The 56,592-nt window shown below is 66.5% G+C and carries 53 protein-coding genes and 1 pseudogene (1 of these 54 only partly in view); 35 read left to right on the top strand and 19 right to left on the bottom strand.

The window, feature by feature from the left end:
* Together K3181_RS00270 and K3181_RS00265 are read left to right on the top strand one after the other, a co-directional pair.
* Positions 1-683, top strand: partial view of a 2-oxoacid:ferredoxin oxidoreductase subunit beta gene (locus K3181_RS00270; RefSeq protein WP_221599719.1) — the 3' portion only. Its footprint begins 352 nt before the window's first position; only the last 683 of its 1,035 coding nucleotides appear in the window; its start codon lies beyond the left edge, outside the window; it ends in the stop codon at positions 681-683.
* A 483-nt stretch (positions 684-1,166) separates the two neighbouring features.
* A complete protein-coding gene (locus K3181_RS00265) occupies positions 1,167-2,180 on the top strand; it encodes a metal-dependent hydrolase (protein WP_221599718.1) in 1,014 nt (337 codons plus the stop codon).
* Positions 2,181-2,221: 41 nt separating this feature from the next.
* On the opposite strand, the gene K3181_RS00260 is transcribed toward K3181_RS00265, so the two are convergent.
* Complete coding sequence (locus K3181_RS00260; protein ID WP_221599716.1) at positions 2,222-2,992, bottom strand: phosphatase PAP2 family protein; 771 nt, start codon at positions 2,990-2,992, stop codon at positions 2,222-2,224.
* Between the two features lie 41 nt (positions 2,993-3,033).
* On the opposite strand from K3181_RS00260, the gene K3181_RS00255 reads away from it, so the two are divergent.
* Genes K3181_RS00255 through K3181_RS00245 form a run of 3 tightly spaced genes read left to right on the top strand, consistent with a single transcriptional unit; the run spans position 3,034 to position 6,932 of the window.
* Positions 3,034-4,425 (top strand): cryptochrome/photolyase family protein, encoded by a 1,392-nt coding sequence (locus tag K3181_RS00255; protein ID WP_221599714.1) that lies wholly within the window; start codon positions 3,034-3,036, stop codon positions 4,423-4,425.
* A gap of 51 nt (positions 4,426-4,476) precedes the next feature.
* Complete coding sequence (locus tag K3181_RS00250; protein WP_221599712.1) at positions 4,477-5,721, top strand: SAM-dependent methyltransferase; 1,245 nt, start codon at positions 4,477-4,479, stop codon at positions 5,719-5,721.
* A gap of 2 nt (positions 5,722-5,723) precedes the next feature.
* Positions 5,724-6,932: a serine hydrolase domain-containing protein gene (locus tag K3181_RS00245; protein WP_221599710.1), complete on the top strand. Its 1,209-nt coding sequence runs from the start codon at positions 5,724-5,726 to the stop codon at positions 6,930-6,932.
* Between the two features lie 40 nt (positions 6,933-6,972).
* On the opposite strand, the gene K3181_RS00240 is transcribed toward K3181_RS00245, so the two are convergent.
* From K3181_RS00240 to purF, 3 genes are all read right to left on the bottom strand, one after another.
* A complete protein-coding gene (locus K3181_RS00240) occupies positions 6,973-7,320 on the bottom strand; it encodes a PilZ domain-containing protein (RefSeq protein WP_221599707.1) in 348 nt (115 codons plus the stop codon).
* A gap of 110 nt (positions 7,321-7,430) precedes the next feature.
* Entirely contained in the window at positions 7,431-8,141 is a 711-nt protein-coding gene (locus K3181_RS00235; RefSeq protein WP_221599705.1) for an SDR family NAD(P)-dependent oxidoreductase, read from the bottom strand.
* Positions 8,141-9,613: an amidophosphoribosyltransferase gene (gene purF / locus K3181_RS00230; protein WP_221599703.1), complete on the bottom strand. Its 1,473-nt coding sequence runs from the start codon at positions 9,611-9,613 to the stop codon at positions 8,141-8,143. Before purF ends, K3181_RS00235 begins: the two co-directional genes overlap by 1 nt.
* 171 nt (positions 9,614-9,784) lie before the next feature.
* Here purF and K3181_RS00225 point away from each other — a divergent pair, with 171 nt between their 5' ends.
* From K3181_RS00225 to K3181_RS00185, 9 genes are all read left to right on the top strand, one after another.
* On the top strand, positions 9,785-11,026 hold the full coding sequence (locus K3181_RS00225) for a lipoprotein-releasing ABC transporter permease subunit (protein WP_221599701.1): 1,242 nt from the start codon (positions 9,785-9,787) through the stop codon (positions 11,024-11,026).
* Complete coding sequence (locus tag K3181_RS00220) at positions 11,019-11,705, top strand: ABC transporter ATP-binding protein (RefSeq protein WP_221599699.1); 687 nt, start codon at positions 11,019-11,021, stop codon at positions 11,703-11,705. Before K3181_RS00225 ends, K3181_RS00220 begins: the two co-directional genes overlap by 8 nt.
* 49 nt (positions 11,706-11,754) lie before the next feature.
* The gene (locus tag K3181_RS00215; RefSeq protein WP_221599697.1) at positions 11,755-12,033 is read left to right on the top strand and encodes a hypothetical protein; all 279 of its coding nucleotides are present in this window, start codon (positions 11,755-11,757) and stop codon (positions 12,031-12,033) included.
* An 82-nt stretch (positions 12,034-12,115) separates the two neighbouring features.
* Positions 12,116-12,625, top strand: coding sequence for a hypothetical protein (locus K3181_RS00210; RefSeq protein WP_221599695.1), 510 nt, complete (start codon positions 12,116-12,118; stop codon positions 12,623-12,625).
* 7 nt (positions 12,626-12,632) lie between these two features.
* Positions 12,633-13,112, top strand: a complete 480-nt coding sequence (locus K3181_RS00205) for a glutathione peroxidase (RefSeq protein ID WP_221599693.1) — start codon at positions 12,633-12,635, stop codon at positions 13,110-13,112.
* Between the two features lie 74 nt (positions 13,113-13,186).
* Positions 13,187-16,663 carry a DNA polymerase III subunit alpha gene (gene dnaE, locus K3181_RS00200; RefSeq protein ID WP_221599690.1) on the top strand — a complete coding sequence of 1,159 codons (3,477 nt, stop codon included), beginning with the start codon at positions 13,187-13,189 and terminating at the stop codon, positions 16,661-16,663.
* Positions 16,664-16,791: 128 nt separating this feature from the next.
* Entirely contained in the window at positions 16,792-18,390 is a 1,599-nt protein-coding gene (locus tag K3181_RS00195) for a long-chain fatty acid--CoA ligase (protein ID WP_247714811.1), read from the top strand.
* Positions 18,383-18,901 carry a GNAT family N-acetyltransferase gene (locus tag K3181_RS00190; RefSeq protein WP_247714810.1) on the top strand — a complete coding sequence of 173 codons (519 nt, stop codon included), beginning with the start codon at positions 18,383-18,385 and terminating at the stop codon, positions 18,899-18,901. The genes K3181_RS00195 and K3181_RS00190 overlap by 8 nt, the downstream gene beginning before the upstream one ends.
* Positions 18,898-19,329 (top strand): DUF1330 domain-containing protein, encoded by a 432-nt coding sequence (locus K3181_RS00185; RefSeq protein ID WP_221599688.1) that lies wholly within the window; start codon positions 18,898-18,900, stop codon positions 19,327-19,329. The genes K3181_RS00190 and K3181_RS00185 overlap by 4 nt, the downstream gene beginning before the upstream one ends.
* Before the next feature lie 49 nt (positions 19,330-19,378).
* On the opposite strand, the gene K3181_RS00180 is transcribed toward K3181_RS00185, so the two are convergent.
* The 5 genes and pseudogenes from K3181_RS00180 to K3181_RS00160 form a co-directional block, all read right to left on the bottom strand.
* Positions 19,379-19,753 (bottom strand): endonuclease domain-containing protein, encoded by a 375-nt coding sequence (locus tag K3181_RS00180; RefSeq protein ID WP_221599685.1) that lies wholly within the window; start codon positions 19,751-19,753, stop codon positions 19,379-19,381.
* A gap of 55 nt (positions 19,754-19,808) precedes the next feature.
* Positions 19,809-20,906 (bottom strand): PA0069 family radical SAM protein, encoded by a 1,098-nt coding sequence (locus K3181_RS00175; protein WP_247714809.1) that lies wholly within the window; start codon positions 20,904-20,906, stop codon positions 19,809-19,811.
* 40 nt (positions 20,907-20,946) lie between these two features.
* Positions 20,947-21,475 (bottom strand): annotated as a pseudogene (gene moaB, locus K3181_RS00170) (molybdenum cofactor biosynthesis protein B).
* Positions 21,476-21,487: 12 nt separating this feature from the next.
* Positions 21,488-23,206, bottom strand: coding sequence for a lytic transglycosylase domain-containing protein (locus tag K3181_RS00165; protein ID WP_221599681.1), 1,719 nt, complete (start codon positions 23,204-23,206; stop codon positions 21,488-21,490).
* Positions 23,203-23,988: a uracil-DNA glycosylase family protein gene (locus K3181_RS00160; protein ID WP_221599679.1), complete on the bottom strand. Its 786-nt coding sequence runs from the start codon at positions 23,986-23,988 to the stop codon at positions 23,203-23,205. Before K3181_RS00160 ends, K3181_RS00165 begins: the two co-directional genes overlap by 4 nt.
* Before the next feature lie 79 nt (positions 23,989-24,067).
* Between K3181_RS00160 and K3181_RS00155 the strand changes: the two genes are divergently transcribed.
* The 8 genes from K3181_RS00155 to K3181_RS00120 all read left to right on the top strand — a co-directional run bounded on the left by K3181_RS00155 (position 24,068) and on the right by K3181_RS00120 (position 33,142).
* Positions 24,068-25,717 (top strand): electron transfer flavoprotein-ubiquinone oxidoreductase, encoded by a 1,650-nt coding sequence (locus K3181_RS00155; protein WP_221599677.1) that lies wholly within the window; start codon positions 24,068-24,070, stop codon positions 25,715-25,717.
* An 11-nt stretch (positions 25,718-25,728) separates the two neighbouring features.
* Positions 25,729-26,700 carry a L,D-transpeptidase family protein gene (locus K3181_RS00150; protein WP_221599675.1) on the top strand — a complete coding sequence of 324 codons (972 nt, stop codon included), beginning with the start codon at positions 25,729-25,731 and terminating at the stop codon, positions 26,698-26,700.
* Between the two features lie 13 nt (positions 26,701-26,713).
* Positions 26,714-27,523, top strand: coding sequence for a 4-(cytidine 5'-diphospho)-2-C-methyl-D-erythritol kinase (locus K3181_RS00145; RefSeq protein WP_221599673.1), 810 nt, complete (start codon positions 26,714-26,716; stop codon positions 27,521-27,523).
* Positions 27,523-28,248: an N-formylglutamate amidohydrolase gene (locus K3181_RS00140; RefSeq protein ID WP_221602765.1), complete on the top strand. Its 726-nt coding sequence runs from the start codon at positions 27,523-27,525 to the stop codon at positions 28,246-28,248. The genes K3181_RS00145 and K3181_RS00140 overlap by 1 nt, the downstream gene beginning before the upstream one ends.
* An 89-nt stretch (positions 28,249-28,337) precedes the next feature.
* Positions 28,338-30,182, top strand: a complete 1,845-nt coding sequence (gene ilvD, locus K3181_RS00135) for a dihydroxy-acid dehydratase (protein ID WP_221599671.1) — start codon at positions 28,338-28,340, stop codon at positions 30,180-30,182.
* 38 nt (positions 30,183-30,220) lie between these two features.
* Positions 30,221-30,571 (top strand): hypothetical protein, encoded by a 351-nt coding sequence (locus K3181_RS00130; protein ID WP_221599669.1) that lies wholly within the window; start codon positions 30,221-30,223, stop codon positions 30,569-30,571.
* Complete coding sequence (locus K3181_RS00125) at positions 30,564-31,949, top strand: NAD(P)H-hydrate dehydratase (protein WP_221599667.1); 1,386 nt, start codon at positions 30,564-30,566, stop codon at positions 31,947-31,949. Before K3181_RS00130 ends, K3181_RS00125 begins: the two co-directional genes overlap by 8 nt.
* The gene (locus K3181_RS00120) at positions 31,946-33,142 is read left to right on the top strand and encodes a class I SAM-dependent RNA methyltransferase (protein ID WP_221599664.1); all 1,197 of its coding nucleotides are present in this window, start codon (positions 31,946-31,948) and stop codon (positions 33,140-33,142) included. The genes K3181_RS00125 and K3181_RS00120 overlap by 4 nt, the downstream gene beginning before the upstream one ends.
* Here K3181_RS00120 and K3181_RS00115 read toward each other — a convergent pair.
* The 4 genes from K3181_RS00115 to K3181_RS00100 are packed head-to-tail and all read right to left on the bottom strand — an operon-like array spanning position 33,139 to position 35,903.
* Positions 33,139-33,915, bottom strand: a complete 777-nt coding sequence (locus tag K3181_RS00115) for a hydrolase 1, exosortase A system-associated (RefSeq protein ID WP_221599662.1) — start codon at positions 33,913-33,915, stop codon at positions 33,139-33,141. The genes K3181_RS00120 and K3181_RS00115 overlap by 4 nt on opposite strands.
* A complete protein-coding gene (locus K3181_RS00110) occupies positions 33,912-34,592 on the bottom strand; it encodes an alpha/beta hydrolase family protein (protein WP_221599660.1) in 681 nt (226 codons plus the stop codon). The genes K3181_RS00115 and K3181_RS00110 overlap by 4 nt, the downstream gene beginning before the upstream one ends.
* An 8-nt stretch (positions 34,593-34,600) precedes the next feature.
* On the bottom strand, positions 34,601-34,903 hold the full coding sequence (locus K3181_RS00105) for an acyl carrier protein (protein ID WP_221599657.1): 303 nt from the start codon (positions 34,901-34,903) through the stop codon (positions 34,601-34,603).
* A 34-nt stretch (positions 34,904-34,937) separates the two neighbouring features.
* On the bottom strand, positions 34,938-35,903 hold the full coding sequence (locus tag K3181_RS00100) for a GNAT family N-acetyltransferase (RefSeq protein WP_345725426.1): 966 nt from the start codon (positions 35,901-35,903) through the stop codon (positions 34,938-34,940).
* Between the two features lie 26 nt (positions 35,904-35,929).
* On the opposite strand from K3181_RS00100, the gene K3181_RS00095 reads away from it, so the two are divergent.
* The 12 genes from K3181_RS00095 (at position 35,930) to K3181_RS00040 (ending at position 51,032) form a co-directional block, all read left to right on the top strand.
* Complete coding sequence (locus tag K3181_RS00095) at positions 35,930-37,444, top strand: acyl-CoA ligase (AMP-forming), exosortase A system-associated (RefSeq protein WP_221599655.1); 1,515 nt, start codon at positions 35,930-35,932, stop codon at positions 37,442-37,444.
* A complete protein-coding gene (locus tag K3181_RS00090; RefSeq protein WP_221599653.1) occupies positions 37,441-38,667 on the top strand; it encodes a pyridoxal-dependent decarboxylase, exosortase A system-associated in 1,227 nt (408 codons plus the stop codon). The genes K3181_RS00095 and K3181_RS00090 overlap by 4 nt, the downstream gene beginning before the upstream one ends.
* Before the next feature lie 161 nt (positions 38,668-38,828).
* A complete protein-coding gene (locus tag K3181_RS00085) occupies positions 38,829-39,473 on the top strand; it encodes an XrtA/PEP-CTERM system exopolysaccharide export protein (RefSeq protein WP_221599651.1) in 645 nt (214 codons plus the stop codon).
* A gap of 15 nt (positions 39,474-39,488) precedes the next feature.
* Positions 39,489-41,006 (top strand): XrtA system polysaccharide chain length determinant, encoded by a 1,518-nt coding sequence (locus tag K3181_RS00080; RefSeq protein WP_221599649.1) that lies wholly within the window; start codon positions 39,489-39,491, stop codon positions 41,004-41,006.
* A 15-nt stretch (positions 41,007-41,021) separates the two neighbouring features.
* Positions 41,022-42,089: a P-loop NTPase family protein gene (locus K3181_RS00075; RefSeq protein WP_345725425.1), complete on the top strand. Its 1,068-nt coding sequence runs from the start codon at positions 41,022-41,024 to the stop codon at positions 42,087-42,089.
* 4 nt (positions 42,090-42,093) lie between these two features.
* A complete protein-coding gene (locus K3181_RS00070) occupies positions 42,094-43,764 on the top strand; it encodes a preprotein translocase subunit YajC (protein ID WP_221599644.1) in 1,671 nt (556 codons plus the stop codon).
* A 13-nt stretch (positions 43,765-43,777) separates the two neighbouring features.
* On the top strand, positions 43,778-44,977 hold the full coding sequence (locus tag K3181_RS00065) for an XrtA/PEP-CTERM system-associated ATPase (RefSeq protein WP_221599642.1): 1,200 nt from the start codon (positions 43,778-43,780) through the stop codon (positions 44,975-44,977).
* 15 nt (positions 44,978-44,992) lie between these two features.
* Positions 44,993-45,862 (top strand): XrtA system polysaccharide deacetylase, encoded by an 870-nt coding sequence (locus K3181_RS00060; protein ID WP_221599640.1) that lies wholly within the window; start codon positions 44,993-44,995, stop codon positions 45,860-45,862.
* Positions 45,859-46,917: a FemAB family XrtA/PEP-CTERM system-associated protein gene (locus K3181_RS00055; protein ID WP_221599638.1), complete on the top strand. Its 1,059-nt coding sequence runs from the start codon at positions 45,859-45,861 to the stop codon at positions 46,915-46,917. The genes K3181_RS00060 and K3181_RS00055 overlap by 4 nt, the downstream gene beginning before the upstream one ends.
* 1 nt (position 46,918) lies before the next feature.
* Positions 46,919-48,142: a TIGR03087 family PEP-CTERM/XrtA system glycosyltransferase gene (locus K3181_RS00050; protein WP_221599636.1), complete on the top strand. Its 1,224-nt coding sequence runs from the start codon at positions 46,919-46,921 to the stop codon at positions 48,140-48,142.
* Entirely contained in the window at positions 48,132-49,121 is a 990-nt protein-coding gene (gene xrtA, locus K3181_RS00045; protein WP_247714808.1) for an exosortase A, read from the top strand. Before K3181_RS00050 ends, xrtA begins: the two co-directional genes overlap by 11 nt.
* A 12-nt stretch (positions 49,122-49,133) precedes the next feature.
* Entirely contained in the window at positions 49,134-51,032 is a 1,899-nt protein-coding gene (locus tag K3181_RS00040; protein ID WP_221599634.1) for an XrtA/PEP-CTERM system amidotransferase, read from the top strand.
* Here the strand turns inward: K3181_RS00040 and K3181_RS00035 are convergent.
* The 4 genes from K3181_RS00035 to K3181_RS00020 form a co-directional block, all read right to left on the bottom strand.
* Positions 51,029-51,727 carry a pirin family protein gene (locus tag K3181_RS00035; protein WP_221599632.1) on the bottom strand — a complete coding sequence of 233 codons (699 nt, stop codon included), beginning with the start codon at positions 51,725-51,727 and terminating at the stop codon, positions 51,029-51,031. The two genes, K3181_RS00040 and K3181_RS00035, sit on opposite strands and share 4 nt — an antisense overlap.
* 103 nt (positions 51,728-51,830) lie before the next feature.
* Positions 51,831-52,943 carry a cell division protein ZapE gene (zapE, locus tag K3181_RS00030; protein WP_221599630.1) on the bottom strand — a complete coding sequence of 371 codons (1,113 nt, stop codon included), beginning with the start codon at positions 52,941-52,943 and terminating at the stop codon, positions 51,831-51,833.
* Positions 52,940-53,407: a PaaI family thioesterase gene (locus tag K3181_RS00025; RefSeq protein WP_221599628.1), complete on the bottom strand. Its 468-nt coding sequence runs from the start codon at positions 53,405-53,407 to the stop codon at positions 52,940-52,942. Before K3181_RS00025 ends, zapE begins: the two co-directional genes overlap by 4 nt.
* Before the next feature lie 4 nt (positions 53,408-53,411).
* A complete protein-coding gene (locus K3181_RS00020) occupies positions 53,412-54,194 on the bottom strand; it encodes a succinate dehydrogenase iron-sulfur subunit (protein ID WP_247714807.1) in 783 nt (260 codons plus the stop codon).
* A 213-nt stretch (positions 54,195-54,407) separates the two neighbouring features.
* Here K3181_RS00020 and K3181_RS00015 point away from each other — a divergent pair, with 213 nt between their 5' ends.
* Entirely contained in the window at positions 54,408-55,133 is a 726-nt protein-coding gene (locus K3181_RS00015; protein WP_221599626.1) for an SDR family NAD(P)-dependent oxidoreductase, read from the top strand.
* On the opposite strand, the gene K3181_RS00010 is transcribed toward K3181_RS00015, so the two are convergent.
* Both K3181_RS00010 and K3181_RS00005 read right to left on the bottom strand, forming a co-directional pair.
* Positions 55,130-56,137 carry a D-alanine--D-alanine ligase family protein gene (locus tag K3181_RS00010; RefSeq protein WP_221599625.1) on the bottom strand — a complete coding sequence of 336 codons (1,008 nt, stop codon included), beginning with the start codon at positions 56,135-56,137 and terminating at the stop codon, positions 55,130-55,132. The genes K3181_RS00015 and K3181_RS00010 overlap by 4 nt on opposite strands.
* A gap of 68 nt (positions 56,138-56,205) precedes the next feature.
* Positions 56,206-56,592, bottom strand: a 387-nt coding sequence (locus K3181_RS00005) for a D-alanine--D-alanine ligase family protein (protein WP_486659996.1), incomplete at its 5' end; no start/stop codon positions are given.

Raw genomic sequence — 56,592 nt, 5'->3', positions numbered from 1 at the left:
TGAACATGCAGATCATGCTGTTCAACAACGAGATCTACGGCCTCACCAAGGGCCAGGCCTCGCCGACCAGCCGCGAGGGGACCAAGTCGCCCTCGACCCCGATCGGCAGCTACGACCACCCCGCACGTCCGGCCGCCTTCGCGCTCGGCGCGGGTGCGCGCTTCGTCGCGCGCGGCTTCGACGTGTCGAAGAACCTGCCCGACGTGCTCAAGGCCGCGCATGCACACAAGGGCGCGGCCTTCATCGAGATCTTCCAGAACTGCATCGTCTACAACAAGGACGTGTTCAACGATTTCGCCGCACCCAAGGGGGCGGAGGATCGCCAGCTCTGGCTCGAAGACGGCCAGCCGATGCTGTTCGCCGGCGGCACCAAGGGCATCACGCTCGACCGCGACGCACTCAGCCTCGCGGTGGTCGACGTGACCGACGGCGACTGGGAAGGCGCGGGCGTGATCGTCCACGACGTCACCAACCGCTCGATCGCGCACATGCTGGTCGAGATGCCGTTCGGCCCGTTCCCGATGGCCTTGGGTGTGCTCTACGACGATCCGCGCCCGACCTTCGAGGACGCCGCCATGGCCGAGAAATCCGCCGTCAGCGCGGGCAAGGAGGCCAATCTCGCCAAGCTGCTCGGCAAGGGCCAGACCTGGACCGTCGACGGCACCGCGCAGGATCCGGTCTGATCAAATTTCTAACACCCCTGCTTGCGCTTGCGTTGAGCGCATCTTGCACGACTTACCGGGACAAATACCCCGATTGGTATTCCAACTCGATTGCGGTACCGGAGTTCTCGGACGAGCCAATTAGCGTCATCCGTGGAGAACTAGCTGCGGAGGATATCTGGGGAAGCATCCAGTGTCCTGACGGCTACATTTGCATAAATGTTATTTATGAGCTCGGGATAGCGGAACCGGAAACTCTATTTGGTCCGCCCATTGGTGCCGGGCCCATCTATTCCGTTCAGCACGGGGCCCGCGTCGACCGATATCGCACCTGGCTGGTAAACCGACGCTCCGACGGGAGGTTATGGGTTTGGCAGCAGGGCGAAAATGTTGGAAGCGCCGCATGTTTCGATGTTTCGCCCACCTCCTCTCTGCGTGATCGTCTCGAAGAAATGGGACAGAAGTTTGTGGCCGATGTGACTTGCTTCCCGGATACCAAACGCAATGGATAATCTCACGCACAGCCTCGTCGGCGCGCTGATCGGGCAGGCGGGGCTCAAGCGGAAGACCGGGCTCGCGATGCCCGCGCTCGTCATCGGGGCGAACCTGCCCGATGTGGATGCGGCGTGCCTCTTCTGGCTCGAGGGCGTCGAGCATCTCGGTTTCCGCCGCGGGATCACGCATGGGCCGCCTGCGCTGGTGCTGCTGCCACTGATACTTGCGGCATTGCTCTACGGCTTCGACCGCTGGCAGGCGAAGCGTGGCACGCGGCCGAATGGCCGACTGCCGGTCAGCTTCAAATGGCTGTTCCTGCTGAGCTTCATCGCCTGCCTGACCCACCCGGCGCTCGATTGGCTCAACGTCTATGGGATCCGCCTGCTCGAGCCGTTCAGCAGCCGCTGGTTCTACGGCGATACGCTGTTCATCATCGATGTCTGGCTCTGGGCACTGATGGGCTTCGCGACCTGGTTCTCGCTGCGCCGCGAAAAGCGCGGCGGGGAGTGGCGACGGCCCGCGCGGATCGCGATCGCGGTGGTGCTGGCCTATATCGGGGCGAATTGGACCCTCACTCAAGGGTCGACAGTGGTCGCTGCGATCAACACGAAAGCTGTCGGTGGTGTCGATCCGCGTGATTACGATGAGATAATTGCCTCACCAGTGCCGCTCGTGCCGTGGCGGCGCGAGATCATCATTGGCCGGAAAAACTCATGGCAACTAGGTCTTGCCGATGAGTTGCGAGGCTACAAGGAACCGGTTCCCGCAACCTCGCGACGATGTGCATGGCCGTCCGACTTGGAATTGGGCACCGGCGGATCGCAGTCAGACGCCTTCCTCTTCTGGTCCCGCGCGCCCTTCGCCGAGCGCGCACCCGACGGCTCTCTCCTCCTGCGCGATGCACGTTTCTACGACCCGCGCGCTCGGGACCGCTTTACAGTCGCATTGCCCGATGTGAGATGCGAGCCGCTGCCCTGGCGCCGCCATGGCGTGAAGCTGGAGGCAGATTCGATGGCGGCCTAGGGCCACCGGGCAAGGCGCCGCCGGCAGCTCGCATCAACCGGTTAGTGCGTCGCTTCTTCGAGCTTGTGACCGACCTCGCTGTCCGCCGCGGCCTTGGCGGGCTGGTAGAGCAGCGCCGCCGCAGTGAAGGCCCAGGCCGCGCCGCCCATCCAGCCAGCGGTCACATCGCTGGGAAAGTGCACCCCGAGCATCACGCGGCTCCACGCGATCATGGCGCTCAGCACCATCGCGCAGCCGATCAGCGTGTAGCGCACCGAATGCCGTTTGCTGAGCGAGGCAAAGGCCAGCGCCATGCCGATGTAGATCATCGCGCTGGCGAAGCTGTGGCCGCTGGGGAAGCTGTTGCCGCCGGCCTCGGTCAGGTGCGGCACGATCAGCGGCCGCTCGCGTCCGATCAGCCACTTCATCAGATTGTTGAGCATCCAGCCGAAGAAAACGGTCGCCACTAAGAGGAAGGCCTCGCGCCGAAGCCTGAGGAACAGCAGTGCGACCGCAGCGCCGATGACGATCAGCGTGCTGAGGAAAACCCCGCCGAGCGCGGTGGTGTCGCGCACCGCCTCGTGGATCAGCATCCCGCCGCGGGGATGCAGGTCGGGCCCGGTGCGATAGAGGTGCAGTCCCCAGTCGTCGAAGCCGCCGGTCACGCTGTGGGTTACGAAATAGACCATCGCGGCCCATCCGGCCCAGAGAACCCCGGCGGCAACCAGCGCCTTGGTCCGGTTGACGGTAAAGCCGCGTTCGGGAAGCCTGACATCTTCCGCCGGAAGCGGCGGTTCTTCGGGCGTTACGATGTCGGATTGTTTTGCTTCCATGACAGGGGGAACATTCGCGATGGCCTTTCCGTTCCGTGCGCATGAGTTCACCCCAGATCGTCTGGTTGCGGCGCGATTTGCGACTGGCCGACCAGCCCGCCTTCCATGCCGCCGCGAAGCTCGGCCCGGTAATCCCGGTCTATGTGCTCGACGACGAGCGCGCGGGCGACCATGCCTATCGTGGGGCCTCGCGCGTGTGGCTGCACCATTCGCTCGAGAGCCTCGGCAAAACGCTCGGCAGCCGCCATTCGCGCATCGTCTTGCGCAAGGGCGACGCGCCGCAAGTGCTTGCCGCGCTGGCACACGAAATCGGGGCAGGGTGCATCCACGCGCTGCGCCATTACGAGCCGTGGTGGAAGCATGCCGAGGACGAACTGCGCGATGCGCTGGGGGATGCGTGCAAGCTGTGCCTCTACGACGGCAACTACCTGCTCCCGCCGGGCAGTGTCACGACCGGATCGGGCGATCCCTACAAGATCTACACGCCCTTCTCGAAGGCGATGCTCGATTGCATGCCGCCGCGCGACCCGCTGCCCGATCCCGAGACGATCCATTCGCCCGATAGCTGGCCCGAGAGCGACGATCTCGCCGACTGGGGCCTGCTGCCGACCAGCCCCGACTGGGCGGGCGGTATCCGTGCATTCTGGGACTTCGGCGAGGCCGCGGCGCAGGAACGGCTCGACTGGTGGGCTCACGAGGTCGGCGCATACGACGAGGGCCGCAACCTGCCTTCACAGGACGTGACCTCGCGCCTCTCGCCGCATCTTCACTGGGGCGAAATCAGCCCCGCGCAGGTGTGGCACAAGCTGAAGGACAAGCGCAGCGAGGGCTGGCGCACCTTCGCCAAGGAGCTGATCTGGCGCGATTATGCGCAGAACGTGATCGACCAGTTCCCCGATTATCCGCGCAAATCCTATCGCGATTACGACGAGCGCAAGCTGTGGCGCAATCCCGATGCCGGGCACCTGATCCGCGCGGACCTGGAGTGCTGGCAGAAGGGTATGACCGGCTACCCCATAGTCGATGCCGGGATGCGCCAGCTGTGGCAGACCGGCTGGATGCACAACCGCGTGCGGATGATCGCGGCGAGTTTCCTCGTGAAGCATTTGCTGATCGACTGGCGCCACGGCGAGCAATGGTTCTGGGACACTTTGGTCGATGCCGATTACGGCAACAACGGCGTCAACTGGCAGTGGATCAGCGGCACCGGAGTCGACAGCAATATGTTCGTGCGGATCATGGCGCCCTTAAGCCAGAGCGAGAAGTTCGATGCGGCGGACTATATCCGCACCTATGTGCCCGAGCTGGCCGACCTGTCCGATGCCGAGATCCACGACCCGCCCGACGCGAAGCGCGGCGCCTATCCGGCCAAGATGATCGGCCACAAGGAGGCCCGCGAGCGCGCGCTGGAGGCATACCGGTCTGCGAAGTGACCAGCGGCAAGGCGCTTGAGCGCGACGCCCGGTCGAGTCATACCGTGACCGATGGACATGCCGACTTCCTCGCGTGGCGGCGGCCTGCTCGCCGGTGCCCGGCGCTTCGCCCGCAAGCCGGGCCTGTTCGCGCGCCTGGTAGCGCCCGGCTTCGGCAAGATCCTCGATCGCATCGACGCCGCGCTGGTGCGGGGGACGATCCATGCGCGGCTGCCCGACGGGACCACGCGAACGCTCGGCGGACGCGCGCCGGGCTTCGAGTGCACGGTCGACCTGCGCAGCTGGACCGCGCTGCTGCGGCTCGCGACGAATGGCTCGATCGGCTGGTACCAGGCCTGGGAAGCGGGCGAATGGGCCAGTCCGGACCCGGTTCCGCTGTTCGCGCTATTCATGGCCAATGGCGAGGAACTGGGCGACACCGGACGCGCGCGCGGGCCCTTCCGTCTCGCCGCGCGCTTCGCCCACTGGCTCAACCGCAACACGCCGGCGGGCGCACAGAAGAACATCGCCGCGCATTACGACCTCGGCAATGATTTCTACGCCGCCTGGCTCGACCCGACGATGAGCTATTCCTCCGCGCTGGAGGTCGGCGAGGACGGGCTCGAGGCGGCGCAAAGGCGCAAGTGGGCGGCGCTGGCTACGCGTATCGGAGATGCCGAGACCGTGCTCGAAATCGGTTGCGGTTGGGGCGGGCTGGCGGGCGATCTCGCCGCGCGCGGCAGCCGGGTCACCGCGATCAGCCTGTCCGATGCCCAGCTGGCCTGGGCGCGCGAGCGGCACGGTGCCGGGGTGGAATTCCGCAAGCAGGACTATCGCGACTGCTCGGGCCAGTTCGATGCCATCGTCAGCGTCGAGATGGTCGAGGCGCTGGGGCGCGAATACTGGCCGACCTTCATGGACTGCATCGCGCGCAATCTGAAGCCGGGCGGGCGCGCCGCGATCCAGTATATCTCCATGCGCGACGAGCTGTTCGAGGCCTATGCGCAGAGCGCCGATTTCATCCAGGCCTATGTCTTTCCCGGCGGCCTGCTGATCCGCACCAGCGAATTCCGACGGCTGGCGGAGGAGCGCGGGCTCGCCTGGCAGGACCAGCGCGATTTCGGGCTCGACTATGCCGCAACGCTCGAGGCTTGGCGGACGCGTTTCGATGCGGCAGAGGCCGCAGGCCGCCTGCCGGCGGGTTTCGATGAGCGCTTCTGCAATCTGTGGCGCTATTATCTGATGTATTGCGAGGGTGGGTTCCGCGGCGGCGGGATCGACGTCCACCAGGTCACGCTGGTGAAACAGGGAGAATGAGGATGCGCGGGCTTTGGATTTCGACGGCGGCGCTGGCGCTCGCCGGCTGCGCGAGCACCTATGACACGGTCGAGAGCGCGCCGGTTGCGCCTGCCATCCCGGCGGTCACCCAGTCCATGCCCGAACAGATGGCGAGCATGGATCCGGGCGATTCGATCCTGTTCTGGAACGACGCGCGCCGTTCGGCCGCATTCCGCGACATGGAAGGTCTGTTTCCGGGGCTCGAAGTCGCACCCGCCAATCCGGTGCGCGAACTGCCGCGCAGCGCAGACGTGCTCCCTGCCGAACTGCAAGCCCAGATCCGCGACTATATGGCCGAAACGCATGCCGCCGGGCTGATGGTGCTCAAGGACGGCAAGGTGATGTTCGAGGACTATGGCCTCGGCCTCGCGCCGACCGATCGCTGGACCAGCTTCTCGGTCGCCAAGAGCTTCACCTCGACGCTGCTCGGTGCGGCGATCGCCGATGGCAAGATCGCCGGCGTCGACACGCCGGTCACCGAGATCGTCCCCGCGCTCGCGGGCACCGCCTATGACGGCGTCACCGTCGGCCAGGTCGCCACCATGACCTCGGGCGTGGCGTGGAACGAGGACTACACCGACCCCGACAGCGACGTCGCCAAGATGCTCGCGATCGCGCCGGTCGCGGGCGAATCGCAGGCGGTGACCTATGCGCGTACGTTGAAGCGCGAGGCCCCGGCCGGGACCAAATGGGTCTACAAGACACTCGAGACCAATCTTCTCGGCCTGATCGTCGAACAGGCCACGGGCAAGTCGCTCGCCGCCTATGCCGCGGAAAAGATCGTCGAGCCCGCGGGCTTCGAGGGCGGGCTGTTCTGGATGCAGGACCTGACCGGCGGCAATATCGGCGGCTGCTGCCTCTCGCTGCGGCTGTCGGACTATGCGCGGATGGGCCAGTTCGCGCTCGAAGGCGGCAAGGGCGTGGTGCCCGACGGCTGGTTCGCCACTGCCGGGTCCCCGCTGGTGGACTTCGCCCCCGAAGCGCCGGGCTTCGGCTACGGCTACCAGTGGTGGACCTATCCCGGAGCCACCTACGGCGCGCAGGGTATCTTCGGCCAGGCGATCACGATCGTGCCTGAGGAACGCCTGGTGGTCGCGGTGGTCAGCAATTGGGAAACCGCCACCAGCCGCACGAACCGCGACGGGTTCCGCACGCTGGTCGGCAAGCTGGTGGCCGCACTCGACGATTGATTCGGGGGAGGGGGCAGCGCTGCCCCTCCGCCGGTTCGACTCAATAGGGGCGGGGGATGTCCGCGGCGCCGTAGCGCGACAGGATCGATTCGTGGACGAAGGGGCTCAGCAGCTCGCTGAAGGCGCAGCCGACCAAGCATTCTTCCCACCACACCACCTGCGCCTGGAGCGATTCGAGGCCGGGCAGGGTGAGCCAGCAGAGCTGGCCTTCGTGCATGCGGTTGATCGCCGCGGCCGAAAAGCCCGAGATCGACAAGTCGTGGACCACGGTCTGGAAGGCGCGGCCACCACTGGCGCGCAATTGCGCGGGAATGGTCAGCTTGGTCCGCGGGGCGCAGCGATCTTCCTGCGCGGCAAGCGTGTAGCGGTCTTGCGACTGGTGGATCATCTCACCACGCCTCCTTGGTCCATTCGGTGCGACTTTCCCGCGCATGGCGCGCGGGCAAGGCGGAATTATCGCCCCGAGTGGTTTCACGGGAATGGACGGTTGTGGTTAACTCACGTTTCGACGCGCTCTCGGTGAAAGCCGTCGAAATCGTTAACCAGCAGCTCGACCAGACGGTCGGCGACATCTTCGGGCGGCTTGACCGTCGCCGGGTCCTCGCCGGGATAGGCCTTGGCGCGCATCGCGGTGCGGGTCGCGCCGGGATCGACCAGCGCCACGCGGACCTTGGAGATCTTCTCGACCTCCTGCGCATAGCTTTCGAGCAGATTGTCGAACGCCGCCTTGGTCGCACCATAGGCCGACCAATAGGCGCGCGGCCTGCCGCCGACGCTGCTGGTGAGGCCGATCACGCGGCCGGCGTCGGCGCGCTTGAGCAGCGGGTCGAAATTGGCCAGCAACGCCTGCGTGGCGAGGAAATTGACCGTCAGCGCCTGGCTCAACTGCTTGCCGTCGATCTGCGTAACCGGGGTGAGCATGGGCAGATAGGCTGCGGAAATGACGAGATAATCGAGCTTGTCCCAGCGTCCGCCGATGGCTGCCGCTAGGCGCGCGATGCCATCGCTCTCGGAGAGGTCGACCGGCGCGATGGTCGAGGCGCCGCCGGCATCGTGGATCGCATCCTCGACCGCTTCGAGCGCGCGGACGTCGCGGCCGGTCAGCACCACATGTGCGCCCGCCGCGGCTAGCGCTTTCGCGGTGGCAGCACCGATCCCCTGGCTCGCCCCGGTGACGAGGGCGAGGCGGTTGTCGAGCGGTTGTGTCATCAAGCGACCTGTTCGGAAGGAAAGGCGAGTTGTTCCTGCTTGTCGTCGCGCCGTCCGAGATCGGTCAGCGAGGTGGGGTAGTCCCCGGTGAAGCAGGCGTCGCAGAATTGCGGGCAGGCCGAATTGCGCGGCTTTTCGCCAACCGCGCGATAGAGCCCGTCGATCGAGACGAAGGCGAGGCTGTCGGCCTTGATGAATTCGCGCATCGGTTCGACGTCCATCCGCGCGGCGAGCAGCTTGCTGCGCTCGGGCGTGTCGACGCCGTAGAAGCAGCTGTGTGCGGTCGGCGGGCTGGCGACGCGGAAATGGACTTCGGTCGCACCGGCGTCGCGCATCATCTCGACGATCTGCATGCTGGTGGTGCCGCGCACGATGCTGTCGTCGATGAGGACGATGCGCTTGCCCTCGACCAGCGCGCGGTTGGCGTTGTGCTTGCGCTTGACGCCGGCATGGCGCGCGCCGTCGCTCGGCTGGATGAAGGTGCGCCCGACATAGTGCGAGCGGATGATGCCGAGCTCGAAGGGAATGCCCGATTCCTGCGCATAGCCGATCGCAGCGGGCACGCCGCTGTCGGGCACGGGTATGACGAGGTCGGCCTCGACCGGCTTCTCGCGCGCGAGTTCGGCGCCGATCGCCTTGCGCGCTTCGTAGATGCTGCGTCCGTCGAAGACCGAATCGGGGCGGCTGAAATAGACGTGTTCGAAGATGCAGGGGCGCGGTGCGTGGTCGCCGAAGGGGTGGAGCGAATCGACATTGCCGTCGAAATCGACCTTGATCACCTCGCCCGGCTCGACCTGGCGGACGAATTGTGCGCCGACCACGTCGAAGGCGACGGTTTCGGAGGCGAAGACGGTGGCATCGCCGATGCGGCCCATCTGCAGCGGACGGATGCCCATCGGGTCGCGGCAGGCGATCATGCCCTCGGGCGTCATCACGATCAACGCATAGGCGCCTTCGAGCAGGCGCAGCGCGTCGATCAGGCGGTCCATGATCGTGGGATAGCGGCTGGTCGCGACGAGGTGGATGATGACCTCGGTGTCGCTGGTCGACTGGAAGATCGAGCCGCGCCGCACGAGGTCCTCGCGCAGCATGCCGGCGTTCGAGATATTCCCGTTGTGCGCGACCGCGAAGCCGCCGCTGGCGAGATCGGCATAGAGCGGCTGGACGTTGCGCAGGCCCGAGCCGCCGGTGGTCGAATAGCGCACATGGCCCGCAGCCATCGTGCCAGGGAGTTCGGCGATCGCTTCCTGCGACGAGAAATTCTCCGCGACGTGGCCGAGCCCGCGGCGGGTGAAGAACTCGGCGCCGTCGAAGCTGGTGATGCCCGCGGCTTCCTGCCCGCGATGCTGGAGCGCGTGGAGGCCGAGCGCGGTCACTGCCGCAGCATCGGACGCGTTGATCGCGCCGAACACGCCGCACTCTTCGCGCAGCTTGTCGCCATCCTCGTCGAGAAACGGGTGGGTGAGGTTCATCGAAAGGCCTGTCCGCCGCGGCTGATCGGGATGCGCGCCCCAATGGCGATGTTACGCTCCGATTACAAGGGTAGTGAGACGGACCGACCCCGCGTAAACACGATTTCATTGCGCGGCAGGCCCTAGCTGCCTACACGCGCATCCAAGCAATAGTCACCTGCAAGGGCCGCCTTGATCCTTTCCCCCTTCGAATGGACGATCGCCAAGCGCTACCTGCTTCCGGGCAAGGGCGAGGCCTTCATCGCGCTGGTCGCCAGCATCTCGATCGGCGTGGTGATGCTCTCGGTCGCCATGCTGGTGGTGGTGATGAGCGTCATGAACGGCTTTCGCGCCGAACTGCTCGACAAGATCGTCGGCCTCAACGGCCACGCCATCGTCCAGGCCTATGGCGGGCGGATGGACGATTGGGAGAATATCCTCGAGGAAGTGCGCGCGACGCCGGGCGTTGTGCGCGCCACCCCGCTGATCGAGCAGCCGCTGCTGACCAGCTTCAACGGGCGCGTCGAGGCGATCCTCGTGCGCGGCAACACCGCCGGGGACCTGCAGGAACTGTCGAAGAAGGCGGTCGCCGGGAATTTCGCCGCGCTCCAGCCGGGGGCGAACAAGGTCGCCATCGGCGTCCGCCTGGCGGAGAACATCGGCGCGCGCGTGGGCGACACCATCACCGTCATCAATCCGCAGGGCCGCTCCACCCCCTTCGGCACGGTCCCGCGCCAGATCGGCTACGAGGTCGCGGCGATCTTCGAGGTCGGGATCTACGATTACGACGGCGCCTATGTCGTGATGCCGATGAAGGACGCGCAGCAACTGATGATGATCGGCGATTCGGTGGGCATGATCGAGGTTTCGGTCGAGGACCCCGACGAGGTCGGCGAGATCCTCGCCCCGGTCCAGCGCGCGGTCGAGGGACGGGCGGTGGTGTCCGACTGGAAGACGATCAACGCGACGCTGTTCGAGGCGCTTCAGGTCGAGCGCGCGGCGATGGCCTTCGCGCTCAGCTTCATGGTGCTGGTCGCCGCCTTCAACATCCTCTCGAGCCTGGTGATGCTGGTCCGCGCCAAGACGCGCGACATCGCGATCATGCGCACCATGGGCGCGACACGGCAGAGCCTGATGAAAATCTTCGTCACCACCGGCTTCACGATCGGCGCGATCGGGACGGCGGTGGGTCTGGTGTTGGGCTTCCTGATCCTCGCCGGGCGGCAGCAGATCGTCGAGGCGATCGGCGCGATCACGGGCCAGAACCTGTGGGACCCGCAATATCGCTTCCTCACTACCATCCCGTCGAAGATCGACCCGGGCGAGGTCTCGTTGATCGTGCTGCTCGCGCTGGGGCTCAGCTTCCTCGCCACGCTCTACCCGGCGTGGAAGGCGGCGAGTACCGATCCGGTCCAGGTGCTGCGCTATGAATAGCGACGGCGTGAAACCGGTGGTCGAACTCAAGGGCCTGACGCGCAGCTTCGAACAGGGCGGCGAACGTATCGACGTGCTGCGCGGGGTCAACCTCGCGATCCGCCCGGGCGAAATCGTCGCGCTGCTCGGCCCCTCGGGCTCGGGCAAGTCGACGCTGCTGCAGGCGGTGGGCCTGCTCGAGGGCGGTTTCGGCGGCGAGATCGTCATCGCCGGCCATTCGGCGGAGAAATCGGACTCGCGCGCGCGCACCGTGTTGCGGCGCGAGCATCTCGGCTTCGTATACCAGTTTCACCATTTGCTGCCCGATTTCGACGCGCGCGAGAATGTCGTCCTGCCGCAGCTGGTTGCCGGCAGGACTCGCGACGAGGCCGAGCGACGCGCGGAAGACCTGCTGGTCGCGCTGGGGCTGTCGCATCGTCTGACCCATCGCCCGAGCCAGCTGTCGGGCGGCGAGCAGCAGCGCGTGGCGGTCGCCCGCGGGCTCGCCAACAAGCCCGATTTGGTGCTCGCCGACGAGCCAACGGGCAATCTCGACGAAGCGACCTCGGACAAGGTCCTGGCCGAATTCCTCGCGCTGGTCCGTGGCGAGGGCAGCGCGGCGCTGATCGCGACCCATAACGAGCGGCTGGCGCAGAAGATGGACCGCGTGGTCCGGCTGCACGAGGGCGTGCTCGAATAGCGGACCCGGAGCGCGTTTCGCACGTTGGTCTGGCAAAGGAGAAATTTGCATGACCGACCACCCCAGCACCTTCAAGGGCGAGGACACGAACCGCACCGGCGTCGACTGGGACGACCGGGCAGAGATCCATCTATCGGACGATGGCCAGGGGATTTTCGATGGCGGCAAGGGCGTCCGCGGCGGCACGCTGGCCGAGATGGTCGCGCAGATCATGGCCTACCCGCCCGCCGAGCGCGATCGTTTCGTCATCCAGAAGGCCGGCGACCACCGGCTAGAGAGGGCCGAGATCGAGGCGCTGGCCGCGCGTGACGACTTTCCCGGTTCGTAGGCAGGCATCGGTTCTCCGTCGATAGCCACTGGCGCGCGGCTGCCGCGCGGCGCATCGTGGCGGCATCAGGGGAGAACCGCACATGATCACTGCCGCATTCGCGCTCGTTCTGGCGCAGGCCGCAACCCCGGCCCCACCGCCTCCTCCCCCACCCAAATGCGAAGGGGCTAGCTTCGGCGCCTTCGATTTCTGGGTTGGCGAATGGGAGGTATTTCCCAGGGGCGGCGACCAGAAGATCGCCGAGAGCCGGATCGAGAAGGTCAGCGCCGGCTGCGCGATCCGCGAGACGTGGATGCCGCTGCAGGGGCGTAGCGGGTCGAGCCTCAGCGCCTTCGACCCCGCCGACGGCACCTGGCACCAGCTGTGGGTGGGCGGCGCGCCTGGCCGCGTATTCTTCGACGGCGGTCCGGTCGATGGCGCGATGGTGCTGACCGGCTATTGGGGCAAGGACACGGAAGGAAAACCTTCGCTCGTGCGAATGACCTATACGCTTGAAGCCGATGGCAGCGTGCGCCAGTACGGTCAGGCGAGTTCGGACCATGGGCGCAGCTGGTCCGACAGCTTCGACCTGATCTATCGCCGCAAGGACTAGCCCCGCCATGACCACCATCGCCGATTTCTCCGTCGCCACCAACAAGGGTGAGCAGCTCGATCTGTCGGACAAGCTCGGCACGGTGCTGCTGGTGGTCAACACGGCGAGCAAATGCGGCTTCACTCCGCAATACGACGGGCTCGAAGAGCTCTACCAGAGCTACAAGGACCGCGGCTTCGAAGTGCTCGCCTTCCCGTGCAACCAGTTCGGCGGGCAGGAACCGGGCAATGCCGACGAGATCGCCGAATTCTGCAAGGTCAATTTCGGCCTGACCTTCCCCCTTATGGCCAAGGTCGAGGTCAATGGCGACAACGCCAGCCCGCTGTTCGACTGGATGAAGGCGGAGAAGCCGGGACTGATGGGCTCGAAGGCGATCAAGTGGAACTTCACCAAGTTCCTGATCGACCGCGAAGGCAATGTCGTGAAGCGCTATGGCCCGACCGACGCGCCCAAGACGATCGCCAAGGATATCGAAAGGCTGCTTTGAGTCTCCACCAGCCTGTGGAGAATTGAGCGTGCGCGCGGCTGGTGAATCGCGCGCGGAATCCGCATATTGCCCGCATGTCCTTCAAGCCTTTCGTCCCCTTCCGCATCCTCTCGGCCTACACGATGCTCGAAGGCGCGATCGATCCCAAGGCGATGGCCAAGCTGGCGAAGGAACGCGGCTTTCCCGCGATCGCGATCGCCGACCGCAACGGGCTCTATGGCGCGGTGATGTTCGCCAATGCCTGCAAGGCGGAGGGCATCCAGCCGATCATCGGAACGCTGCTCGGCGTGGCGCGCGATACGGAAGGCAAGCAGGTCGATTACCTGCCACTCTATGCGCAGGACGAGGCGGGCTACGACAATCTCTGCCACCTCGTTTCGCGGGCGCATCTCGACCGCCCGCTCGAATTCGAACCGCATGTGGCGATGGAGGATTTCGACGGCCGCACCGACGGGCTGATCGCGTTCACCGGCGCGAGCGAGGGCGCGGTGACGCGGCTGCTCGCCGAGGGGCAGCAAGCGCATGCCGAAGCGCTGCTCGACCGGTTGCAGGCGCTGTTCCCGGAACGGCTCTACGTCGAACTCGCGCGGCGCGGGAACGAGGTCGAGGAGCGCGCCGAGGCGGCGCTGGTAGAGCTCGCCTATGCCCGCGACCTGCCGCTGGTGGCGACCAACCCGGCCAATTTCGCCGAACCGCACATGCACAAGGCGCATGACGCCATGCTCTGCATCGCCCGCTCGACCCATGTCGATGCGGAGGAGCGCGTGCGCTCCAATCCGGAAAGCTACGTCAAGACCTACCACATGATGGAGGAGGCCTTCGCCGACCTCCCCGAGGCGGTCGAGAACACGCTCGTCGTGGCGCAGCGCTGCGCCTATGCGCCGCCTTATCGCAAGCCGATCCTGCCCAGCCTTGCGGGCGACCTCGAGGGCGAGGCGCGCATGCTGGCGGAGGACGCGCGCAAGGGCCTCGAAGCGCGGCTCGAACCCTATGGCGAGATGAGCGCCGAGGAGCGCCAGGTCTATGATGACCGTCTCAAGTTCGAGGTCGACATCATCAACCAGATGGGCTTCCCGGGCTACTTCCTGATCGTTGCCGACTTCATCAAATGGGCCAAGGATCACGACATTCCCGTGGGTCCGGGGCGCGGTTCGGGTGCGGGCAGCCTGGTCGCCTGGGCACTGACGATCACCGATCTCGATCCGATCAAGCTCGGCCTGCTGTTCGAGCGCTTCCTCAATCCAGAACGTGTCTCGATGCCCGACTTCGACATCGACTTTTGCGAAACGCGGCGCGGCGAGGTGATCCGCTATGTCCAGGAGAAATACGGCCACGATCACGTCGCGCAGATCATCACCTTCGGCAAGCTGAAGGCGCGCGCGGTGCTGCGCGATACCGGCCGCATCCTGCAGATGAGCTATGGCCACGTCGATCGCCTGTGCAAGATGGTGCCCAACCACCCGACCGACCCGTGGACGCTCCCGCGCGCGCTCAATGGCGCCGCGGACTTCAAGCACGAATACGACAACGACAACGAGGTGAAGCGGCTCGTCGACCTGGCGATGCAGCTCGAGGGCTTCCCGCGCAACAGCTCGACCCATGCGGCGGGCGTGGTGATCGGCGACCGGCCGCTGGCGCAGCTGGTGCCGCTCTACCGCGATCCGCGCTCCGACATGCCGGTGACGCAATACGACATGAAGAATGTCGAGAGCTCGGGCCTGGTCAAGTTCGACTTCCTCGGGCTGAAAACGCTCTCGGTGCTCAAGAAGGCGGTCGACCTGCTCAAGCGGCGCGAAATCGACATCGACCTGTCGCAGCTGCCGCTCGACGATCCCAAGGTCTACGAGCTGATGAAGGCGGGCAACACGGTCGGCGTGTTCCAGCTGGAATCGGAAGGCATGCGGCGCACGCTGACGGCGGTGAAACCGACCAATTTCGGCGACATCATCGCGCTGGTCTCGCTCTATCGCCCGGGTCCGATGGACAACATCCCGCTGTTCGGCAAGCGCAAGGCGGGCGAGGTGGCGATCGAATATCCGCACGCCAAGCTCGAGGGCATCCTCGCCGAGACCTACGGCATCTTCGTCTACCAGGAACAGGTCATGCAGGCGGCGCAGATCCTCGCCGGCTACTCGCTCGGCGACGCCGATTTGCTGCGCCGCGCAATGGGCAAGAAGGTCCAGGCCGAGATGGACGCGCAGCGCCAGCGTTTCGTCGATGGATGCAAGGAGGTCAGCGGGATCGAGAAGGCCGAGGCCAACGCCCTGTTCGACTTGATCGACAAGTTCGCGGGCTACGGCTTCAACAAGTCGCACGCCGCCGCCTATGCGCTGCTCGCCTACCAGACCGCCTGGCTCAAGGCGCATTACCCGGAAGAATTCTACGCCGCTTCGATGTGTTTCGACATGCATCAGTCGGAAAAGCTGGCGGTGTTCGTCGACGATGCACGGCGCAGCGGGATCAAGGTCCTGCCGCCCTCGCTCAACCATTCTGAGGCCGAATATTCGGTCGAACAGACCGATGAGGGCTATGCGGTGCGCTATGCCCTGGCCGGGATCCGCAATGTCGGCGAGCGTGCGATGGAGGCGATCGTTGAGCAGCGTGAGGCTGCCGGGCCTTTCACCAGCCTGAAGGATCTGTTCGAGCGCCTGCCCAAGGGTTCGATGAATTCGCGCCAGCTCGAGGCGCTGATCAGCGCGGGCGCGCTCGACGAGTTCGAACCCAACCGCGCGAAACTGATGGCCAATGCCGACATGCTGCTGGCTGTCGCCGACGCCGCCGAGCGCGAGCGGTCGAGCGGGCAGGGCGGTCTGTTCGGCGGCGAGGATTCCGCGGTCGAGGACGGCTTCCGACTCAAGGAGGCCGATCCCTGGCCGCGCGCCGAGCAGATGGCGCGCGAGAAGGAGAACTTCGGCTTCTACTTCGCCGAACACCCGGTCGAGGCGTGGCGCCAGGTCGCCAGCGCGCAGGGCGCGCGGAGCTATGCCTCGCTGATGGCGGGCGGGGCACCTCCGGGCGGCCGCGCGGGCGCGGTGATGGCGGCGATGGTCGAGAAGGTGAACAAGGGCACCACGCGGCGCGGCAAGCCCTTCATCCGCGCCGATTTTTCCGACAGTTCGGGCCAGTTCAGCGCCGCCTGCTTCGAGGAGGGCCTGGTCGAAAAATTCCTCCAGTGGGCGCAGGACCAGACCTGCGTGAAGCTCGACGTCGAACTCGACAGCCCGAGCCCCGACGAACCGCCGCGGATCACCGTGCGGGGTGCCGTCCCGCTGGCGGCGGTGAAGGGCAGCATGGCGATGCTGCTGACGCTCGAGGTCGAGAGCGTCGATGCGCTGACCCAGCTCGCGCTCGACCTCGGCGCGGGGGGCGAGGGCGGCGACGAGGTGGTCGCGACGCTGCTGACCGGCGACGCAACCCCGCCCGTGATGCGTCTGGGTCGCAGATTTTCTATCGACGGAGAGCTTGCCGAACGCTTGGCAAGCGTGCCCGGCCTTGCCAAGGTGCAGCTGACCGCGCGGCGGGGGAAGGCGAATTTGCGCCTCGTCGCGTAAGGCATCGTCATTGCGAACCTCGGGGCGATGCAATCCGCCTCCTGCCGTCGCCGCGCCGAGCGGCCCCGGTACCGGATTGCTCCGCTGTTCCGGGCTGTTCGCAATGTCTTTGAGGGAGAGAGAAGACCATGTCGCTTGGCGCGATGCAGGACTGGAGCATGCGAATCTCGCATGTGATCGACCACGCGGCCCGTGAGGCCCCGAACCGCGAAATCGTCACCCGCTGGGCCGACGGCAGCGAGACCCGGACCGACTGGGCGGGCGTCCATCGCGATGCGAAGAAGATGAGCCAGGCGCTGCTCGCGCTGGGGCTGAAGAAGGGCGACAAGGTCGCCAGTCTGGCGATGAACCACGCACGGCACCTGGTCAGCTGGTTCGGCGTGGCCGGGATGGGCGGGGTGCTCCACACCTGCAACCCGCGCCTGTTCGAGGACCAGCTCGAATACATCGTCAACCACGCCGAAGACCGGGTCATGCTCTACGACGCGGCGTTCCAGCCGATCGTCGACCGCATGCGCGACAAATGGCCCACGGTGAAGCACTACATCTGCTTCGATTCAGGCGAGCATGCGCCCGCCTTCGAGGACTGGATCGGCGCGCAGGACGGCGATTTCGAATGGGTCGGCGGCGACGAGCGCGACCCCTGCATGATCTGCTACACCAGCGGGACCACGGGCAACCCCAAGGGGGTGCAGTACGAGCATCGCTCGACAATCCTTCACGCGGTGTCGGGGCTCCAGCCGAGCACCTTCAACTTCAGTTCCTCTTCGGTGATGCTGCCGGTCGTTCCGATGTTCCACGCGGCGAGCTGGGGACTGCCCTATGCCGGCGCGATGGCGGGGATCAAATTCGTCTTCGCCGCGGTCAACGATCCCGCCGTGCTGCACGAGCTGATGCTGAAAGAGGGCGTCACCGACAGCGCCGGCGTGCCCACAGTATGGCTCGCGCATTTCCAGTATTGCGACCGCGAGGGCATCGACCTGCCACCGCTGCGTGCGGCGACCATCGGCGGCTCGGCAGCGCCGCGCTTCATGATCGAGCGGCTGATGAAGAACGGGACGCGCGTCCAGCATGCCTGGGGCATGACCGAGACTTCGCCCATCGGCACCGTCGGCGGGCCGACGCACGAATGGGATCAACTCAGCTTCGAGGAGAAGGTCACCAAGACGATGAAGCAGGGGCGACCGATCTTCGGCGTCGAACTGCGCATCGTCGACCTCGACGATCCGACCAAGGTCCTGCCGCGCGACGGTGAGACTTCGGGCGCGCTGCAGATCCGCGGGCCCTGGGTGGTCAAGCGCTACTTCAAGGCCGAGCATGACGCGGTGACAGAGGACGGCTGGTTCGACACCGGCGACGTCGGCATCATCCACCCCGACGGCACACTGCAACTGACCGACCGGACCAAGGACGTGATCAAGTCGGGCGGCGAATGGATCAGCTCGGTCGAACTCGAGAATGCCGCGGTGGGGCATCCGGCGGTGGCCGAGGCCGCCTGCGTCGGCATGCCGCACCCCAAGTGGGACGAGCGCCCGGTGCTGTTCGTCGTGCGCAAGGAAGGCACCGACTGCAGCAGCGAGGAGATCACCGAATTCCTCACCGACAAGGTGGCCAAATGGTGGCTGCCCGATGCGGTCGAATTCGTCGACGACATCCCGCACACCGCCACCGGCAAGATCAGCAAGAAGGACCTGCGCGAGCGGTTCGCGGACTACACGCTTGGTTGACGCTGCCGTCCGCACCGCCATGGCCGCGGACGCGGCGGCGGTGCAGGCGATCTATGCCTTTCATGTCGATCACGGCACGGCGACCTTCGATACCGTGCCGCCCGATTCCGGCTTCTGGCGCGACAAGATTGCGGCAGTGGCTGAGCGCGGCTGGCCCTTCCTCGTGATCGAGCACGATGGTGCGGTGGCGGGCTATGCCTATGCCACGCAGTTCCGCGACCGCGCGGCCTATGCCCATACCTGCGAGAACAGCATCTACATCGCCGAGCAGGCGCGCGGATCGGGTATGGGTACCCGCCTGCTTGGTTCGCTGCTCGAGGCGGCGCGTGCCAGCGGCTTCGAACAGATCATCGCGGTCATCGGTGGGGGCGAGCCGGCCTCGGTCGCGCTGCATGCCAAGCTCGGCTTCGTCCATGCCGGGCGGATGCGCCGGGTGGGGTACAAGTTCGGCCGCAAACTCGATACCGTCTACATGCAATGCGATCTTTCCGAGGAGGGCGAGACCCCATGAGCGAGACCTATATCGACCCGAGCCGCGCCAATTTCGAAGCGTTCAAGAACCTGCCGCGCGACGAGCCGATCCATATGCTCAACCTGCTGCTCTACCGCGACGAGGCCGAGTATCCCGAGGGTCACGAGCATCACGGCAACGGCTGGAGCGGACGCCGCGCCTACGAGGAGTACGGCAAGACCAGCGGCCCGATCTTCCGCCGCGTCGGCGGCTCGATCGTCTGGCGCGGTGCCTTTCAGTGCATGGTGACCGGCCCCGAGGCGATGCGCTGGCACGACGGTTTCGTCGCGCAATATCCCAACTCGGGCGCCTTCTTCGAGATGATCAAAGACCCCGACTACCAGAAGGCCGTGGTCAACCGGACAGCGGCGCTGGTGGATAGCAGGCTCGTGCGGTTCGCGCCGGGCGCTGCGGGCGAGGGGTTCTAGCCTCCCCGGAACGGGGAGGGGGACCAGCGAAGCTGGTGGAGGGGCACCTTCAAAGGATCGAGAGATCAGCTGCCCGCGCGGCGCAAATCTCGGTAAGCCGCAGGACCACCGCCTCGACGTCCTCCAGCACGGCCTTTGCCGGTATCCGCGTCGTAGCTATGCGTTGCGGTCGCAGGAAAGCCGAGCGGTTCCTGTCCTTCGCGATCCTCTCGGCGCTGTCGTGCGCCCAGCCATCGACTTCGACTGCCAGTCGCCGTCGCGCGCAGTAGAAATCGAGCACATAGACGCCAGCCGGATGTTGCCGGCGGAATTTGAACCCGCCCGACCGCATGCGGAGCTGCTGCCACAAGATCCGCTCGGGCGCGCTCATTTCGCTGCGGAGACGCCGAGCTTGCTTGACCGTTTCGCGTGAACCCCTGATCATGGCACCTGCCCCTCCGCCGCCTTCGGCGGTCCCCCTCCCCCGTTGGGGGAGGCCATCATAGCAATCGCATCTGTCCACCCACCGCCGGCGACCTGAACTGCGTGCAGTCGAGCTCGAATTTTTCCTTGCCGATCCCCGCGCGCTTGCAGGCTAGGCGGAACCTTGCGCGGAAGAGGTCGGCCCATACGCCGCTCGGCTTCATGCGGGTGAAGAAGTCGGGATCGTTGTCCCTGCCGCCCCGGATCGAGCGGACGATGCTCATCACCTTGTCGCCGCGCTCGGGGAAGTGGACCGCGAGCCATTCGCGGAACAGCGGGGCGACTTCGTGTGGCAGGCGCAGCGGGATCCAGCCCACGCTACCGACACCGATGGCGGCGACGCGCTGGACGATCTCTTCCATGAACTCGTCGGTGATCGCGGGGATGATCGGCGAGACCGAGCAATGCACCGGGACGCCCGACTCGACCAGTTTCTGCAGCGCGAGCAGGCGTTTGGCGGGCGCAGCTGCGCGCGGTTCGAGCTTGCCCGAGAGCTTGGGGTCGAGGCTTGTGACAGAAACGGCCACCGCCACCAGTCGCCGCTCGGCCAGTTGAGCGAGCAGGTCGAGATCCGCCAGCACGCGATCGGATTTGGTGGTGATCGTCACCGGATGGCGCGCGTCTAGGCAGACCTCGAGCACGCTGCGCGTGATGCGATAGCGCGCCTCGATCGGCTGGTAGGGGTCGGTGTTGGTCCCCATCGAGATCGGCTTGCACCGGTATTTTGGCTTGGCCAGCGTCGCGCGCAGCAGTTCCGCCGCATTTGGCTTGGCGAACAGACGCGTCTCGAAATCGAGGCCGGGCGAGAGGTCGTGATAGGCATGCGTCGGCCGCGCGAAGCAATAGACGCAGCCATGCTCGCAGCCGCGATAGGCGTTGACCGAGCGGTCGAAGGGCACGTCGGGCGACTGGTTGAAGCTGAGGATCGTCTTCGGGTGCTCCTCGGTCACCGTGGTGCGCAGTTTTACCGGCGGTGCACCTTCGAGGCTGGCCAGTTGTTCCATATAGTCGCGCCAGTCGCCATCGACCTCACGCGTGGCGAGGCCGAAGCGCGTCGGCACCTCGAATCCTTGCGCACCGCGACCGGCAATGGCTGGGGCGAGTCGGCGTTCCATGTGTGAGAACATACATGGAACATTAGACTGCGGCCAGTGACTACCGCTCGCGCAGACGGGGCATCAGCTCGACGAAATTGCAGGGCCCGTGGCGGCTGTCGAGCTGGTGGACGAGGATCTGGTCCCAGCCGTCCTTTACCGCTCCGGTCGAGCCGGGCAGTGCGAAGATATAGGTCCCGCGCGCCAGCACCGCGCAGGCGCGGCTCTGGATAGTGCTCGTGCCGATGCTCGCGATACTGATGTAGCGGAAATACTCGCCGAAGCCGGGGATGTCCTTGTCCTTGATCCGGTCGAGCGCCTCGGGGGGTCACGTCCCGCCCGGTAAGGCCGGTTCCGCCGGTGGTGATCACGCAATCCACGCTCTCGTCGTCGATCCAGCGGTGCAGGTGCGCTGCGATCTCGTTGCGGTCGTCGCGGCTGATCTCGCGCGCCGCGAGCTCGTGCCCGGCCTCCACGATCCGCGTGCCGAGGATGTCGCCCGAAGCATCGTCGGCCAGCGTGCGCGTGTCCGACACGGTCAGCAGCGCGATACGGACCGGCTTGAAGGGGAGGTTTTCGTCGAGGGCCATCAGCGCCGCATACTACCGCACGCGGGGGAACATCGGCCAGTCGTTTTCGGCCAGTTCGGTCCGGCTCGGCGCGGGGGCGTCGGCCTGACGCAGGTACATCCAGTAATTGCGCATCACGATCGCGACGTATCCGCGCGTTTCCCAATAGGGGATCGACTCCATGTAGAGCAGCGGATCGTCCAGGTCGCGAACCTCGCTTTCCCAGCGGGAGACGGGGCTGGGGCCGGCATTGTAGGCGGCCATCACCTTGGGCAGCTTGCCCTGCGTGAAGGAGGAACTGCCGAGCGATTCGAGCGTCCGCTGGCCGAAGGCGAGGTTGATCGCCGGGTCCTTGAGATCGGCGCCGGCACTCATGTTGATCGAGGCGGCATATTCGCGCTGGGTGATCGGCATGATCTGCATCAGCCCGATCGCGCCGGCCGGGCTGACCACGCGCTCGCGGAAATTGGATTCCTGCAGCGCATGCGCGAAGGCCAGCGCCGGATCGACGCGCCAGCCGCCGACCGGTGCGCGGAAGGTGACCGGATAGCGCAAGCTCGGATGCGCGGCTTCCCCGCGCGGCGCATTGTAGGCCATGTAGGTCTGCGCCCCGGTCAGGCCGAGTGCGCGGGCGAGCCGGGCGAGCGCCGGGTAATCGTCGCCGTCGCCGGTGCGGACGAGCCAGGTGAGGTTGCCTTCGGCCTCCTCGCGCCGCCCCACTTCGGCGAGCATCACCGCCTGCCGCACCGCTTCCTTGTCGCTGAGTCGGCGCCAGTCGGCCTCGGTCATGTCGGGCTGTGTATGCGTCGCAGGCAGGGTGCGTCCCATCTGCTCATGCGCGAGCATGCCGTAGAGGGTGTCGGGAAAGCGTGCCGCGCCGCGCAATTGTTCGTCCGCCTGTTCGGGCTCGCGGCAGCGGATCAGCGCGCGGCTCGCCCAGTAGTGCGCGGCGGAAGTGAGTTCGGGATTGGTCGAATTCGCTGCCGAGCGGCGGAAGGCTTCGCCCGCCTTGTCGCAATCGCCCAGCCGCCACGCGGCGAGGCCGGCAGCCCAGTCACCCTCGGCCACCCACGCTCCGCTGCCGCCATCGCGCACCGTTTCGGCGAGCGCCCAGGCCTGCGCGTCCTGGTTCTCGATGTAATAGCTCCAGGCGACGCGGTAGCGCCACTCGGCACGCGCCTTGCTGCTGAGCGTCGCATCGACCCCGTCGAGGAGCAGCCGCGCGCCGTCGGGATCGTCATTGGTGATCCGCTCGAGGATCGCCGACTTGACGCTCCCGGGCATGGTGCCGTCCTCGATCGCGCGCGGGCGGATACGCTTGGTCATGCCCGGCTGGCGGACCATTTCGCGCTCGCGCGGGAGGTGCGGCGGGTCTTCGAGCCCGCGCGTCTGGCCCAGGCGGACGATCGCCTCGGCTTCGGGCAGGCGCGCATAGCGATCGAGCCAGGCCTCGATGCGCGGCAGCTCGATCCGCGGGCTTTCGGGATGGAGATAATAGGCGGCCAGCGCCGCACCGTGCAGCGGGCCGTCGGTGCGGCTCGTCAGCAGCACTTCGACCCGGTCCCAGTTCTTCGCGTCGATCGCCTCGAACAGCGAACCGTAATAGGCGCGGTCCTCGGTCGACAGCAGTTGCGGCAGCGCCACCGAGTGCGAGCGCGTGAAATAGTCGACACTACTGCTTTGCGCGAGGGCGGGCGTTGCGGTGAGCGTGATCGCGGCGAGGGCGAAGGCGGTCAGGGGGCGTAGGATCATCGGGTCCAGTCCAGCCAGCGGTTCCAGAAATTTTCCCGCCGCAGGGCGGAGCGCGCGAGATTGCGCAGGTCGGGCGCGGCGAGCAGCGCGACGGAGGTGCCGCCGCAGTCGAGCGTCAGCGGTTCGCGGGCGCGTTCGGCGGGAACGTCGAACAGCGCCAGCTGCGCGCGGCCGAACAGCAGCACGCGTTGCGGCTGCACAAGCGCAATATGGTGACGCGCCACGATGCCGATCCCGCCCGCGGCGACCTGCGCCCAGTCGGGCATGGCCATCGGGGCGGGCAGGGCGCTCGCGACATAGGTCTCGTGCTCGGCCACCCCCATCGCGCGCAGCATGGCGGCGACGAAGGGGGCTGCGCCGCCGGTCAGCAGGCCATCGGTATCGTCCTCGAAGGGCTGCGGGAGCAGCAGCATCAGCCGCGCCCCCGCGACCCCGCGCGGGGGCACGCGGCGATCGAGCGCGCCTTCGCCGAGCGTCGGCTCGGTCATCCAGTATTCGCGAAATTTTTCGAGGCTGTCGGGCAGCCCCTCGGCGGTGATTGCCGGTGCCGCCGTCTCGGGCTGTTCGAGCGCGCGTTCGAGCGCGGTCTTGCGCGCGACCGGCGGCGGCGCAGGAGGCGGGGGAGCCGCTACGGCATTCTCGGCCTCGGGCTCGGCCAGCCAGCCGCTCGCCTCGTCGAGGAAATCGGCATCGACGCCCGCCTCGCGCCACCAGTCGAGCGCACCCTCGAGGCTTTCGAGCGCCGTGAAATCGCGCGCTTTCGAGGGATCGGCGTGCATCATTACTTGGGCGCAGGTCTTGACCTCTAAAGCGCCACCAATCAAGGCATCGGCAACAGATACGCGACGAAAAGAGAGAGACATGAGCGAACGCGAATCGATGCCCTGCGACGTCGTCATCATCGGCGGGGGCGTGGCCGGCCTCGCGGCGGCGATCCGGTTGAAGCAGATCAACGAGGACCTCGAAGTCGTCGTGCTCGAAAAGGGCAGCGAGATCGGCGCGCATATCCTCTCGGGCGCGGTGGTCGATCCCAAGGCGCTCGACGAGCTGCTCCCCGACTGGCGCGACATGGACTGTCCGATGGCGGAAACCCCGGTGACCGAGAACCACCACTGGGTGCTGTCCGAAAGCGGCAAGTCGGACATGCCCGAGTTCCTGCTGCCGCCCTTCATGGGCAATCACGGAAATTACACCGGCTCGCTGGGCAATCTCGCGCGCTGGCTGGGCGAGCAGGCCGAGGGGCTGGGCGTGATGGTTTTCCCCGGCTTCCCCGCTGCCGAGGTGCTGTTCAACGAGGCGGGCGCGGTGACCGGCGTGGTGACGCAGGACATGGGCATCGCCGAGGATGGCAGTCACAAGCCCGACTACCAGCCGGGGATGGAGATCCACGCCAAATACACGCTCTTCGCCGAGGGCGCGCGCGGCAATCTCACCAAGAAGATGAAGGCGAAATACGACCTGGAGGCCGATTGCCAGCCGCAGGTCTACGGGCTCGGCATCAAGGAATTGTGGGATATCGATGCCGACAAGCACGAGCCCGGCCGCGTGATCCACACGCAGGGCTGGCCGCTCAGCGAGACCGGCACCTGGGGCGGCGGCTTCCTCTACCACCAGGCCAATGGCCAGGTGGCATTGGGCTTCGTAACCGCGCTCGATTACGCCAATCCCTACGTTTCGCCCTACCAGGAATTCCAGCGCTGGAAGCACCACCCGGCGATCGCCGCGATTCTCGAAGGCGGCAGGCGCGTCGCCTATGGTGCGCGCGTGATCAACGAGGGCGGCTGGCAGAGCGTGCCCAAGCTCGCCTTCCCAGGCGGTGCGCTGATCGGCTGCGCCGCGGGCTTCGTCAATGTGCCGCGCATCAAGGGCAGCCACACTGCGATGAAGAGCGGCATGCTCGCCGCCGAGAGCCTCGCCGCGGCGATCGCCGCGGGCCATGAGCACACCGAGCTGATGGATTTCGACGCGGCGGTGCGCGACAGCTGGATCGCCAAGGAACTGAAGCTCGTCCAGAACGCGCAGCCCGCGGTCGCCAAGTGGGGCGAGGACCTCGGCACCGTCATCGCGGGCATCGACATGTGGATGCGTACGCTCAAGATCGGCCTGCCGATCTCGATGAAGCACCATCGCGACTACGAGATGCTACAGCGTGCGGACCTGTACCGGCCGATCGCCTATCCCAAGCCCGACGGCAAATTGAGCTTCGACAAGCTGACCAATGTCAGCTTCAGCTACACCAACCATGCGGAGGACCAGCCGGTCCACCTCAAGGTCAAGGACATGGAGTTGCAGAAGGTCAGCGAGCTGGGCGAATATGCCGGCCCGTCGAACCGCTACTGCCCCGCCGGCGTCTACGAATGGCTGGTCGACGAGGACAGCGGCGAGCCCAAGTTCCAGATCAATTCGCAGAACTGTGTTCACTGCAAGACCTGCGACATCAAGGACCCGAACCAGAACATCGAATGGACCACGCCCGAAGGTGGCGGCGGGCCGAATTATCCGAATATGTGAGGTCGGACCCGATGAAGCGCGCGACCTTGCTCATGGCCGTCGGCCTCGCCGCGCTTGGCGTGACGGCAGCCCAAGCCCAGCCGGTCGACCGCGGCGACAGGCCGATCCTCGAAGTCGTCACGGCGCTCGAGACCGGCGAGTTCGTGTGGGCGCCCGAGCTGAGCCCGCAGGGGCCGATGCTGCTGGTGGTCAACCTTGCGAGCCAGCGCGCGGTGCTGTTCCGCAACGGGGTGCCGATCGCCGCCTCGACGGTTTCGACCGGGCGCGAGGGTTACGAGACTCCCACCGGGGTGTTCACGATCCTGCAGAAGCGCAAGGAACACTATTCCAATCTCTACGACGACGCGCCGATGCCCAATATGCAGCGGCTGACCTGGGGCGGCGTCGCACTCCACGCGGGAAACCTGCCCGGATACCCTGCCTCGCACGGATGCATCCGCCTGCCGATGGCGTTTTCGGCGCTGCTGTTCGACACCACTTCGCTCGGAATGACCGTCGTCATCACCGACGTCCCCGCCGCGCCACAGGTTTCTGCTGCGCCGGGAGTCGCGGTCGTGGGCGGTGCCGCGGGTAAGCAGTCGATCGAGGCCGCTTCGTTCGAATGGCATCCCGAGCGCGTGACCAGCGGCGTGGTCTCGGTTGTGGTCAGCGTTGCCGACCAGCGCGCGGTCGTGCTGCGCAGCGGCATCGAAATCGGTTCGGCACCGGTGCGGGTCGACGGCGCGCTCGCCGGGCCGATCGCTTATGTCCTGTCTGCGGCGGACGAAAGCGGCCGCCAGTGGCTCAAGCTCGATCTCGCCGGATCGGGCGAAGGGAGCGAGATCGGCGCCGACGAGGCGGACCGGTTTCTGGCCCCCACGGCCTTCCGCAGCGCGGTGAACGACATCCTCAAGCCCGGCACCGTGGTGATCGTCACGCCGCAGTCGCTCGCGGCGGCGAGCGCCGGGGAGAACGTCACGGTGATCGAGGCCGGCGAAAGCTGACGTCCGCGCAACGATGGCCTCCGAAACCGCCTACGCCAAGATCAACCTCGCGCTGCATGTCCGCAGGCGGCGTGAGGATGGCTACCACGAACTCGAAACGCTGTTCGCCTTCGTCGATGCGGGCGATGTGCTGACGGCTTCCAGCGCCGCGCAGGATAGCGTGCGCGTGCTCGGCGAGTTCGCCGACGGGCTCGACGATCCGTTCGACAATCTCGTCGCAAAGGCGCTCGCCAAGCTGCCGCGCTCCGAGGGGCTGGCTATCACGCTCGAGAAGAACCTGCCAGTCGCGGCGGGGCTGGGCGGGGGCTCGGCCGACGCAGGCGCTGTGTTCCGCATCGTCAGGGACCGCGCGGGCCTGCCCGACGACTGGCACGCGCGCGCCACCGCATTGGGCGCCGACGTCCCGGCCTGCGTCGAGAGCCGGAGCTGCATCGGGCGCGGGACGGGGACCGATCTCGATGAGGCCGACGAAAGCCTTGCCGGAACGCCCGTGCTGCTGGTCAATCCGCGCGTTCCACTATCGACGGGCCCCGTGTTCGCGCACTGGGACGGCGAGGATCGCGGCGCGCTGCCGCAGGGCGATGCGCGTGCCGTCGCGCTGGAGGGGCGTAACGATCTCGAGGGCCCGGCCATTTCGCTTTGTCCGCAGATCGCCGGCGTGCTCGCGGCGCTGCGCGGAACTTCACCCTTTCTCGCCCGTATGTCCGGTTCGGGGGCGACGTGCTTCGCGCTCTACGACAGCCTGTCCGCTCGCGACGCGGCTGCCCGCCAGACAAGCGAGAGCCACCCCGGCTGGTGGCAGATGAAAGGGTCCCTGCGATGATGATCGACAACCTCCCCTACCGCCAGGTCGGCACCGAAGACCTGCGGCCGGGGGGGCTGCTCTGTGTCGCCGACCACGCCTCGAACTACGTGCCCGACGACATCGAGCTCGGCATCGATCACAAGCTGCTGAACGAGCATATCGCGGTCGATATCGGGGTGGAGGGCATCGCCGACCGCCTCGCCCGCCGCCACAATATCCCTGCGCATATCGCTTGCGTCAGCCGCCTCGTTTGCGACCTCCACCGCAAGGAGGACGAGGACGCGGTCGTGCCGACCGAAAGCGACGGCAAGCTCATCGCAGGCAATATCGGCGCCGATGTCGAGGCGCGGCTCGAGCGTTTCCACCGACCCTACCACACGGCCTTCGCCGATCTGATCGAGCGGACGCGGCCCAAGATGCTGGTGGCGCTGCACAGCTTCACCCCGAGCCTCGACACCAGCGACGAGGAGCGGCCGTGGGAAGTCGCGTTGCTCTACAACCAGGACGATCGGGCGGCGCGCCACGCGATCCGCCTGTTCGGCGAGCAGGGTCTGAGCGTGGGCGACAACCAGCCCTATTCGGGCAAACAGCTCAACGCGACGATGGATCGCCATGCGGAGGCCAACGGCATCCCCTATTGCACCGTCGAGATCCGCCAGGACCAGATCGAGACCGAGGCCGGCCAGGCGCGATGGGCAATGATGCTGGCCGATGTGATGGGGCGCGTCGCGCTCGAGGTCTAAAGCCGAGCTTGGCCCGCCCGGCACCAATCTTCCGTTAGCGCGGCCACGCGTCTCTGCTAGGCTTCGCCCGAAGCCAAGAGAGATCCGTCATGCCTGCCTATCGTTCCCGCACCACCACCCATGGCCGCAACATGGCAGGCGCGCGCGGATTGTGGCGCGCGACCGGGATGAAGGATGGCGATTTCGGCAAGCCGATCATCGCCGTGGTCAACAGCTTCACCCAGTTCGTTCCGGGTCACGTCCACCTCAAGGATCTCGGCCAGCTGGTCGCGCGCGAGATCGAGGCGGCGGGCGGGGTGGCCAAGGAATTCAACACGATCGCGGTCGATGACGGGATCGCCATGGGGCATGACGGGATGCTCTATTCGCTGCCCAGCCGCGACCTCATCGCCGACAGTGTCGAATACATGGTCAACGCCCACTGCGCCGATGCGATGGTGTGCATCTCCAATTGCGACAAGATCACTCCGGGCATGTTGATGGCGGCATTGCGGCTCAACGTGCCCGCGGTCTTCGTCAGCGGCGGTCCGATGGAAGCGGGCAAGGTGGTGGTGAAGGGTAAGGAGGTCGCGCTCGACCTCGTCGATGCGATGGTTGCTGCGGCGGACGAAGCCTATTCTGATGAGGAAGTCACCGCGATCGAGCAAAACGCCTGCCCGACCTGCGGATCGTGCAGCGGGATGTTCACCGCCAATTCGATGAACTGCCTGACCGAGGCGTTGGGGCTGTCGCTGCCCGGCAATGGCTCGACGCTCGCCACCCACGCCGACCGCAAGGGGCTGTTCGAGCGCGCCGGGAGGCTCGTCGTGACGCTGGCCAAGCGCTATTACGAGGAAGAGGACGAGAGTGTCCTGCCGCGCAGCATCGCCAGCTTCGAGGCCTTCGAGAACGCGATGAGCCTCGACATCGCTATGGGAGGATCGACCAACACCGTACTTCACCTGCTCGCTGCCGCGCATGAGGCAGGGGTCGATTTCTCCATGGCCGACATCGACCGGCTCAGCCGCAAGGTGCCCTGCCTGTCGAAGGTCGCCCCGGCCAAGGGCGACGTCCACATGGAGGACGTCCACCGCGCAGGCGGGATCATGGCGATCCTCGGCGAGCTCGAGAAGGCGGGTCTGCTCCACACGGCGCTGCCCACCGTCCACAGCCCGACCATGGGCGATGCACTCGACGATTGGGACATCGGCCGTACCGCGAACAACAAAGTGCGCGAATTCTTCGCCGCCGCGCCTGGCGGGGTGCCGACGCAGACCGCCTTCAGCCAGTCGCGCCGCTGGGAGGAACTCGATCTCGACCGCGAAAACGGCGTGATCCGCAGCGCCGACCACGCCTTCAGCAAGGATGGCGGCCTCGCCGTGCTTTACGGGAATATCGCGCGCGACGGTTGCATCGTGAAGACCGCCGGCGTGGACGCGAGCATCCTGACCTTCTCGGGTCCGGCCAAGGTCTACGAGAGCCAGGACGATGCGGTGACCGCGATCCTCACCGGGCAGGTGGCCGAGGGCGACGTGGTGGTGATCCGCTACGAAGGCCCGCGCGGCGGCCCCGGCATGCAGGAAATGCTCTATCCGACGAGCTACCTCAAGTCGAAGGGGCTGGGGGCGGCCTGCGCACTGCTCACCGACGGGCGTTTCTCTGGCGGCACCTCGGGCCTTTCGATCGGCCACGTCTCGCCCGAGGCGGCCGAGGGCGGGGCGATCGGCCTGGTCGAGGACGGCGATCTCATCGAGATTTCCATTCCCGACCGCACGATCACGTTGGCGGTAGCCGACGAGGTGCTCGCCGAGCGCCGCGCCGCGATGGAAGCACAGGGCTGGGCTCCCGCGAAGCCGCGGGAGCGCCGCGTCTCGCCCGCGCTCGAGGCCTATGCCGCCATGACCACCTCGGCCGCGCGCGGCGCAATCCGCGACGTCTCGCAGATCAAGCGCTGAGGCTTGCCCCCGCGCGCGGCGCGTGGCAGCGCGGGGCGATGGCGAAGGTGTGCATCAACTCCATTTCTCTGCTTGCCTTGCTGCTCGCGCTCGGGGCCTGCGGGCCTGCGCCCGAGCGCGACACAGGGCAGGCGGTCGCCTGCGCGCTCGACGGCGCCGAGGAATTCACCGGCCATTGCCGCCTGGTCGAGGTGGGCGAGGGCCAAGGCGCCTATTTCGTCATGCGTCATCCCGATGGCGGCTTTCGCAAGCTGGCGCCGGCCGACACGCCCGCGGGCTATGTCGAATTCGATGGCGCACAGCGCGCGCGCAGCTGGCGCGAGGGCGACGATGTGGTGCTGGCAATCGGCCCGGATCGCTATCGCTGGAAGGAGCCGCTCGATGACTGACACCGTCCTCACCGTCGAGCAGATGCGCGCTACCGAGCGGGCGGCGATGGAGGCAGGGGTCAGCGAATGGGAGCTGATGCAACGTGCGGGCGAGGGGGCGGCGCAATGGATCATGCGCGTCGCCGCCGGACGCCCGGTTGCGGTGCTTTGCGGTCCCGGCAACAATGGCGGCGACGGCTACGTCATCGCGGAGACGCTCATTCGGCGCGGTTACGAGGTCCAGGTCATCGCGCCGTTGGAACCGCGCAGCGAGACCGCGCAACAGGCTCGCGCGCATTACTCGGGCGCGGTCTTTGCCGCGACCACAATGCGCGAGCCGGTCGTGATCGACTGCCTGTTCGGCTACGGACTGACCCGCAAGGTCGAGGGCGAGTTTGCTGAATTGCTCGAACAAATGGCGTCAAGTCACTGTTACAAGGTGGCAATCGATGTCCCGAGCGCGGTGGAGAGCGACACGGGAAGCGTGCTCGGTCCGCTGCCCGATTACGATCTCACTCTCGCGCTCGGGGCATGGAAGCAGGCGCATGGGTTGATGCCGGCAATGGCGGCCATGGGAGAGCGGCGGCTGGTGCCGATAGGGCTCGATCTCTCCGGTGCCAGGTCAGCGCTATCGCGACGGCCGCGGCTGACGCCCCCCGCGCCCGATGCCCACAAATACCGGCGCGGATTGCTAGCAGTGGTCGCGGGCGCGATGCCGGGTGCGCCGCTGCTCGCGGCGGAAGCGGCGATGCGCGCGGGAGTGGGCTATGTGAAGCTGTTGAGCGACCACGACCACTTCGGCGCGCCAGCCGATCTGGTGATCGAGCAAGGGAAGCTGGCGAATACACTCGACGACGAGCGGATCGCTGCGGTGCTGGTGGGGCCCGGCCTCGGCCGCGACGACTCCGCCCGCGAACGCCTCGCGCAGGCGTTTTCCTGTCGCAAACCGGGCGTGCTCGATGCCGATGCGCTGTACCTGCTCGATCCGGAGCTTCTCGCGCAGGCCGATCCCGGTACATTGTGCGTGACGCCGCACGAGGGTGAACTTCAGAAACTGTGTGAAGTTTTCGGCATTGGTGACGGCAGCAAGCTCGAACGTGCGCGGCGACTTCATGACGTCACCGGAATGACCGTGCTCGCCAAGGGTCCCGACACGGTGCTGGCAAGTGACGTCATGACATCATTTTTTCCGCGCGGATCGAGCTGGCTCTCGGTGGCGGGGACGGGCGACGTGCTCGCGGGGATCGTGGCCTCGCGGCTGGCTGTGCATGGCAATCCGCATCGCGCCTGCGAGGAAGGTGTGTGGCTGCATCACGAGGCCGCGCGACTGGCATCCCCCGCTTTCACCGCAAGCGGGCTTGCGCATGCGGTCAAACCGGCCATGGCGGCACTCTTGTGAGCGAAACCGAAACCATCGTCCGCATCGCCGCGCGTGGCGATGGCGTCACACCATCGGGGCGGCATGTCGCGGGCTCGGTTCCGGGCGACATGGTCGACGCCGATGGTGTGCTGACCCCCGGGCCGCACCATGCCACGCCGCCGTGCCCGCATTTCCCCATCTGCGGCGGCTGTCAGTTGCAGCATGCCGACGAGGCGGCGCTGCGTCGCTTCGTCACCGACCGCGTGGCGCATGCCGCCGAGGGTCAGGGCCTCCAGCCTGGCGAGATGTTGCCCACGCATCTCTCGCCCGCGCACTCGCGCCGCCGTGCCACGCTGCATGCGATGAAGGCAGGCAAGAGCGCTGTGGTGGGCTTTCGCGGGGGCGGAAGCCATCGCATCGTCGACATGCGTGCATGTCACATCCTCGCGCCCGAACTGTTCGCGCTGGTCGCACCGCTGCGCGCGCTCGTCGCTGCGCAAGGCGGGCGCCAGGCGGTCGACATCGAGCTGACGCTGGCCGATCAGGGCGTCGACTGCACGATCAGGGGTATAGCGGTGGAGGGGCTCGCCGCGACCGAGGCGCTGCTCGATTTCGCCCGTGACCACGCTCTCGCGCGGCTCTCGCTCGACCATGGCTATGGTCCCGAGACGGTGTGGGAACCGCAGCCGCTGACAATCATGCTGGGCCAGATCCCCGTGCCTTTCCCGCACGGGAGCTTCCTCCAGCCCACGCGCGACGGCGAGGCCGTCCTCGTGGAAGATGCGCGCGCCTATCTGGCGGACGCCGCGACCGTGGCGGACCTGTTCTCGGGCCTCGGGACCTTCGCCTTTGCGCTGGCTGGTCCGCGCAAGGTGCTGGCGGTGGAGGCGGCGCGCGACGCGCATCTCGCCTGCAAGGCTGCCGCCAATGCGCGCGGCGTGCCGGTGCTGGCGATGCATCGCGACCTATTCCGCAATCCGCTCCAGGCCGACGAGGCGGGCCGCTTCGGTGCGCTGCTGCTCGATCCGCCGCGTGCCGGCGCCCGCGAGCAGGTCGCGCAGATCGCTGCGAGCAGGGTGGAGCGCGTCGCCTATGTTAGCTGCAATCCGGCCAGCTGGGCACGCGATGCCAGAGTGCTCGTAGATTCAGGCTTCCGGCTCGAGAAGCTGCGCCCGGTGGGCCAGTTCCGCTGGTCGACCCATGTCGAACTGACCAGCTATTTCACCCGCTAGGCGCCGAGCGCCTCGATCAGCCGCGCGCGCAGCCAGTCGCGCGCCTCGGGACGCGAATAGGCATGGTCGGCGCCCGGGCAGCGCGCGATCCGCGTGTCGCCCGCGTCCCACCTTTCGGCGAAGACCTGTGCGGTCCGGTCGCTCTCGGCGAGGAGGATTCGCGTCGCGCCGGGAAATTCGGCAAGGCCCTTCCGCATCTCCTCGGCAAGCGAGGAGGGGGCGGTGCGCGGCTGCGAGGCGCGCAGGAGCCCGCGGGCCAGTTTCCCAAGATCGACACCGCCTGAGACAAGGCGGATAACTTCCTTGGGATTTTTCAGTTTTTCGAGATAGCGTGCGCGGATGGCAGCGGGCGGTGGTGTCGCGTCTTCGCTTTCCTCGATGGTCCAGGGATTGCTCAGCACCAGCGCGTCGCAACCCGCGCCGCCGGCCAGCATCAGCGCGCTTGCACCGTCGCAATTGCCGAAGCCGACGATCCGGTCGACCTGCGGCGCCATGGCGCGGAAGGCGAGGAGTGCGGCGGCGATGTCCTTGGTCGAGCGGCGGAAGCCGCGGTTCTCGCCCTCGCTGTCGCCGATGCCGCGACGGTCGAAGCGGAACACGGGGAAGCCCGCCGCCGCAATCTCCGCCGCCAGTCGCGCCTGGCCGTTGAAGGCACCCGCGCGGATCTCGTTGCCACCGCTGACGAGCAGCAGCCCCGTCTTGCCCGGCGCCATGTCGAGCGTCGCGCCGCAACGTGCGCCTTGGCATTCGAAGGTGAGTGGCAGCCTGCTCACGCGTCCGCCATTCCCGCGGCTACGATCGTCGCCAGCACATCGGCCTGCGCGGGGTCGACGTCGTTTTCCGCGCGCAGCCACAGCGGTTTGCCGCCGACCTCGGTCTGTTCGATCGCGGTCAGCCCCTCGGGAAGGGCGAAGGCGCCCTCGTCGAGCTCGCACACCAGCTCCGCTCCCAGCGACCAGCCGGCCAGTTCGAGGCCTTGCTCGCGTCCCTCGGCGAGCAAGGCATCTGCGCTCTCGCGACGCCCAGCTTCGCGGGCGGCAAGGCTACGCGCGCGAAGCATCGCCCGCAGCACCTGGGTGGGCTTGGCCGGGGCATAGGCCCAGCCGGTGCATCCCTCGGGGACCAGCCATGCCCCCGATCGTATGGTGAGGACACGGTCTGCGCGGAAATGCGTCGCGGCGGCAGCGACCGCCTGCCGCCAGCGCGCGATGCTCTGGTCGCTGTGCGGTGCCAGGCTCTCGTTGCAGCCGGGCAGGTCCGGAAGGAAGCTGTCTATCCCCTTCGCGTCGAGCCGACGCATGATTTCAAACGCTTGGTGCCGAAACTTGTTGGCTTCATCGAACAGCGGAGCGGCTATCAACAGGCGTTTTTGCCGGGCCTTGTCGAAGCCCAGCACCATTTCCTCGCCCGGCGAGCCATCGGGCTGCGGGCAAGGCCAGGATGCGTACATGGCGGGGTTTATCCCTCGACGACCTTGGCTTCGGCGAAGGCGAGCAGGCCGCCATAGGTCTCGAGCATCTCGCCATCGACGTCCTCGTCTTCGATGACGATGTCGAGCCGGTCTTCCATTTCGGTGAGCAGGCCCGCAACCGCCATGGAATCGAGTTCGGGGAGATGACCGAAAAGGCCGGTGTCGCCGTCGAAGCCTTCGACCTGCTTCCGATCGAGCCCGAGCACGTCGCACAGGATCGCGCGCAGCGTCTGGTCGATATCGCTGCGGCTCGGCCCGGTCGGCGCGGCATTTGCGGTTTCGGCGGTCATTCCTGAGGCTTCCCCTGCTTCGAAGGCGATGCCCTTAGCTGGGCCGTTTGTGCGGTGCAAGACGGCGTACCATGGCCTTGGCGAGAGCGGGCCATGCGTGCGGCTTACGCCAGTCGAAGCAGGTCAGGCGATAGCGCGGCCGGTTAACCTCCATCCAGTCGCGCTTGTACGCATCGCCGCCGGTGCCGAAATCGACCAGCTCGACGCCATCGGTATCGATGACATGTTCGAACAGCGCGGCGCTGAGCGTGGTGCCCGCCGAGAGTGGCTTGGCGGCTTCGGTGTGGGCGAGCTTGTGGATGTAGGCGGTACCACCTTCGACGGTCCAGAATTGCGCGGCGACGGGCACGCCGTCCGCGCGAGCGATGCCGATGCGGATGCGTCCTGCCTTGCCTTCGGCGCGGGCGAAGGTCTCGAGGATGTCGGCGCGCTCTTCCTCCGGTTTCCAGCTCTCGGCGTAGATTGCCTGATAGTCCTGCCATGATGCCTCGTCGAAGTGCGTCAGGATTTCGACCTCGACCTTCTTCGCCTTGCGCTTGAGCGTGGTGCGCATCTTGCCGGGCCGCGTCGCCCAATAGTCAGCATAGCTGCGTCCCGCGACGGGGAGTACGTGGTTTTCGTCGCAGGGCTCGCGCAGTACCAGCCAGCCGGCGTCGAGGAAGGCGTCCTCGACCGTCGAGGCGCTGCCGTCCTCGTCGGGAAGCGGTGACAGCGTGACGCGGTGCGTGCGCTGGTGCAGGTCGCGGGCGAGGGCGGTGAGCAGGCGGGGTTCCCGGCCCAGCGGGCGCCAGGTGAAGCTGAACCAGTTGGTCAGGCTGGCGAGACCATCGTCAGTCTCGTGCAAGGCCAGCGCGACACGCTCGCCGCCCCCTTCGGCCATCGCGATCAGAGGCTTGTCCAGCAGCGCGAACCAGTCGAGCCTGTCGAAAGGCCCCTCGGCGGGCCAATCGAGCGCTTGCAGTTTGGTAAGGCTGTCGTGATAGCTGACCGCGATGTCCACCCGGAATTCCTCGCTCAGGAGCGTTAATGCCTGATCCCACGCCCCAACCGCTCGATCAACTGGCCGAGCGCGGACGTGCACAGGCGCCTGCGCTTGTGCTGCGCGACCGCACGCTTAGCTTCGAGGAGTTGAGGAAACGTGTCGCCCTGCTCGCCGGATGGCTGGCGACGAAGGCGGGGAAGGGCGTGCGCGTGGCGAGCTGGGCGGCCAAGGGAGAGCTGACCTGCCTGCTGCCGCTCGCTGCGGCACGGGCCGGGCTGGTCCATGTGCCGATCAACCCGCTGCTTAAGCGTGCCCAGGTGGCGCATATCCTTGCCGACAGCGGCGCGGCGCTGCTGATGGGTACCAAGGCGCGTATAGCCTCGCTCGAAGAGGGCGATGTACCATCGCAATGCGAGATCCTCGACGAAGCCGAGGTTCTGGCGCAAGCGGAGGCCGAAGGCGCGACGCTCGGCCTCTCCGACCACGATCCCGAAGAACTGGCGGCGATCCTCTATACCAGCGGTTCGACCGGCAAGCCCAAGGGCGTCATGCTGAGCCATGCGAACATGTGGCTCGGCGCGGTCAGCGTGGCGAACTATCTCGGGCTGGAGGAGGACGACGTCACGCTGGCGGTACTGCCGCTGAGCTTCGACTACGGCCAGAACCAGCTGCTCTCTACTTGGTATGCGGGGGGCAGCGTTGTCCCGCTCGATTTCCTCTTCCCGCGCGACGTAGCCAAGGCCTGCGCAAGTCATGGCGTGACCACGCTCGCGGCGGTGCCCCCGCTATGGGTGCAACTGACAGGGCTGGACTGGCCGGACGAGGCGGTCGCGAGCTTGCGGCGCATGACCAATTCGGGCGGTGCACTGACTATCGATCTGGTGCGAGATTTGCGTACCAAGTTTCCGGAAACGAAGCTTTTCCCGATGTATGGGCTGACAGAAGCGTTTCGGTCGACTTTTCTCGACCCGGCGCTCGTCGATACGCACCCGACCTCGATGGGCAAGGCCATTCCCTTTGCCGAAATCCTCGTCATCGCCGACGACGGATCGCTCGCAACGGCGGGACAGGAGGGCGAGCTGGTCCATTGCGGGCCGCTGGTGGCGCAAGGGTACTGGCAGGATGCCGAGCGCACTGGGGAGCGGTTCAAGCCCGCGCCGGCGATGTCCGAACATGGGGGCACCGCGGTCTGGTCGGGCGACCGGGTCATGCGCGACGAGGACGGCCTGCTTTATTTCGTCGGCCGCCGCGACGCGATGATCAAGAGCGCCGGCAACCGCATCAGCCCGCAGGAGATCGAAAGCGCGGCGCTCGGCACCGGGCTGGTTGCCGAGGCCGTCGCGCTGGGTGTGAAGGACGAGCAGCTCGGGCACGCAATCCACCTCGTGGTGCGTCCCAGTGCCAGCGCGATCGACGCCGAGGCAGCGCTCCCCAAGGCCCTGCAGAAGGAGCTGCCCAACTTCATGCAACCGCATGTCATCCACTGGCGCGAAAGCCTCCCGCTCAATCCCAATGGCAAGCTCGACCGGACGGCGATAGCCGCGGAGATTGGCGCATGAAGCCGCTCGGTCCCATTCCCCAGGGCTTCGAAGCGATCGATGGCGAGCTGGCGATCGGTGGCAGGCCTGCGAGCCACTGGGTCGAGCAGGCGGGGCGCACCCCGCTGTTCGTCTACTCGCAGGATCTGATCGCCCGGCGGTTCGCTGCGCTAAGGGAAGCCATGCCGGACCGGCTCAAGATCAATTATGCGATTAAAGCCAACAGCTTTGCCCCACTTTTGAAATTCGTTTCCAACCTTGCGGACGGACTCGACATCGCCTCGGGCGGTGAATTGGAGATGGTCCGCGCGAGCGGTTTCGACCTTGCGCGGGTGAGCTTCGCAGGGCCGGGCAAGCGCGAGGAGGAAATCGAGGCGGCGATCGCTGCTGGAGTCACGCTTAACCTAGAAAGCGAGACCGAGGCGGAGCGTGCATTCGCTATCGGTGAGCGTCTCGGAATTCGACCGCGCCTCGCCGTCCGCGTCAATCCCGATTTCGAACTCAAGGGCTCGGGGATGAAGATGGGCGGCGGCGCCAAGCCCTTCGGCGTCGATGCCGAGCGGGTGCCGACGTTGATCCGGCGCATCGTCGAGGCGGGCGCCGAGTTCCGCGGGTTGCATATCTTCACCGGCAGCCAGGCGCTTTCGGCCGAGGCGGTGATCGACATGCAGGCCAAGGTCCTCGACTGCGCCGATCGCCTCGCGCGCGAGGCGGCTGTGGTGCTGCCCAAGCTCAACATGGGGGGCGGCTTCGGCATTCCCTATTTCCCCGGCGACGCCCCGCTCGATATCGCCGCGGTCGGCACCGCCCTCGAAGATCGCTTCTCCGACCTTCCCGGTACACTGGCCGACGCCGAACTCTTCATCGAACTCGGGCGCTATCTCGTCGGCGAGGCGGGGGTCTATCTCACCCGGATCGTCGATAGGAAAGTCAGCTACGGCGAGACCTATCTCGTCACCGACGGGGGCCTGCACCACCAACTCGCCGCCTCGGGCAATTTCGGCACCGTGGTGCGGCGCAATTATCCCGTCGCCATCGCCAGCCGCTTTGACGCGGAAGGCGAGGAAGAGGTCAATGTCGTCGGCTGCCTGTGCACCCCGCTCGACCGGCTGGCCGACAAGGCACTGCTGCCGCATGCCGAAGTGGGCGATCTGGTCGCGGTCTTCTGCGCCGGGGCCTATGGCGCCAGCGCGTCGCCCAGTGCCTTTCTGGGACAGGGCCCCGCAGCCGAAATGCTTGTCTGAAACCTCTGTGGTAAGGCGCGCAAAAGGCGGGATTTCGGCGGGGTCGCTATCCCATGGCTAACCGACTGTTCACCTTTTTCGGGCAATAGTTGGTTCAATCAGGCGAATATCGGGCGCACCATGCGTCCGGATCGACCGCGGACAATACCAGGGATACACATATGCGTTTCACCCGAACTGCCAGCCTCCTTGCCGGATGCGCCGCATCCACGCTCGTGCTGGGCGGCTGCACTGCCGGGCCGGAGACGGAGCTGCCGCCGGCGACCTTCGTTGCCATGCAGGAAGGGCCGGGTGAGGAATATGTCATCGGCCCGCTGGATTCGCTGACCATCCACGTGTGGCGCAATCCCGAGCTGGGCGCGGAGAAGATCCAGGTGCGTCCCGACGGCCGTATCACCATCCCGCTGGTCAAGGACATGCCCGCCGTGGGCAAGACGCCCTCGATGCTCGAGGAGGACATCCGTCTCCAGCTGAGCCAGTATATCGAGGATCCGCTGGTCTCGGTGATCGTCAACGAATTCGCGGGCACCTTCAGCCAGCAAGTCCGCATCGTCGGCGCGACCGAGAAACCCGCCTCGCTTCCCTACCGCGCGAACATGACCGTGCTCGACGCCATGATCGCGGTTGGCGGCCTGTCCGAATTCGCCGCGGGCAACCGCGCCAAGCTGATCCGCTTCGACAAGCAGCTCGGTCGCCAGCGCGAATATGCGCTGCGCCTGAGCGACCTGCTCAAGCACGGCGACAGCAAGGCCAATGTCCTCCTCCAGCCGGGCGATGTGATCATCATCCCCGAAAGCACGTTCTAGGAAAGGCCGGGGGGCATGCAGGACGTTCTCGACGAACTTCGTAGCGCGCTGCACACGGTGTGGAACCGCCGCTGGGTCGCGCTCGCCGTGGCCTGGGTGGTCTGCATCCTCGGCTGGCTCGCGGTCGCCTTCATTCCCAACAGCTACGAAAGCCGCGCGCGGATCTATGTCGAGCTCGAAGACGTGCTGTCCGAGCAGCTCGATATTTCGGGCGACGGCAAGCAGGCGATCACCAAGGTCCGCCAGACGCTCGTCAGTGCGGTCAACCTCGAACGGGTGATCCGCAGCACCAAGCTCGGTGACAAGATCGCTACCGACAGCGAAATGCAGGGCGCGGTCGCGGATCTGACCAAGAACATCGTGGTCAAGAGCGAGGAGGACAACCTCTTCGAGATCACCGCAACGGTCGGCAAGTCCAGCCTCAGCGACGCGGAGAACGCGGCGCTCGCAAAGGACGTGGTCCAGAGCCTGATCGACATCTTTCGTGAATCGAACATCGCCGGCAATCGGGGCGACGTGGCCGAAACGCTCGCCTTCCTCGACCAGCAGCTCGAGGACCGCAAACGCGAACTCGAGGCGGCCGAACAGCGCCGACTGGCCTTCGAGGCCGAGCATCCCGATCTGATCGGGGGCACCGGCACGGTTTCGAGCCGGCTGCAGACCATGCGCACCGAAATGCGCGGGATCGATGCCGATATCGCCGCGGCACAAAGCGCGCTGGCGGCGATCAACGGCCAGATTTCCAGCACGCCGCGCAGTATTCTGACCTCCGAAAGCGGCGGCGCGCGCGGGGCCTTGTTGCAGGCGCAGGCACAGCTTGCCGCGATGCGCGCGAAGGGCCTGACCGACAGCCACCCCGACATCCAGGCGCAGAAGCGCCAGATCGAAGCACTGCGCGACCAGGCGGCCAGCGAGCCGGCCGGCTCAAGCGGATCGCCCAATCCGGCGTATACCTCGCTGGTGTCGATCCGCGCCGAACGCCAGGCCAATGTCCAGGCGCTCGAGGCGCGCAAGGCTGCGCTCCAGTCCGACATTTCGGCCCTGATCGCGACGCAGGCCGACGAGCCCGCAGTGGCGGCCGAAGCCAATCGCATCAGCCGCGATTACGAGGTGCTCAAGGACAAGTATGACGAGCTGCTCAAGAACCGCGAGGAAATGCGCCTGCGCGGCCAGGTGGAAACCGAGCGCAGCGCCTTCCAGTTCGAGGTCATCGACCCGCCGACGGCCCCGCGCAATCCCGCGGCGCCCAACCGGCCTCTGCTGCTGCTTGGCGTGCTCGTCGTGGGCATCGCGGTAGGCGGCGGCGTGGCCTTCGTGATGGGGCAGCTCAAGTCGAGCTTCACCACTGCGGAAAAGCTCGAGCGCACGCTCGACCTGCCGGTCATCGGAACGATTTCGCGCTCCATGACCGATGCGGCGCGGGTGCGCGAGAAGCTGCGTCTCAAGCAGTTCCTCGCCGGTGCGGGCGGGCTGGGAGCGGTATGCTTCCTGCTGCTCGTGGTCGAAATGATCCAGGTCGGCTCGGTGGCCTGAGGGGGATACGTGTCAGTGAACAAGCCCACCAATATCGAGCCGCCCAAGGATGGCGCCAAGGACGAGAGCGCCAAGCCCAAGCGCGGCTCTCTGCTCGAACGCGCCAGCGGCACCTTCGGCTTCGACAAGCTCGCGCCCGCCGCAGTGCCCGATAAGCTCGACAGCGACAAGGCCAAGAAATTCGCCCCCAAGCGCCGGACGGAAGCGCCTGCGCCGGCTCCCACGTCCGCCGAACCGCCGCGTCGCCGGGCATCCGACTGGATCGGCGAGTCGGCCACGCCCAATGCTGCTTCCTCGGCCGCCGCGCCGGCGGCGCCAGCGGCTCCCGCCGAGCCCGAAGGTCCCGCCGTTTCCTTCACCGGAGCCAAGAGGGAAATCGTACGCTCGTTGCTGCGCGAACAGGGCCTGATCGATCCCGACGGCGGTGCTTCGATGCTGCTCGAGGAATTCCGCATCGTGAAGCGCCAGGTCCTCGCCTCCGCCAAGGCAGCCGGGAGCCAGCATGCGCGTCGGGTGCTCGTCTGTTCGCCGCATCCCAACGAGGGCAAGACCTTCTGCGCGCTCAATCTGGCGATCGCGCTGGCGGGTGAGCGCGACATGGAAGTGCTGCTGATCGACGCCGATTTCGGCAAGCCTTCGATCATGGGCAAGCTCGGCCTCGACGCCGGAAAGGGCTTCATGGACGTGCTCGCCGACCCGTCGGCGCATGTCGAGGATTACGTCGTCGGGACCGACATTCCCGGCCTGTTCGTTCTGCCCGCAGGTCAGCGCACCGGACGCGACAGCGAATATCTCGCCAGCGAACGGACCTGGTCGGTGCTCAACCGCCTGACCCGCGGCGCGCCCAATCGGATGGTCGTGTTCGACAGCCCACCCGCGCTCGCCGCGACCCCGGCGGCCGAGCTTGCCAAGCACGTGGGCCAGGCGCTGCTCGTCGCACGCGCCGACATGACCGGCCGCGCCGCGCTCGAGGATGCGATCGACCTCCTGTCGGCCTGCCCAGACATCAAGCTGCTGCTCAACGATGCGACCTTCAGTCCGAGCGGCCGCAAGTTCGGCACCTATTACGGATATGGGGAGTAAACCCATGGCCCATTGCACGAAACTCGCGTTGTTTGCCGCCACCACGCTGGGCGCGGCTCTGCTCCACGGGGCGCCGCTGCACGCGCAGTCCTACGAGGGCGCCGATGCCGGCGAGAGCGAGTCCGAAGGTGTCTCCTATGGCGGCGGTCGGACCAGCATCGATCCCTATATCGAGGCCAACTCGCTCGCCAGCTGGCAGATTTCGCCGGGCAGTGACGTGGTCACCTACACCCAACTCGCCGCCGGCGTGGATGCCTCGATCGTCGGTCGCAACAACGGCGGCAGCGTCTCGCTGCGCTACGAACGCAATTTCGCGCATCAGTCGGAAGGTGCCGATTCGGACACCATCACCGGTGTAGCGCGTGGCTATGCCTCGATCGTTCCGCGCGTCCTGACGGTGGAAGCGGGCGCGCTCGCGAGCAGCACGCGCGTCGATGCCCAGGGCCGCTCGGTGATCAATCCGATCGTCGACGACAATCTTACGACCCAGACCTATTCGGCCTATGCAGGACCCACTCTCCAGACGCGCGCGGGCGATGTCGATGTCAGTGCGAATTATCGCATCGGCTACACGCGCGTCGACGGGCCCGATTTCGTGACCACGACGGGGACCACCGCGGATCTGTTCGACGAGAGCATCACCCATAGCGCGAACCTGCGCGCTGGAACCCGCCCGGGTGAACCGCTCCCCGTCGGGATCGGCGTGGGCGCTGGATACTACCAGGAAGACGTCTCCAACCTCGACCAGCGCGTGCGCGATGCCTACTTCCGCGGCGACGTGACCGTCCCGCTGTCACCGACGCTGGCAGTCGTTGCCGGTGCGGGTGTCGAGGATGTCGAAGTGTCGAGCCGAGATGCGGTGCGCGACGCGGACGGCAATCCGGTGATCGGCACCGACGGTCGCTATGTTACCGACTCGGCCAGCCCGCGGATCATCGCCTACGAGGCGAGCGGGCTGATCTGGGATGTCGGCGTCGTCTGGTCGCCCAGCAGCCGCACCCAGCTCGAGGCGCATTTCGGCCATCGCTACGACAGCGAAACCTTCTACGGCAATTTCAGCTGGAAGCCGAGCAGCCGCAGCAACCTCTCGATCGGCGTCTACGACGGGATCCAGGGCTTCGGCGGCCGCCTGAACAACGCGCTTGCCGCCTTGCCGACCGATTTCACCGTCACCCGCGATCCGGTCACGGGTGAGTTGACCGGCTGCGTCAACACGCTCGACGGTAGCGGCTGCCTCGACGGCTTGCTCGGCTCGGTGCGCTCCTCGGTCTTCCGCGGACGCGGCGTGGTCGCCAGCTATTCGCGCCGGATCGGCCGCATGACCGCACAGATCGGCGCCGGTTACGACCGCCGCAAGTTCATCGGTGCGCCGGGAACCGTGCTCGCACTCGCCGACGGCATAGTGGATGAGAGCTATTACGTGGCGGCAGGGGTCGGGGGCCCGGTCGGCCCGCGCGGCGCCTTCTCGGTCAATACCTATGCCAGCTGGTTCGACAGCGGCACGGCCGGAGCGGGCAATGTCAGCGCGATCGGCGGTTCGGCGAGCTACAGCGAGGAAGTGGTCCGCAACCTCTCGGCCCGCGCTGCGGTCGCAATCTCGATGCTCGACAGCGATCTCGCACCCGACAACTTCACAACCGCATCGGCCCTGCTCGGCCTGCGCTACGATTTCTGATAGGACGCACCTGATGTACGAAGAATTCTACGGTTTCAGCGAGCGGCCTTTCCAGCTCACGCCCGATCCGGCGTTCTATTTCGAGAGCGTGACGCACAAGAAGGCGCTGAGCTATCTCGGCTATGGTCTCAACCAGGGTGAGGGCTTCATCGTCATCACCGGCGAGGTCGGCTCGGGCAAATCGACGCTGGTCGCGCATCTCAAGCAGAAGCTCGACGACAAGCGCATGACCGTGGGCGAGGTCGTCACCAGCGCACTCGACGGCGAGGAGATGATCCACGTTGCCGCGCGCAGTTTCGGTCTCGATGTCGAGGGCGGCGACAAGGCCGCCGCGCTCGCCTCGATCGAGCTGTTCCTGCACGAAGAGGCGCGCCACGGGCGACGCTCGCTGCTGATCGTCGACGAGGCGCAGAACCTCTCGATCGGCGCGCTCGAAGAGCTGCGCATGCTGTCGAACTTCCAGCTCGGCTCGCACCCGCTGCTGCAGACGCTGCTGCTCGGCCAGCCCGAGTTCAAGCAACTGCTGGCGCATTCGGATGAACTCGAGCAGCTGCGCCAGCGGGTCATCGCGGCGCACCATCTCGAACCGATGCAGCCGGGCGAAATCGAGCCCTATGTGATGCATCGCCTGCACCATGTCGGCTGGAACGGCAATCCCGAGATGGCGAGCGGCATTTGGGTCAAGCTGCACAAGGCCACCGGGGGCATTCCACGCAAGGTCAACCAGGTCATGACCCGCCTGCTGCTGCTGGGCGCGGTCGAAGAACAGGCTGTTCTCGAGCCCGACATGCTCGATGCGGTGGTGGAAGAAATGGCCGGCGATGCGGCACCCGAAGTGCCGGTTGCGGCCAAGCGGCGCCCGGATCGCGACCTACCGGCAGCCGACGCGATCGCGCGTGCGCGCGACGAGGACCGCCCGGCACCGCCAGCCCCCGCGACTGAACCCGACACGACGCGCGAGAAGGGCCTGCTCGATCACCAGATCGAAGCGATCGAGGCTGCTTTCGCCGAGCGCGACAAGCATCTCGCCTCGCTGCGCCGTGAAGTCGAAAAAATGGGTGAGAATCGCGCCACTGGCGATATGTCCGAGGAAGTCGATCAGCGACTGGCGGCGATCGAAGCGCGGCTTGACGAGCAGGAACGCTCGCTGCGCCATGTGCTGACCATGATGATCGACTATTTCGAAGCGCAAGGGTCGCGCGCGGCCGCATAGCTTTCGGGAGGGGGCGTGGACAAGAGCACCATCGTCAACGGCCTCTCGGTCGATGTCGAGGACTGGTTCCAGGTCGGCGCGTTCGAGAACACGATCTCGCGCGGCGACTGGGACGGTCTCGAATTGCGTGTGGGCGACAATGTCGCGCGCATCCTCGACCTGTTCGACGGGGCCGGGGTCAAGGCGACCTTCTTCACGCTGGGCTGGGTCGCCGAGCGCAACAAGCCCGCGATGCGTGCCATTGTCGAGCGCGGCCACGAGCTGGCCAGCCACGGCTACGACCATACCCGCGTGTTCACCTTCACCCGCGCGCAGTTCGCCGAGGACATCGCGCGGGCGCGGGCAATTCTCGAGGATGCGGGCGGACAGGAGGTCACCGGCTACCGTGCGCCGAGCTTCTCGATCGATGCGCGCAATCGCTGGGCGCACGAGGTACTCGCCGAACACGGTTATGCCTACTCCTCCTCGGTCGCGCCGGTGGTGCATGATCACTACGGCTGGCGCGAAGCGCCGCGCTTTGCCTTCAATCCTGTTGCGGGCAGCGATCTCGTCGAAATCCCGGTCACCACCGCGCTCTTTCGCGGGCGTCGCCTCGCGGCGGGCGGGGGCGGCTTTTTCCGCGTGCTTCCCTATGGGTTCAGCCGCTGGGCGATCCGCCAGGTCAATCGCGAGGGGCGACCGGCGGTTTTCTATTTCCATCCATGGGAAGTCGATCCCGGGCAGCCCCGCGTAGCCGAGGCGCCACTGCGCTCGCGGCTGCGGCACTATACCAATCTCGCCCGCATGGAGGGCAAGCTCTCCACCCTGCTCGGTGATTTCGCCTGGGGTCGCATGGATGCGCTCGCCGCACGCGAGATGCCGCGCAGTTTCGCCTGGGCCGCATGACCGACGCCTCGGGACCTGCATTGCTCGTCCGCCAGGCGGACCTCAGCGACGCGCGGGAGCGTGCGCGGATCGAAGCCTTCGTCGCCGAGCACGGCGCGACACCGTTCCACCGGCCGGCCTGGCTGCTGGCAATCGAGCAGGGCACCGGCCAGCGCGGCCTCGGGCTGGTGGCCGAGCGTGCGGGCGCAATCGCGGGCTGGCTGCCGCTGACCGAAGTGCGGTCGGCGTTGTTCTCCCCGGCTCTCGTCTCCAGCGGCTTCGGGGTCGGTGGCGGGGTGCTCTCCGAGAGCGACGAAGCGGGCGCCATGCTGTGCCGCGCGGCGCAGGAGATGGCGCAACGCCTGTCGGTTTCCTCGGTCGAATTGCGGGGCGGGACGGCGGGCGAGGGCTGGGAGCCGATCACCGGCAAGCATGCCAATTTCTCGCGTCCGCTGGCTGCGGACCACGAAGCCGAGCTCGAGGCGATCCCGCGCAAGGCGCGCGCCGAAGTGCGCAAATGCCTGCGCTCGCCGCTCGAGATCGTGGTGGGCCACAGCAATCATCTCGATACATTCTATCGCTGCTATGCGGCGAGCGTGCACAATCTCGGCACGCCGGTGTTCCCGCGCAAGCTCTTCGCAGCGGTGCTCGATCACTTCGGCGAGGACGCCGATATCCTCACCGCGCTGCACGAGGGCCGCGCGGTATCGAGCGTGCTGTCGCTCTATCACAATGGTGCGGTGATGCCCTACTGGGGCGGCGGCGGGGCGGAGGCGCGCGCGCTCAAGTCGAACGAGCGCGTCTATTTCGAACTGATGGATCATGGCCGCGCGCGCGGCTGCACGCATTACGACTACGGTCGTTCGAAGGTCGGCAGCGGGCCTTACAACTTCAAGAAATGGCAGGGCTTCGAGCCCGAGCCGTTGACCTATTGGAGCTGGACAGCCCCCGGCGGCACGGCGCGCAATATCGACCCCACCGACCAGAGCTACTCGGCGAGCATCGACCTCTGGAAGAAGCTCCCTCTGTCCGTGGCGACGCGGATCGGACCCTTCATCGCGCGCGGGTTGGGCTGACGTGAGCGAGATCCTGTTTCTCGCGCACCGCGTGCCCTTTCCCCCGGATCGCGGCGACAAGATCCGATCGCATCACCTGCTCAAGGGACTGGCGAAGCTCGGCCCGGTTCATGTCGGCACCTTCGGCGAGACCGCGCTCGACATGGCGCAGAAGCCCGCTTTGGCGGGGATCGCCAAGACGCATGCGCTTATCCACCGCGCCAAGCCGCTTCCGCTGGCGGGGGCGGAAGCGCTGCTGAGGGTTCGACCGGTGAGCCTGACCGCCTTCGAGGATGCGACGATGCACCGCTATGTCGCGAAGACGCTGACCAACCATCCCGTAGAGACGATCTTCGTCTTCTCCGGCCAGATGGGGCAGTACATTCCCGATGGCTATCGCGGGCGTGTGGTCTTCGATCTGTGCGATGTCGATAGCGCCAAGTTCGAAGCTTATGCCGAAGCCGGCCAGCGCAGGTGGATCAACCGCCGGGAAGGGCGGCTGCTCGCGCGCGAGGAGGAACGGCTGGCCCACCGCGCCGATGTCACACTGCTGATCAGCGAGAACGAGGCCGAACTGTTCCGCTCGCGGGTCGATGATCCAACCGCGGTGCGCTTGCGGCCGCTCGGTAACGGGATCGACGCGGCCTTCTTCGATCCCGCGCCGGTGGCGCTGCAGCCCGATCTCGAAGAGGGCGAGGACCCGCAGCTCGTCTTCACCGGACAGATGGATTACGCGCCCAATATCGCCGCCGCCGAATGGATGATCGAAGAGATCATGCCCGCGTTGCGCAAGACCTATGCACGCGCCCGATTCCACATTGTCGGCCGCGCGCCGGTAAAGAGTCTGCGGGACAGGCATGGCGAAAACGGAACGCGCGTCTGGGGCGAGGTGCCCGATGTCCGTCCCTATCTCAAATCGGCCGACCTCGTCGTCGCGCCGCTGCTGATCGCGCGCGGCGTCCAGAACAAGGTGCTCGAAGCCATGGCGATGGCCCGGCCTGTGGTGCTGACACCGGGTGCGGCCACCGGGATCGATGCCTGCGATGGCGAGCACTTCGCAATTGCGCGAGCCGAACCCGCCTCCATGCTGGCGCGGATCGAGGTTCTGCTCGCCGAGCCGGAGCGCGCGCGGGCCATGGGTCGGGCGGCGCGCCGGTTCGTCGTCGATCGGATGAGCTGGGACGGTGTCGAGGCCGCGCTAGCCGAACTGGTCGGCAAGAGGGCGTCGGCGCGCGATGCCGCGTAACCTCGTCTTGACGCGGTCGACCATGGCGGCGCGGGTTCATCCCGGCCTGATGGTCCTGTGCGCATGGATCGTGCTGGTCGCACTGACCTTCGCCGACTGGAGCGAGATGGCTCACCAGTGGTGGGACATCGATACCTACAGCCACATCCTGCTCGTCCCGCCGATCATCGCCTGGCTGGTCTGGCTCCGCCGCGACGAACTGGTGAAGGTGCCTCTCGCCGGGTGGTGGCCTGGCCTCCTGTGGATGCTGTTCGGCCTGGCGACCTGGCTTGTGGGTCGACAGCTCGGGATCAACACCATAGCGCAGGGCGGGGCGGTGCTGTCGCTGCAGGGGGCGGTGCTCGCGATTCTGGGCCTGCGTGCCGGGCTTCTACTGGCATTCCCGCTCGGCTATGCCTTCGTCCTGGTGCCCTTCGGCGGCGAATTCATTCCGCCGCTGCAGATGATCACCGCCGAAATCGCCACTGCGCTGTCGCAACTGAGCGGCATCGATACCGTCGCCGACGGCATACATATCGACACGCCCGCGGGGCTGTTCATCGTCGCCGAGGAATGTTCGGGGGTGAAATTCCTCATCGCAATGCTCGCGCTCGGTGTGCTCGTGGCATACAGCTGCTTCACCAGCTGGACGCGCCGCTTCTGGTTTCTGCTCGCCTGCATCGTGGTGCCCATCGTGGCCAATGGGATTCGCGCCTGGGCGACGATCTACATCGCGCAGTTCGTCGGCGCAGAGGCGGCAGGAAGCTTCGATCACATTGTCTACGGCTGGGTCTTCTTCGGCGTGGTCATCGCGTTGGTGCTGGGCGTCGCCTGGCGCTGGTTCGAGCGCGAGCCGGAGGAGGCCGGTTTGTCCGCTGAGGACCTCGGCACGATGGCGCTGGTCCACCGATTCGAGGGCTGGCGCGCAAGACCGGCACTGGCCTTCGGTGCAGCGCTGGCTGCCGCATTGGTCTTTGCCGTGCTCGCGCGGCTCGGCTAGGCACGCTCGCCTATGTGCGGGATCGCGGGACTTTTCCATTTCGAGACGGTCAAGCCGGTCGATCCCAAGCGGGTCGAACGGATGACCGATGCGCTGGCGCATCGCGGACCCGATGGCAGCGGTGTGTGGACTGCCCCCGGCGTGGGGCTGGGACACCGACGTCTGTCGATCATCGATCTTGAAGGATCGCCACAGCCGATGCATTCGGCCGACGGTCGTGCAGTGATCGTCTTCAACGGCGAGATCTACAACTACCGCGCGTTGCGCCGCGAGCTCGAACAGGGCGGGGCGGTGTTCCGCACCGATGGCGACACCGAGACCATCCTCGCCGCATGGCAGAAGTGGGGACCCGATTGCCTTTCGCGCCTCGACGGCATGTTCGTCTTCGCGCTCTACGATCTAGAGCGGCGGCAGCTGTTCCTGGCGCGCGACCGGCTCGGCGTGAAACCGCTCTACCTTGCACGGCTGGAGGGCGGGGCGCTTGCCTTCGCCAGCGAGATGAAGGGGCTGCTCGCCCACCCACTGATGCGCCGGCAGATCGACCCGCTGGCGATCGAGGACTACATGACCTGGGGCTATGTCCCCGATCATCGCGCGATGCTCAAGGGGGTGGAGAAGCTTCCCGCGGGCCATTTCCTGCTGCTCGAACACGGGCGCGAACCCGGGCCGCCGCGGCAGTGGTGGGACGTGAGTTTCGCCGAGCGCGAACGAGGGCGGACCGAGGACCTTTCGGCGCAGCTGCTCCACCTGATGCGCGAAGGCGTCACCAGCCGCATGGTCGCCGACGTTCCGTTGGGCGCTTTCCTGTCTGGCGGGGTCGACAGCTCCTCGGTCGTCGCGCTGATGAGTGAGGCGAGCACGGCACCCGTGACCAGCTGCTCGATCGGCTTCGATGTCGAGAGCGTCGACGAGACCCGCCATGCGCGGCAGGTGGCCGAGCTCTTCGGAACCGACCACCACGAGCGCATCGTCTCTGCCGACCAGTTCGGCGAGATCGACCGCATCGCCGCGATATTCGACGAGCCCTTCGCCGATGCCAGCGCGCTGCCCACGCTGCGCGTATGCGAACTGGCGCGCGAACACGTCACCGTCGCGCTGTCGGGCGACGGAGTCGACGAGGCCTTTGCCGGCTATCGCCGCCAGCTGTTCCAGATGCGCGAGGAACAGGCGCGGATGTTCCTTCCAAGCGCGCTGCGCGAGCCCGTTTTCGGCGCGCTCGGGCGGCTCTGGCCCAAGGCCGACTGGGCGCCGCGTCCACTCCGCGCCAGGACGACCTTGCTGTCGCTCGCTGCGAGCGGTGAAGCGGGCTATGCGCGTGCGCTCGCCATCCTCGCCCCCGAGCAGCGCGAGCCGCTTTACGGCGAGACGCTGATCCGCGAGCGCGGAGCATACCGGGCGGAGCAACCGTTCGAGAAGTTGATGCGTGAGGCTCCAGCGCGAAGCGGGCTCGACCGCGCGCAATATGCCGATCTCAAGTTCTGGCTGCCCGGCGACATTCTCACCAAGACCGACCGCACGAGCATGGCGGTGGCGCTCGAGGCACGCGAGCCGTTGCTCGACCACAGGCTGATCGAATTCGCCGCGCGACTGCCACATCGCCAGCGGCTGCGCGGCAACACCGGCAAGTGGCTGGTGAAGCACACGATGGAGCGCTACCTGCCCGAGGACATCCTCTATCGCCAGAAGCAGGGTTTCGTGACCCCGCTCGCGGAATGGTTCCGCGGCCCGCTCGCGGGCGAGGCGCGCGCCATCGCCTCGAGCGAGCTGCTCACCGGCAGCGGATGGTTCGCCCGCAAGGCGCTTTCACGCCTCGCGGACGACCATATTGCGGGCCGTTCGGATCACGGCCGCGTGTTGTGGCAGCTGCTGATGCTCGAGCGCTCGCTGCGGCACCTGCAGCCGAGCGCCTAGCGCGCGTCGACCAGCACTATTTCGGCGTCTTCGAGCGCCTCGACCACGATGGTGTTCTCGCCGGTAACGGCGATCCCGTCGCGCGGCTGCGCCTCGACACCGTTGACCTTGACCCGGCCCTTGGGCGCGACGAGATACTGGTGGCGCTCGCCCGAGGTGGTCCAGGTCGCGATTTGACCCGCCGCCAGTGTCGCGGCAGCAACCTTGGCGTCGGTCCGGATCGGCAGCGCATCGTCGGCCTCGGGAGTTCCGCTCGCAAGCACCTCGAAGCCGCCCTCGCGGGTGGCCTTGGGGAATTCGCGCTGGCCCCAGCCGGGCTGCTCGCCCGCGCGATCGGGGATGATCCAGATCTGGAACAGCGTCGTGTCCTCGTCCTCGAGGTTCATTTCGGCATGGGTGATGCCCGTGCCTGCGCTCATCACCTGCACGTCGCCCGCCGCGGTGCGGCCCTCGTTGCCCAGGCTGTCGCGATGGCTGATCGCGCCTTTGCGCACGAAAGTGACGATTTCCATGTCGCGGTGCGGGTGCAGGGGGAAACCGGTCTGCGCCTGGATCGTGTCGTCGTTCCACACGCGGATGCTGCCCCAGCCCATGCGCTCGGGGTCGTGGTAATTGGCGAAGCTGAAGTGGTGCCGCGCATCGAGCCAGCCGTGGTTGGCATGGCCGAGCGAGGCGAAGGGTCGGATATCGATCATTGGTTTTTCTCACATCGGCGGGGTGTTGACGCCGGGATGCGCCCGATGTGGGTGCGGCGGGAAAGCCGTCAAGAAACACCGGTGTGACTGCCCGGCCTCGGGCCTAGGCGAGGCCATGCCCCCGCGCCATGTAGTCGGCGCTCTGCATTTCCTTGAGGCGGCTCACTGTCCGCTCGAATTCGAAGGCGCCATCGCCTGCGGTGTAGAGGTTCTCGGGTTCTGCCGCCGCGGTGACGAACAGCTTGACGTTGTTCTCGTAGAGCGCATCGACCAGCTTGGTGAAGCGGATCGCCTCGTTGCGGTTGTCGGGCGACATGGCGGGAATGCCGACGACGATCACCGTGTGATAGGCATGCGCGATGGCGAGATAGTCCGCCGCGCCGCGGTTCTCGCCACACAGCCGCTTGAAGCTGAACACGCCGACGCCCTTGAGGCACTTGGGCACGTGCAGCGTGCGACCACCGCCCAGGTCGAGTTCGCCCGAAGGGACGTTGTCGGCATCCTCGGGCTTGTAATCGGTCAGGCGGAAGAAGGCCTCGCGCACCTGCGCCGTCGCGGGATCGCCGAGCGGGGCGTGCCAGGTCCCCATGCCGCCGAGCCGGTCGAGCCGGTAGTCGGTCGGCCCATCGAGCGGGAGCACGTCGAATTCCTCCTCGACGAGGTCGATGAAGGGCAGGAAGAGCGAGCGGTTGAGCCCGTCCTTGTAGAGGTCCTTGGGCGGGCGGTTGCTGGTGGTGACGACGGTCACGCCCTGGTCGCGGATCAGCGCGGTGAACAGCCGTGCCATGATCGCCGCGTCAGCGGTGTTGGTGACCACCATCTCGTCGAAGGCGAGGCAGCGCACGTCGGCGGCGATGTCGCGCGCGACCTTGCCCGTGGGATCGCCCGGATCGCTGGTCCGGCGGTCGCGCATGCGGCGATCGACTTCGAGCATGAACTCGTGGAAATGCGCGCGCCGCTTCTCCACGATGCCCAGCGTCTCGACGAAAAGGTCCATCAGCATCGACTTGCCGCGCCCGACGCCGCCCCACATGTAGACGCCCTGCGGCCGCGCCTTCTTCGGCTTGAACAGCTGCGCGAGCAGCCCGCCCGAGCTGTCGGCCTCTAGGTCCTTCTGCAGCCGGTCGAGCCGTTCTGCGGCCCGTCGCTGGTCGGGATCGACCCTGAGTTCGCCCGCGGCGACGAGCCGCTCGTAGCGAGCGAGCATGCCGCTCACGGGGTGACCCGGCGCTTCATCTTCTTCACGATGCCCGAGAAGCTCGCGACGATGTGATCCTCCTGCTCGACCGCGCCGCGCACGAAGACCATGCTGCCCGTCTCGCGGACGATCTCGCAGACCGCGTCGAGCGGCCGGTCCACCTGGCCGGCGCCGACGAACTGGGTCGACAGTTCCAGCGTGACCGAGGGCCCGGCATTGCCCGTCCCGATCGTGTGCATGGTGGTGAACAGGCTGATGTCGATCAGCGAGAGCGTCACCGCGCCATGGACGATGCCCTGCAGGTTCTCGTGCCGCCGCTCGGGGAACATGCGCAGCCGCGCCTTCCCGTCGTCGTCGACGCGGGTGATGAGCTTGCCCATCACCGCGCCGTTGAACAGGCTCTGGTCCTTCAGGTTCCAGTGGCGCCAGCCCGGATTGTCCGGGTCGGGGCCATGGTCGAAAACGTCGTCGCGCAGCGCCAAGGGATCAGATCGCGCGCTCGGCGATCATCTTCTTGGTTTCGGCGATCGCCTTGGCCGGGCTGAGGCCCTTGGGGCAGACGTTCGCGCAATTCATGATCGTGTGGCAGCGATAGAGCCGGAAGGGGTCCTCGAGCTGGTCGAGGCGTTCGCCGGTCATCTCGTCGCGGCTGTCGGCGAGCCAGCGATAGGCCTGCAGCAGGATCGCCGGGCCGAGGAACTTGTCGCTGTTCCACCAATAGCTCGGGCAGGCGGTCGAGCAGCAGGCGCACAGGATGCACTCGTAGAGCCCGTCGAGCTTCTCGCGCTGTTCGGGCGACTGCAGCCGCTCCTTGCCGCTCGGCGTGGTCGAGACGGTCTGCAGCCAGGGGCGGATGCTGGCATATTGCGCGTAGAAATGGGTGAAGTCGGGCACCAGGTCCTTGATGACGTCCATGCTCGGCAGCGGGGTTATGCGGATTTCGCCCTTGAGGTCCTCGATCGCGGTGGTGCAGGCGAGGCCGTTCTTGCCGTTGAGGTTCATCGAGCACGACCCGCAGATGCCTTCGCGGCACGAGCGGCGGAAGGTCAGCGTCGGATCGATCTCGTTCTTGATCTTGAACAGCGCGTCGAGGACCATTGGGCCGCACTCGTCGAGATCGAGCTCGAAACTGTCGTAGCGCGGGTTTTCGCCGCTGTCGGGATCGTAGCGATAGATCTTGAACTTGCGGATGCGCGAACCGCCCTCGGCCTTGTGGGTGCGGCTCTTGCCGGTGATCTTCGAATTCTTGGGAAGGGTGAAGGTCGCCATTACGCTATCGGTCCTGTTGCTTTGCGAAACCCATCTAGCGGTTCGGGCGAGGGGTGCAAGGCCGAGTGTACCGCTAATCCTCGCCTGCGGGTTCCTACACATGGACCGGGTGTTACACGGTCCAGGGCGAAAACGCCTTCTTCCGCGAAAAGCCCGACAAACCGGGCAAATCCGGGGAACCTGCAGATACTGCCGGGGGTCTAGGTCGGTAGGATGGATGTAGGAAAGCTCTTTCGGCGCGCGGCGATCTTCGGGGCCAGCGGCGGTATCGGCGGTGCGCTGGCAAGCGCGCTGGCCGACCGCGGTATCGAGGTCTGGGCGGGGAGCCGCTCGGGCGAGGCGTCCGACCGGCGATATCGAAGTTTCCGCTTCGATCTCACCGACGAGAGCATGATCGCGGCCGCCGCGCAGGCCATGGCCGAAAGCCCGCCCGAGCTGGTGGTGGTGGCGAGCGGTGTGCTCACGCTGCCCGACGGCACGGGACCCGAGCGCAGCTTTCGCCACCTCGATGCCGCGACAATGGAAGAGGTCTTCCGGCTCAACACCCTCGGGCCGGCTCTGATCGCCAAGCACATGCTGCCGCTGCTGCCCCGCGAGGGGCGCAGCGTCTTCGCGGTGCTGTCGGCGCGGATCGGATCGATCGGCGACAACCGCCTCGGCGGGTGGCACAGCTACCGCGCGAGCAAGGCGGCGCTGAACATGCTGCTGCGGAATTTCGCGATCGAGCTGGCGCGCACGCATCCCCAGGCGGTAGTCACCGGATTGCACCCCGGCACGGTCGATACCGCGCTATCGCAGCCCTTCCAGGCGAACCTTTCCAAAGGCCAGCTCATCGCTCCGCGGGACGCGGCCCAGAACCTGCTGGCAGTGATCGATCGGCTCACTCCGGACGACAGCGGCAAGGTCTTCGACTGGAAGGGCGAGGAAGTCCCCGCCTAGCCCAGCAAGCCGTGGCGCCGGAGCGACTCCGCGAGGATCGTCTCGATCAGCTCTTCCTGCGTCCACCCCGCCATCGCTGCGGCGCGACCGAAGACCTTCTGCGACCACAGATTGCAGTTGAGGTTGAGCTCGAGGAAAGTCACTTCGCCGGTCTCTTCATTCACACGGAATTCGAAGCGGCCATAGTCGAAGGGGCGGTATTCGCCCCACAGCTTGCGGGTGAACTCGGCGATGCGCACGCTCATCTCGGCATTCTCGAAGGGATCGAGCGAGTATTTCTGTGTCCGGTCGACGAGGTCGCGCTTCTCGTAGTAGGTCCGCAGGTGCGAGGGATCGGCCTGGCGGAAGATCAGCATCGGCATGATCTGCGGCTCGCCGCCGATGGTTATGACCGGCACCTCGACATCGCTGCCGTCGATGAAGGGTTCGACCAGCGCATCGTGGCCGAGCGCGTGGACGCTTTCGATCGCGGTCAGCACGCTGTCCCAGTCGGTGGCGTCGTTGACACCCCAGCTGGCCGAGGAATTGTTCGGCTTGACCACGAAGCGCGTGCCTTCGGGACACAGCGCGGGGTCGATCGGCGCGCCGCGGCGATAGATCGCCCAGGGTGCAGTGGGCACGCCCGCGTCGCGTGCTGCGCGCTTGGCCAGATGCTTGTCGTCTGCCAGGCCGCGAATAATCGGGCTCGCGCCGAGATAGGGAATGCCCGCGCGTTCGCACAGCAGCGGGCAGAGCATTTCCGAATTGAAGAAGCCGGCGCGGTTGAGCAGCGGAAAGACGAAATCGACCTCGGGCTTGTCGAACAACACCTCGAAGCGGTCCTCGATCGCGAGGTTGAGTCCGATGCCTTCGAGCACCTGGCGCATTTCGCGATGGTAGGAGGCATGGTTGCCGTCTTCGGGCGAGCCGCTGCCGTCCCACAGCGCATTCTTGGCGATGAACAGGATGCGCAGCCGCTCTCTCGATGCGGAATCGATCGTCAGCGGCGTGGGTATTCGGTTCATCAACATGGCGACCTGCGTGTTTTGTTGTCGTTCACTGCGTCGTTGCGCAGTGCCGGGTTACGCGGTGATTATTGTGCGACCAGTCCGTTGCGCCGCCAGCTTTCGGCAAGCAGCGTCTCGAGCAGATCGGCATGGCTGAAGCCCGCATGGGCGGCGGCCTTGGCCATCACCTTTTCCGACCAGAGATTGCAGTTGAGATTGATCTCAATGAAATTGATATCGCCGGTCTTGAGATCGAGCCGGAATTCGATGCGGCCGTAGTCGAAGGGCACGAATTCCTGCGCTACCTTCTTCGCCATCGCCTCGATCCGGGGCGCGAGCTCGGGATCTTCGAACCGCTTGAGCGCGGCCTTTTCCTTGTTTTCGACGAGATCGCGCTTCTCGTAATAGGTCCACAGGCGCTGCGTGTCCTCGCGCTCGTACCACAGCATCGGCAGCGCGATCGGCTCGTCATC

The sequence above is a fragment of the Qipengyuania mesophila genome, from assembly GCF_019711655.1.
GTDB lineage: Bacteria > Pseudomonadota > Alphaproteobacteria > Sphingomonadales > Sphingomonadaceae > Qipengyuania > Qipengyuania mesophila.
This window is presented reverse-complemented; position numbering and strand designations above follow the sequence as displayed.

What these genes read in the sequence shown, in the direction of transcription:
- K3181_RS00265 (WP_221599718.1), top strand. Translation starts at nt 1,167, where the DNA reads ATGGATAATCTCACGCACAGCCTCGTCGGCGCGCTGATCGGGCAGGCG.
- K3181_RS00260 (WP_221599716.1), bottom strand. Translation starts at nt 2,992, where the DNA reads ATGGAAGCAAAACAATCCGACATCGTAACGCCCGAAGAACCGCCGCTT.
- K3181_RS00255 (WP_221599714.1), top strand. Translation starts at nt 3,034, where the DNA reads ATGAGTTCACCCCAGATCGTCTGGTTGCGGCGCGATTTGCGACTGGCC.
- K3181_RS00250 (WP_221599712.1), top strand. Translation starts at nt 4,477, where the DNA reads ATGGACATGCCGACTTCCTCGCGTGGCGGCGGCCTGCTCGCCGGTGCC.
- K3181_RS00245 (WP_221599710.1), top strand. Translation starts at nt 5,724, where the DNA reads ATGCGCGGGCTTTGGATTTCGACGGCGGCGCTGGCGCTCGCCGGCTGC.
- K3181_RS00240 (WP_221599707.1), bottom strand. Translation starts at nt 7,320, where the DNA reads ATGATCCACCAGTCGCAAGACCGCTACACGCTTGCCGCGCAGGAAGAT.
- K3181_RS00235 (WP_221599705.1), bottom strand. Translation starts at nt 8,141, where the DNA reads ATGACACAACCGCTCGACAACCGCCTCGCCCTCGTCACCGGGGCGAGC.
- purF (WP_221599703.1), bottom strand. Translation starts at nt 9,613, where the DNA reads ATGAACCTCACCCACCCGTTTCTCGACGAGGATGGCGACAAGCTGCGC.
- K3181_RS00220 (WP_221599699.1), top strand. Translation starts at nt 11,019, where the DNA reads ATGAATAGCGACGGCGTGAAACCGGTGGTCGAACTCAAGGGCCTGACG.
- K3181_RS00215 (WP_221599697.1), top strand. Translation starts at nt 11,755, where the DNA reads ATGACCGACCACCCCAGCACCTTCAAGGGCGAGGACACGAACCGCACC.
- K3181_RS00210 (WP_221599695.1), top strand. Translation starts at nt 12,116, where the DNA reads ATGATCACTGCCGCATTCGCGCTCGTTCTGGCGCAGGCCGCAACCCCG.
- K3181_RS00205 (WP_221599693.1), top strand. Translation starts at nt 12,633, where the DNA reads ATGACCACCATCGCCGATTTCTCCGTCGCCACCAACAAGGGTGAGCAG.
- dnaE (WP_221599690.1), top strand. Translation starts at nt 13,187, where the DNA reads ATGTCCTTCAAGCCTTTCGTCCCCTTCCGCATCCTCTCGGCCTACACG.
- K3181_RS00195 (WP_247714811.1), top strand. Translation starts at nt 16,792, where the DNA reads ATGTCGCTTGGCGCGATGCAGGACTGGAGCATGCGAATCTCGCATGTG.
- K3181_RS00185 (WP_221599688.1), top strand. Translation starts at nt 18,898, where the DNA reads ATGAGCGAGACCTATATCGACCCGAGCCGCGCCAATTTCGAAGCGTTC.
- K3181_RS00180 (WP_221599685.1), bottom strand. Translation starts at nt 19,753, where the DNA reads ATGATCAGGGGTTCACGCGAAACGGTCAAGCAAGCTCGGCGTCTCCGC.
- K3181_RS00175 (WP_247714809.1), bottom strand. Translation starts at nt 20,906, where the DNA reads ATGGAACGCCGACTCGCCCCAGCCATTGCCGGTCGCGGTGCGCAAGGA.
- K3181_RS00165 (WP_221599681.1), bottom strand. Translation starts at nt 23,206, where the DNA reads ATGATCCTACGCCCCCTGACCGCCTTCGCCCTCGCCGCGATCACGCTC.
- K3181_RS00160 (WP_221599679.1), bottom strand. Translation starts at nt 23,988, where the DNA reads ATGATGCACGCCGATCCCTCGAAAGCGCGCGATTTCACGGCGCTCGAA.
- K3181_RS00155 (WP_221599677.1), top strand. Translation starts at nt 24,068, where the DNA reads ATGAGCGAACGCGAATCGATGCCCTGCGACGTCGTCATCATCGGCGGG.
- K3181_RS00150 (WP_221599675.1), top strand. Translation starts at nt 25,729, where the DNA reads ATGAAGCGCGCGACCTTGCTCATGGCCGTCGGCCTCGCCGCGCTTGGC.
- K3181_RS00145 (WP_221599673.1), top strand. Translation starts at nt 26,714, where the DNA reads ATGGCCTCCGAAACCGCCTACGCCAAGATCAACCTCGCGCTGCATGTC.
- K3181_RS00140 (WP_221602765.1), top strand. Translation starts at nt 27,523, where the DNA reads ATGATCGACAACCTCCCCTACCGCCAGGTCGGCACCGAAGACCTGCGG.
- ilvD (WP_221599671.1), top strand. Translation starts at nt 28,338, where the DNA reads ATGCCTGCCTATCGTTCCCGCACCACCACCCATGGCCGCAACATGGCA.
- K3181_RS00130 (WP_221599669.1), top strand. Translation starts at nt 30,221, where the DNA reads ATGGCGAAGGTGTGCATCAACTCCATTTCTCTGCTTGCCTTGCTGCTC.
- K3181_RS00125 (WP_221599667.1), top strand. Translation starts at nt 30,564, where the DNA reads ATGACTGACACCGTCCTCACCGTCGAGCAGATGCGCGCTACCGAGCGG.
- K3181_RS00110 (WP_221599660.1), bottom strand. Translation starts at nt 34,592, where the DNA reads ATGTACGCATCCTGGCCTTGCCCGCAGCCCGATGGCTCGCCGGGCGAG.
- K3181_RS00105 (WP_221599657.1), bottom strand. Translation starts at nt 34,903, where the DNA reads ATGACCGCCGAAACCGCAAATGCCGCGCCGACCGGGCCGAGCCGCAGC.
- K3181_RS00095 (WP_221599655.1), top strand. Translation starts at nt 35,930, where the DNA reads ATGCCTGATCCCACGCCCCAACCGCTCGATCAACTGGCCGAGCGCGGA.
- K3181_RS00090 (WP_221599653.1), top strand. Translation starts at nt 37,441, where the DNA reads ATGAAGCCGCTCGGTCCCATTCCCCAGGGCTTCGAAGCGATCGATGGC.
- K3181_RS00085 (WP_221599651.1), top strand. Translation starts at nt 38,829, where the DNA reads ATGCGTTTCACCCGAACTGCCAGCCTCCTTGCCGGATGCGCCGCATCC.
- K3181_RS00080 (WP_221599649.1), top strand. Translation starts at nt 39,489, where the DNA reads ATGCAGGACGTTCTCGACGAACTTCGTAGCGCGCTGCACACGGTGTGG.
- K3181_RS00070 (WP_221599644.1), top strand. Translation starts at nt 42,094, where the DNA reads ATGGCCCATTGCACGAAACTCGCGTTGTTTGCCGCCACCACGCTGGGC.
- K3181_RS00065 (WP_221599642.1), top strand. Translation starts at nt 43,778, where the DNA reads ATGTACGAAGAATTCTACGGTTTCAGCGAGCGGCCTTTCCAGCTCACG.
- K3181_RS00055 (WP_221599638.1), top strand. Translation starts at nt 45,859, where the DNA reads ATGACCGACGCCTCGGGACCTGCATTGCTCGTCCGCCAGGCGGACCTC.
- xrtA (WP_247714808.1), top strand. Translation starts at nt 48,132, where the DNA reads ATGCCGCGTAACCTCGTCTTGACGCGGTCGACCATGGCGGCGCGGGTT.
- K3181_RS00040 (WP_221599634.1), top strand. Translation starts at nt 49,134, where the DNA reads ATGTGCGGGATCGCGGGACTTTTCCATTTCGAGACGGTCAAGCCGGTC.
- K3181_RS00035 (WP_221599632.1), bottom strand. Translation starts at nt 51,727, where the DNA reads ATGATCGATATCCGACCCTTCGCCTCGCTCGGCCATGCCAACCACGGC.
- K3181_RS00020 (WP_247714807.1), bottom strand. Translation starts at nt 54,194, where the DNA reads ATGGCGACCTTCACCCTTCCCAAGAATTCGAAGATCACCGGCAAGAGC.
- K3181_RS00015 (WP_221599626.1), top strand. Translation starts at nt 54,408, where the DNA reads ATGGATGTAGGAAAGCTCTTTCGGCGCGCGGCGATCTTCGGGGCCAGC.
- K3181_RS00010 (WP_221599625.1), bottom strand. Translation starts at nt 56,137, where the DNA reads ATGAACCGAATACCCACGCCGCTGACGATCGATTCCGCATCGAGAGAG.